Annotated in this window: 52 protein-coding genes (2 of these 52 only partly in view); 15 read left to right on the top strand and 37 right to left on the bottom strand. The window is 63.0% G+C overall.

The genetic code is table 11. The annotated features are described in order from the left end of the window. The 9 genes from M1D51_RS05590 to M1D51_RS05550 all read right to left on the bottom strand — a co-directional run. Window positions 1-361: the 5' portion of an ABC transporter permease gene (locus tag M1D51_RS05590; RefSeq protein WP_172322586.1), read on the bottom strand. 584 nt of this gene lie to the left of the window's left edge; the window shows 361 of its 945 coding nt (coding positions 1-361); the start codon lies at window positions 359-361; its stop codon lies off the left edge, out of view. Next, a complete protein-coding gene (locus tag M1D51_RS05585) occupies window positions 351-1,082 on the bottom strand; it encodes an ABC transporter ATP-binding protein (RefSeq protein ID WP_458108865.1) in 732 nt (243 codons plus the stop codon). Before M1D51_RS05585 ends, M1D51_RS05590 begins: the two co-directional genes overlap by 11 nt. A 93-nt stretch (window positions 1,083-1,175) precedes the next feature. Continuing rightward, entirely contained in the window at window positions 1,176-2,327 is a 1,152-nt protein-coding gene (locus M1D51_RS05580; RefSeq protein WP_458108864.1) for an ABC transporter substrate-binding protein, read from the bottom strand. Between the two features lie 992 nt (window positions 2,328-3,319). After that, a complete protein-coding gene (mmuM, locus tag M1D51_RS05575; protein ID WP_458108863.1) occupies window positions 3,320-4,294 on the bottom strand; it encodes a homocysteine S-methyltransferase in 975 nt (324 codons plus the stop codon). Window positions 4,295-4,392: 98 nt separating this feature from the next. Then, window positions 4,393-5,811, bottom strand: coding sequence for a sulfate adenylyltransferase subunit 1 (locus tag M1D51_RS05570; protein ID WP_458108862.1), 1,419 nt, complete (start codon window positions 5,809-5,811; stop codon window positions 4,393-4,395). Then, on the bottom strand, window positions 5,812-6,819 hold the full coding sequence (gene cysD, locus M1D51_RS05565; protein WP_458108861.1) for a sulfate adenylyltransferase subunit CysD: 1,008 nt from the start codon (window positions 6,817-6,819) through the stop codon (window positions 5,812-5,814). After that, window positions 6,816-7,646 (bottom strand): phosphoadenylyl-sulfate reductase, encoded by an 831-nt coding sequence (locus M1D51_RS05560; RefSeq protein ID WP_458108860.1) that lies wholly within the window; start codon window positions 7,644-7,646, stop codon window positions 6,816-6,818. The genes cysD and M1D51_RS05560 overlap by 4 nt, the downstream gene beginning before the upstream one ends. Continuing rightward, window positions 7,643-9,385, bottom strand: a complete 1,743-nt coding sequence (locus M1D51_RS05555; RefSeq protein ID WP_026539672.1) for a nitrite/sulfite reductase — start codon at window positions 9,383-9,385, stop codon at window positions 7,643-7,645. Before M1D51_RS05555 ends, M1D51_RS05560 begins: the two co-directional genes overlap by 4 nt. A gap of 153 nt (window positions 9,386-9,538) precedes the next feature. Further along, a complete protein-coding gene (locus M1D51_RS05550; RefSeq protein WP_458108859.1) occupies window positions 9,539-10,306 on the bottom strand; it encodes a sirohydrochlorin chelatase in 768 nt (255 codons plus the stop codon). On the opposite strand from M1D51_RS05550, the gene M1D51_RS05545 reads away from it, so the two are divergent. Together M1D51_RS05545 and M1D51_RS05540 are read left to right on the top strand one after the other, a co-directional pair. Next, window positions 10,307-10,978, top strand: coding sequence for a trimeric intracellular cation channel family protein (locus tag M1D51_RS05545; protein WP_458108858.1), 672 nt, complete (start codon window positions 10,307-10,309; stop codon window positions 10,976-10,978). 13 nt (window positions 10,979-10,991) lie between these two features. Beyond that, entirely contained in the window at window positions 10,992-11,417 is a 426-nt protein-coding gene (locus tag M1D51_RS05540; protein ID WP_172324371.1) for a hypothetical protein, read from the top strand. 188 nt (window positions 11,418-11,605) lie between these two features. Here the strand turns inward: M1D51_RS05540 and M1D51_RS05535 are convergent, their stop codons facing one another. From M1D51_RS05535 to M1D51_RS05520, 4 genes are all read right to left on the bottom strand, one after another. Further along, entirely contained in the window at window positions 11,606-12,475 is an 870-nt protein-coding gene (locus M1D51_RS05535) for a type IV toxin-antitoxin system AbiEi family antitoxin domain-containing protein (RefSeq protein ID WP_458108857.1), read from the bottom strand. A 657-nt stretch (window positions 12,476-13,132) separates the two neighbouring features. After that, window positions 13,133-14,236, bottom strand: a complete 1,104-nt coding sequence (locus M1D51_RS05530; protein ID WP_172324369.1) for a polyprenyl synthetase family protein — start codon at window positions 14,234-14,236, stop codon at window positions 13,133-13,135. Between the two features lie 9 nt (window positions 14,237-14,245). After that, window positions 14,246-15,589 (bottom strand): geranylgeranyl reductase family protein, encoded by a 1,344-nt coding sequence (locus M1D51_RS05525; protein ID WP_458108856.1) that lies wholly within the window; start codon window positions 15,587-15,589, stop codon window positions 14,246-14,248. Between the two features lie 29 nt (window positions 15,590-15,618). Further along, a complete protein-coding gene (locus M1D51_RS05520) occupies window positions 15,619-16,380 on the bottom strand; it encodes a demethylmenaquinone methyltransferase (protein ID WP_458108855.1) in 762 nt (253 codons plus the stop codon). 91 nt (window positions 16,381-16,471) lie between these two features. Between M1D51_RS05520 and M1D51_RS05515 the strand changes: the two genes are divergently transcribed. From M1D51_RS05515 to M1D51_RS05500, 4 genes are all read left to right on the top strand, one after another. Beyond that, on the top strand, window positions 16,472-17,827 hold the full coding sequence (locus tag M1D51_RS05515; protein WP_458108854.1) for an isochorismate synthase: 1,356 nt from the start codon (window positions 16,472-16,474) through the stop codon (window positions 17,825-17,827). A gap of 158 nt (window positions 17,828-17,985) precedes the next feature. Beyond that, complete coding sequence (locus M1D51_RS05510) at window positions 17,986-18,783, top strand: ABC transporter substrate-binding protein (protein ID WP_458108853.1); 798 nt, start codon at window positions 17,986-17,988, stop codon at window positions 18,781-18,783. A 100-nt stretch (window positions 18,784-18,883) separates the two neighbouring features. Beyond that, complete coding sequence (locus M1D51_RS05505) at window positions 18,884-19,675, top strand: amino acid ABC transporter permease (protein ID WP_172324364.1); 792 nt, start codon at window positions 18,884-18,886, stop codon at window positions 19,673-19,675. Between the two features lie 11 nt (window positions 19,676-19,686). Beyond that, a complete protein-coding gene (locus M1D51_RS05500) occupies window positions 19,687-20,481 on the top strand; it encodes an amino acid ABC transporter ATP-binding protein (RefSeq protein ID WP_458108852.1) in 795 nt (264 codons plus the stop codon). 148 nt (window positions 20,482-20,629) lie between these two features. Here the strand turns inward: M1D51_RS05500 and menD are convergent, their stop codons facing one another. The 5 genes from menD to M1D51_RS05475 form a co-directional block, all read right to left on the bottom strand. Further along, on the bottom strand, window positions 20,630-22,339 hold the full coding sequence (gene menD / locus M1D51_RS05495; protein ID WP_458108851.1) for a 2-succinyl-5-enolpyruvyl-6-hydroxy-3-cyclohexene-1-carboxylic-acid synthase: 1,710 nt from the start codon (window positions 22,337-22,339) through the stop codon (window positions 20,630-20,632). Between the two features lie 177 nt (window positions 22,340-22,516). Further along, window positions 22,517-23,092 carry an SOUL family heme-binding protein gene (locus M1D51_RS05490; RefSeq protein WP_458108850.1) on the bottom strand — a complete coding sequence of 192 codons (576 nt, stop codon included), beginning with the start codon at window positions 23,090-23,092 and terminating at the stop codon, window positions 22,517-22,519. 168 nt (window positions 23,093-23,260) lie between these two features. Beyond that, entirely contained in the window at window positions 23,261-25,348 is a 2,088-nt protein-coding gene (locus M1D51_RS05485; protein ID WP_458108849.1) for a PhoX family protein, read from the bottom strand. Between the two features lie 78 nt (window positions 25,349-25,426). Further along, window positions 25,427-26,443, bottom strand: a complete 1,017-nt coding sequence (locus tag M1D51_RS05480; RefSeq protein WP_458108848.1) for an o-succinylbenzoate synthase — start codon at window positions 26,441-26,443, stop codon at window positions 25,427-25,429. Window positions 26,444-26,504: 61 nt separating this feature from the next. Then, complete coding sequence (locus M1D51_RS05475; protein ID WP_458108847.1) at window positions 26,505-27,113, bottom strand: hypothetical protein; 609 nt, start codon at window positions 27,111-27,113, stop codon at window positions 26,505-26,507. A 102-nt stretch (window positions 27,114-27,215) separates the two neighbouring features. Here M1D51_RS05475 and M1D51_RS05470 point away from each other — a divergent pair, with 102 nt between their 5' ends. The 3 genes from M1D51_RS05470 to M1D51_RS05460 all read left to right on the top strand — a co-directional run bounded on the left by M1D51_RS05470 (window position 27,216) and on the right by M1D51_RS05460 (window position 29,583). Next, the gene (locus tag M1D51_RS05470; protein ID WP_458108846.1) at window positions 27,216-27,884 is read left to right on the top strand and encodes a DUF2510 domain-containing protein; all 669 of its coding nucleotides are present in this window, start codon (window positions 27,216-27,218) and stop codon (window positions 27,882-27,884) included. Next, complete coding sequence (locus tag M1D51_RS05465) at window positions 27,881-28,468, top strand: DUF2510 domain-containing protein (protein ID WP_458108845.1); 588 nt, start codon at window positions 27,881-27,883, stop codon at window positions 28,466-28,468. The genes M1D51_RS05470 and M1D51_RS05465 overlap by 4 nt, the downstream gene beginning before the upstream one ends. Before the next feature lie 62 nt (window positions 28,469-28,530). Beyond that, window positions 28,531-29,583 (top strand): LacI family DNA-binding transcriptional regulator, encoded by a 1,053-nt coding sequence (locus M1D51_RS05460; RefSeq protein WP_458108844.1) that lies wholly within the window; start codon window positions 28,531-28,533, stop codon window positions 29,581-29,583. Window positions 29,584-29,818: 235 nt separating this feature from the next. Here the strand turns inward: M1D51_RS05460 and M1D51_RS05455 are convergent, their stop codons facing one another. The 4 genes from M1D51_RS05455 to M1D51_RS05440 are packed head-to-tail and all read right to left on the bottom strand — an operon-like array spanning window position 29,819 to window position 34,522. Beyond that, window positions 29,819-31,228, bottom strand: coding sequence for a glycoside hydrolase family 32 protein (locus M1D51_RS05455; RefSeq protein ID WP_458108843.1), 1,410 nt, complete (start codon window positions 31,226-31,228; stop codon window positions 29,819-29,821). Between the two features lie 32 nt (window positions 31,229-31,260). After that, the gene (locus M1D51_RS05450) at window positions 31,261-32,133 is read right to left on the bottom strand and encodes a carbohydrate ABC transporter permease (RefSeq protein WP_458108842.1); all 873 of its coding nucleotides are present in this window, start codon (window positions 32,131-32,133) and stop codon (window positions 31,261-31,263) included. Window positions 32,134-32,141: 8 nt separating this feature from the next. Then, the gene (locus M1D51_RS05445) at window positions 32,142-33,107 is read right to left on the bottom strand and encodes a carbohydrate ABC transporter permease (protein ID WP_458108841.1); all 966 of its coding nucleotides are present in this window, start codon (window positions 33,105-33,107) and stop codon (window positions 32,142-32,144) included. Next, complete coding sequence (locus M1D51_RS05440; protein ID WP_458108840.1) at window positions 33,104-34,522, bottom strand: extracellular solute-binding protein; 1,419 nt, start codon at window positions 34,520-34,522, stop codon at window positions 33,104-33,106. The genes M1D51_RS05445 and M1D51_RS05440 overlap by 4 nt, the downstream gene beginning before the upstream one ends. A gap of 154 nt (window positions 34,523-34,676) precedes the next feature. Between M1D51_RS05440 and M1D51_RS05435 the strand changes: the two genes are divergently transcribed. Further along, window positions 34,677-35,588 carry a phosphatase PAP2 family protein gene (locus tag M1D51_RS05435; RefSeq protein ID WP_458108839.1) on the top strand — a complete coding sequence of 304 codons (912 nt, stop codon included), beginning with the start codon at window positions 34,677-34,679 and terminating at the stop codon, window positions 35,586-35,588. A gap of 93 nt (window positions 35,589-35,681) precedes the next feature. On the opposite strand, the gene M1D51_RS05430 is transcribed toward M1D51_RS05435, so the two are convergent. Further along, window positions 35,682-35,954 carry a hypothetical protein gene (locus M1D51_RS05430; RefSeq protein WP_458108838.1) on the bottom strand — a complete coding sequence of 91 codons (273 nt, stop codon included), beginning with the start codon at window positions 35,952-35,954 and terminating at the stop codon, window positions 35,682-35,684. Between the two features lie 214 nt (window positions 35,955-36,168). Between M1D51_RS05430 and M1D51_RS05425 the strand changes: the two genes are divergently transcribed. Together M1D51_RS05425 and M1D51_RS05420 are read left to right on the top strand one after the other, a co-directional pair. Beyond that, complete coding sequence (locus M1D51_RS05425) at window positions 36,169-37,530, top strand: acyltransferase family protein (protein WP_458108837.1); 1,362 nt, start codon at window positions 36,169-36,171, stop codon at window positions 37,528-37,530. Window positions 37,531-37,635: 105 nt separating this feature from the next. Then, window positions 37,636-39,180 carry a M28 family peptidase gene (locus M1D51_RS05420; protein WP_458108836.1) on the top strand — a complete coding sequence of 515 codons (1,545 nt, stop codon included), beginning with the start codon at window positions 37,636-37,638 and terminating at the stop codon, window positions 39,178-39,180. Window positions 39,181-39,377: 197 nt separating this feature from the next. On the opposite strand, the gene M1D51_RS05415 is transcribed toward M1D51_RS05420, so the two are convergent. The 8 genes from M1D51_RS05415 to M1D51_RS05380 form a co-directional block, all read right to left on the bottom strand. After that, window positions 39,378-40,595 (bottom strand): MFS transporter, encoded by a 1,218-nt coding sequence (locus tag M1D51_RS05415; RefSeq protein ID WP_458108835.1) that lies wholly within the window; start codon window positions 40,593-40,595, stop codon window positions 39,378-39,380. Between the two features lie 148 nt (window positions 40,596-40,743). Continuing rightward, the gene (locus M1D51_RS05410; protein ID WP_458108834.1) at window positions 40,744-42,594 is read right to left on the bottom strand and encodes a cell wall anchor protein; all 1,851 of its coding nucleotides are present in this window, start codon (window positions 42,592-42,594) and stop codon (window positions 40,744-40,746) included. 98 nt (window positions 42,595-42,692) lie between these two features. Continuing rightward, window positions 42,693-43,907, bottom strand: a complete 1,215-nt coding sequence (locus tag M1D51_RS05405; protein ID WP_458108833.1) for a hypothetical protein — start codon at window positions 43,905-43,907, stop codon at window positions 42,693-42,695. A gap of 113 nt (window positions 43,908-44,020) precedes the next feature. Next, a complete protein-coding gene (locus M1D51_RS05400; RefSeq protein WP_458108832.1) occupies window positions 44,021-44,893 on the bottom strand; it encodes an MBL fold metallo-hydrolase in 873 nt (290 codons plus the stop codon). 116 nt (window positions 44,894-45,009) lie between these two features. Continuing rightward, a complete protein-coding gene (locus M1D51_RS05395; RefSeq protein WP_458108831.1) occupies window positions 45,010-47,217 on the bottom strand; it encodes a S8 family serine peptidase in 2,208 nt (735 codons plus the stop codon). 278 nt (window positions 47,218-47,495) lie between these two features. Then, a complete protein-coding gene (locus tag M1D51_RS05390; RefSeq protein ID WP_011775776.1) occupies window positions 47,496-47,708 on the bottom strand; it encodes a DUF4177 domain-containing protein in 213 nt (70 codons plus the stop codon). A 108-nt stretch (window positions 47,709-47,816) separates the two neighbouring features. Continuing rightward, window positions 47,817-48,182 carry a cupin domain-containing protein gene (locus M1D51_RS05385; protein WP_458109548.1) on the bottom strand — a complete coding sequence of 122 codons (366 nt, stop codon included), beginning with the start codon at window positions 48,180-48,182 and terminating at the stop codon, window positions 47,817-47,819. A 50-nt stretch (window positions 48,183-48,232) separates the two neighbouring features. Beyond that, on the bottom strand, window positions 48,233-48,691 hold the full coding sequence (locus tag M1D51_RS05380) for a DUF2000 family protein (protein WP_458108830.1): 459 nt from the start codon (window positions 48,689-48,691) through the stop codon (window positions 48,233-48,235). A gap of 48 nt (window positions 48,692-48,739) precedes the next feature. On the opposite strand from M1D51_RS05380, the gene M1D51_RS05375 reads away from it, so the two are divergent. Continuing rightward, window positions 48,740-49,516, top strand: a complete 777-nt coding sequence (locus M1D51_RS05375) for an AraC family transcriptional regulator (protein WP_458108829.1) — start codon at window positions 48,740-48,742, stop codon at window positions 49,514-49,516. Between the two features lie 27 nt (window positions 49,517-49,543). On the opposite strand, the gene M1D51_RS05370 is transcribed toward M1D51_RS05375, so the two are convergent. Then, window positions 49,544-49,912: a VOC family protein gene (locus M1D51_RS05370; RefSeq protein WP_458108828.1), complete on the bottom strand. Its 369-nt coding sequence runs from the start codon at window positions 49,910-49,912 to the stop codon at window positions 49,544-49,546. Between the two features lie 65 nt (window positions 49,913-49,977). Here M1D51_RS05370 and M1D51_RS05365 point away from each other — a divergent pair, with 65 nt between their 5' ends. Both M1D51_RS05365 and M1D51_RS05360 read left to right on the top strand, forming a co-directional pair. Beyond that, complete coding sequence (locus M1D51_RS05365) at window positions 49,978-50,469, top strand: MarR family winged helix-turn-helix transcriptional regulator (protein WP_458108827.1); 492 nt, start codon at window positions 49,978-49,980, stop codon at window positions 50,467-50,469. Next, window positions 50,456-50,974 (top strand): hypothetical protein, encoded by a 519-nt coding sequence (locus M1D51_RS05360; protein WP_458108826.1) that lies wholly within the window; start codon window positions 50,456-50,458, stop codon window positions 50,972-50,974. The genes M1D51_RS05365 and M1D51_RS05360 overlap by 14 nt, the downstream gene beginning before the upstream one ends. A gap of 354 nt (window positions 50,975-51,328) precedes the next feature. Here the strand turns inward: M1D51_RS05360 and manA are convergent, their stop codons facing one another. From manA to pdhA, 5 genes are all read right to left on the bottom strand, one after another. After that, on the bottom strand, window positions 51,329-52,579 hold the full coding sequence (manA, locus tag M1D51_RS05355; RefSeq protein WP_458108825.1) for a mannose-6-phosphate isomerase, class I: 1,251 nt from the start codon (window positions 52,577-52,579) through the stop codon (window positions 51,329-51,331). A 170-nt stretch (window positions 52,580-52,749) separates the two neighbouring features. After that, window positions 52,750-54,168: a phosphomannomutase/phosphoglucomutase gene (locus M1D51_RS05350; protein WP_458108824.1), complete on the bottom strand. Its 1,419-nt coding sequence runs from the start codon at window positions 54,166-54,168 to the stop codon at window positions 52,750-52,752. Between the two features lie 109 nt (window positions 54,169-54,277). Continuing rightward, window positions 54,278-55,771 (bottom strand): dihydrolipoamide acetyltransferase family protein, encoded by a 1,494-nt coding sequence (locus M1D51_RS05345; RefSeq protein ID WP_458108823.1) that lies wholly within the window; start codon window positions 55,769-55,771, stop codon window positions 54,278-54,280. A 2-nt stretch (window positions 55,772-55,773) separates the two neighbouring features. Beyond that, window positions 55,774-56,862, bottom strand: a complete 1,089-nt coding sequence (locus M1D51_RS05340) for an alpha-ketoacid dehydrogenase subunit beta (protein WP_458108822.1) — start codon at window positions 56,860-56,862, stop codon at window positions 55,774-55,776. Beyond that, window positions 56,859-57,351, bottom strand: the 3' end of a protein-coding gene (gene pdhA, locus M1D51_RS05335; RefSeq protein ID WP_458108821.1) for a pyruvate dehydrogenase (acetyl-transferring) E1 component subunit alpha. It continues 701 nt past the right edge of the window; 493 of the gene's 1,194 nt are visible here — the last part of the coding sequence; its start codon lies beyond the right edge, outside the window — the gene reads right to left on this strand; its stop codon occupies window positions 56,859-56,861. The genes M1D51_RS05340 and pdhA overlap by 4 nt, the downstream gene beginning before the upstream one ends.

Genomic DNA, 57,351 nt, shown 5'->3' with positions numbered 1-57,351 from the left:
AGCCGATCACACCACGCTGCAGCGAAGTCCACACTGCTTCCTGGACTTTGCCCTCGCCCCACATCGTCACGAACTGGGTGAGCACGTCAAGCGGCCCCGGTACCAGGTCCCGCCGCTTGAACCCCAGCGACACGTAGAACTGCCAGGCAAGGATGAGGACCACCAGGGCAGCCACGGGCAGCAGCACCCGATTCCATTCAATCCCGCGCTTACGGCTTGTGTCTGACTGCAAATTGTCCAGGCCGGCTTCAAGGTCCCGGAGTTCCGAGGCATTGCCCTTCAGCGATGGCGAGGTGATGTGCTCTTTGGATTCAGTCACGGGAAGGGTCCGCTCTTCGGTGGTGATGGGGTTACTTGGCATGGCGGCGGATCTCCTCGCGAAGACGGCGGGTAATGACACCGGTCAGCTCCCCGGCACGGCCTGCATTGGTACGGTGTTCCTCGGTGACGTCCCATTCGGCCACCACACGGCCAGGACGCGAGGACAACAGCAGCACGCGCTGGCCCAGGCGAACGGCTTCGCGCACGTTGTGCGTCACGAACACGATGGTCCGGCCGGTTTCCTTCCAGATCCGCTCAAGCTCGTCATGCAGAAGATCGCGGGTGATCGCATCGAGGGCAGCAAACGGCTCATCCATGAGCAACAACTGCCGGTCCTGGGCCAAGGAACGGGCCAACGCAACGCGCTGCCTCATGCCGCCGGACAGTTCGTGCGGGCGTTTGTCGCCAGCGCCACCAAGGTGGACCAGTTCCAACAGTTCGGTGGCGCGTTCGCGCCGGCTCGCCTTCGTGCTGGACTTGTCAGCCAACTGCAACGCCAACTCAATGTTGCCGCGCGCGGTCAGCCACGGGAACAGGGCCGCGTCCTGGAACATGAAGGCAGCGCCGTCGCTGGGTACTTCAAGAGCGCCCGACGTCGGCGGTTCCAGTCCCGCCATGATGTTCAGCAGGGTGGACTTACCGCAGCCGGACGCACCGAGGAGGGCGACGAACTCGCCTTGAGCGATGGTGGCGTTGACGTCGTCCAGCACCGGGGCGCCGTCGCCGAAGCGCTTGCCCAGGTTCTCGAGTACGACTGGCATGGTCCCGTCCTTCATGTTGATTGGTAAAGCTGATGCGGCCAAAGGCCGGCCACTCCCCTCCCATTAAGGGGAAGCGGACCAGCCCGTTACTGCTTAGTCCTGGCCAAGACCCGCAGCCGGGGTTTTCTTGCTGTCGACCTCGTTCAAGGTGCGGAGATCGAAGATGCCGTTGATGTCGGCCTGCTGCGTGGTCCCGGCTTTGACACCGTCCTCCAGCAACTTGTTGTACGTTCCGGCGAGCGGGTCGGTGGTGAACTTGATGTTCTGCAGCGCACGCTCAATCACGTTGGCCGGAAGCGGCTTACCTGCCGTGTCCTTAAGGACCGCGTTGATGGTGGTGGCCTTCTCCGCAGCCGAAGCGCTATTGAGCCAATTCACGGATTCCACATGGCCCTTCAGGAGGGCCTTCACGGTTTCCGGGTGTTCTGCGGCGAACTTCTTGTTCACGATCAGGATGGTGGTGGTGAAGTCACCGTTTTCCCACAGGTCCTTCTCATCCACCAGGACCTTAGCCCCGGCTTCGAGCACCAGTCGGGAGGCCCAAGGCTCCGGCAACCACGCGCCGTCGAGCTTTCCATCCTGGAAGAGCTTCAGCGACTGGGCGTTCTCGGTCGGGTTGATGTTCACGTCGCCACTGCCATCAGTGTTGGTCTTGAAGCCCTGGTCACCGAGCCAGGCCCGGAGCGCGACGTCCTGGGTTCCGCCGAGCTGCGGAGAGCTGAGGATCTTGCCCTTGAGGTCGGCCGCGGAGTTGATCTCCGGCTTCACCACCAACTGCGCACCGCCGGACGCTGCACCGGCGATGATGCTGATGGACTCGCCCTTGCTCTTGACGAAGGAGTTGATGGCCGGGTTCGGGCCGATGTACGTGGCGTCGATGGCGCCGGCGTTCAGGGCTTCGATCGCGGCGGGGCCGGCGTTGAAGACCTGTGTGCTCAGCTTGGTATCGCCGAGCTCCTTGGCGATCAGGCCCTTGCTGGTACCCACCAGCGCCGGGCCGTGGGTGACGTTGCTGAAGTATCCGAGCTTCAGCTCAGCAGCCGGGGACGTGGTCGGGGCCGGCGCGGCCTGGTTGTTCTGCGAAACAGCGGAAGCAACCGCGGCGCCTGCACCGATCAGCAGCACCAGGCCGACGGCCAGGGCGATCTCTACAGTGCGGCGGCGCTTGGGCTTGGATGCGGCCTCACCAGCGACGATGCGGGTGGTGCCGGAATCCGGTTTCCGTGACTCGGGAGTGTTAGCCATGAGGGTGGGTCCTTAGAAGATGTGGGATGCGAGCGGGGCGAAGATCAGGCCCCGTGACATCGCCCGTCAAGGGCAAGCAAGGACCATTCCGGAGAGGTCATGCCTTCACAGTAGGGACTGTCATATTTCGGCTTCAATCCCGTAGAAATCAAGGTTCACGCACGTTCACGTGGCGTCACATTCGCGGTGATGCTTGCCGACCGATTCTGCTGGATCCGACCGGCACTTTCCCCACAAGCGACACCCTCGGGGCCGGACCTCTTGCAAGACTCCCGGACGATCGAATTCAACGAGGTTTCACCACCGAGAACCTCAGCGTCATGAAACTTCCGGTCCGCCACTTAAATGTCAGGGGGTCCGTGGAGGCTTTGGAAAACGACAACAGAGGAGAATTAGATGTTCGTATGTGATTGTGGGCGCACTCCACCTGAAGGTTATGAATATTGCGGTTGTGGACAGCGGGTACCTCAGATTGAAGGCTCCCGGGCCTCGACAAATGCGACGCGAATGGGGGACAACCACGATGGCATCCAAGCCGGGCGCGATGTCATTGCCGACCAAATCGTGTTTGGAAAAGATCCTTCAGACCCATTCGACATCCGGATGCCTATTGATCGAGCATCGAAGAAGAAAAGCATCTTGCCTGACAACTGGGTAGGTGCAGCCGGGGCGGTCTGCACAATCCTCTCGTTTCTAACAACGGCCGTCTTACCCGCCTCCGTCCGGAGCGGCTGGATCCTTCCCCTGACCGTGCTCGGATTGCTGGGTGCTTTTGTACTCCTCGGTTGGTGCTATTTCCGATTCCTTTTGGCCCCTGGGCAAATTGTGGTGACGGGCTTAGGGATCTATGAGAAAAGCCGCAGTGGGGTCGTTTACCAAACCCGAGTCGAGGGAGAGTGCCCATGGTGTGCTTCCAACGGCCGGCAATCCAGCATGCCGCTGCGATACGTCGACAAGAAACCACTCTGGGTGTGCACTGACTTTCCCAGCCATCACACCGCAGGCTTCGATCCGTCGTCCGTTGCACCAATCGAAACGTAACTCGCGAGGGCTTCAATGTCGCGCGGAGTTGTGCGGCAGCAGCCACCTATGAGATGGGCGCCCCGGTCCTGCCAAGCAGCTGCGTTGCCGGCCAAGGTTCCGGTGCCCTGAACGCCCTCCGACGGACTCCATGTTTTGGTCACGGCGTCGTAGGTCTCTCCGGAATTCGGGTAGGCCACCAACGGCTTATCGGAGGCTTGTTGCAGAGCGCCCAGCGCGTCAGTCACCAGTTCCAGCGGCACACAATTAACCCCGACGGCGGCCACCCGCGGTTCCGCGCGCAGCAGCGCTGCCACGTCCGCAAGGGGCGTTCCGTCACTGATGTGGCCGCTGTCCCGCAGCGTAAACGTAAACCAGGATTCGACGTCGAACTCCGCCACGAGCGCCAACAGCGCCTCCGCTTCGGCGTACGACGGCAGCGTCTCGCACGCCAGGAAATCCGCGCCGGCCTCCACCAGCGCAGCGATCCGCGGGCGGTGAAAAGCTTGGAATTCCGCGGCGGGAAGCGTGTAATCCCCGCGGTATTCGGAGCCATCGGCGAGGTAAGCGCCGTATGGACCTACGGATCCGGCCACCAGCAAAGGGCCGCTCGCAGACCCCTCCGCCAAGGCTTCGCGCCGGGCTTCGTCGGCCAGACGGACGCTCAACGCCACCAACTCCAACGACTCCTCCACGGACAGCCCGCGCCGCGCGAAACCCTGCGGAGCGGCCTGGTAGCTGGCCGTGATCGCTACGGAGGCACCGGCGTCGAAGTAGTCGCGGTGGACCTGCTTGATCAGATGCGGCTGCTCCAGCAGGACCTTGGCGGACCACAAAGCGTCTTCCAGATCGCAGCCGTGGGCCTCCAATTCCGTGGCCAAAGCTCCATCCAGGACCAGGTCCTTGCCGGCGTTGAGGAGAGTGCTGAGCGTGGTGTTCTGTGGCATGGGTCCTTCCCAAAAAGAAAACCGCAGCTTGTCCGAAATTCCCGCCGTACAACGTGAGGAGTCGCGAACAAGCTGCGGTTTTGTGACTACGTGTGACCCTAGATGACGTAACGTTCGTCTTCGTGGTCGCCCGGGTGGTCCTTCACCAAGCCGGCGGCAAGGGTGTTGCCGTCGATGGGGTCGATCACCAGGAAAGCGCCGGTGCGGCGGTGGTGCAGGTAGTTCTCCAACGGCAGCGGAGCAGAGAGCCGGAGCTGTGCGTGTCCGATGTCGTTGAGTTCCAAGTTCGACGCCGGCTCCACATTGAAGGTGGCCAGATCCAGCTTGCCGGTGACGTTGCGGACCAGTGCCTGGACCGTACGCGTACCGTGCTTCACCAGGACCTTCTGGCCTTCGCGCAGCGGCTTCGGCGAGAGCCAAGCCAAGGACGCATACAGGTCAGCGGTGCTTTCGCGGACCGTACCGGCAGCGGCGATGGTGTCGCCACGGGCGATGTCGATCTCGTCAGCCAGGCGGACAGCCACGGACTGCGGAGCAGCGGCCTCGTCAAGCGACTGACCGGCGAAGTCGATGCCGATCACCGTGGTGGTGCGCGGTTCGTGGCCGGGGCTGATGACACTCACTTCGTCGCCAACCTTGACTGAACCTTCCGTGATCTGGCCGGCGTAGGCGCGGTAATCGCGGTACGCCTCCACATCCAGCCCGGCAGCAACAGCATCCGGAGCCAAGGCACCCTGCGGACGGATCACCAGCTGGACCGGGAAGCGGAAGCTCTCCAGTTCGGCCTCGAGCTCGTCAGCGGCCGGGAGGGATTCGAGGACCTCCAGCAACGCAGGACCGGTGTACCAGGGGGTGAGCTCTGAGCGGTCCACCACGTTGTCGCCGTCAAGCGCCGAAACGGGAACCACGAAAAGGTCTGTAACCCCGCCAGCATTTGAATCTTCACGTCCGAGGCCAAGCTCGCGGGCAACCTTCTGCACATCCGCTTCAATGTCGCGGAACACCTGCTCGCTGAAGTCCACCAGGTCGATCTTGTTCACGGCCACAATCACGTGGGCAACGCGCAGCAACTGCAACACGGATAGGTGGCGGCGGGTCTGCTCCAGCACACCTTTGCGGGCGTCAATGAGTACGACGACGGCATCCGCAGTGGACGCGCCGGTCACCGTGTTCTTGGTGTACTGAACGTGGCCGGGGCAGTCCGCCAGGATGAAGCTGCGGCGGTCGGTAGCGAAGTAGCGGTAGGCCACATCGATGGTGATGCCTTGCTCACGCTCGGCACGTAGGCCGTCGGTCAGGAGGGCGAGGTCGATCCCGCCCTTCTCGCCGCCGAAGCCGCGGTCCGCAGAGGTGCGGGCAACGGCGTCGAGAGTGTCAGCAAGAATCGCCTTGGAATCGTGAAGGAGGCGGCCCACCAAAGTGGACTTGCCGTCGTCGACCGATCCGGCGGTGGCGAAACGGAACAGTGTTGTGGGCAGGGCGGTTTCGAGCCCGGCAGCCAAAGTTTCGGTGCTCATTTAGAAGTAGCCGTCCTTCTTGCGGTCTTCCATGGCGGCCTCGGAGATGCGGTCATCTGCTCGGGTGGCGCCACGTTCGGTCAGGGTGGAGGCAGCGACTTCAACAACGACGTCGGCCACGGTGCGGGCGTCGGACTCGACGGCACCTGTGCAGGACATGTCACCCACTGTGCGGTAACGCACCAGTTTGGTGATGACTTCCTCGTTGGGCAGCGGCTGGGAGACTTCGCCCACCGCGCGCCACATGCCGTCGCGGGCGAAAACTTCGCGCTCATGGGCGTAGTAGAGGCCCGGGAGCTCGATGTTCTCGCGCTCGATGTAACGCCAGATGTCCAACTCGGTCCAGTTGCTGATGGGGAACGCGCGGACATGCTGGCCCACCGTGTGGCGGCCGTTGTACAGGTTCCACAGCTCGGGGCGCTGGTTGCGCGGATCCCACTGGCCGAATTCGTCCCGGAGGCTCAGGATGCGCTCCTTGGCACGGGCCTTGTCCTCGTCACGGCGACCGCCGCCGAAGACGGCGTCGAACTTGTTCTTCTGGATCGCATCAAGCAACGGAACAGTCTGCAGCGGATTGCGGGTGCCATCGGCACGCTCGGCCAACTCGCCGCTATCAATGAATTCCTGGACCGAACCAACAACCAGCTTCAAACCAAGTCTCTCAACAGTGCGGTCCCGGAAGTCGATGACCTCGGGGAAGTTATGCCCCGTGTCCACGTGCAGGACAGGGAACGGAACCTTGCCCGGCCAGAACGCCTTGGTGGCCAGGTGCAGCATGACCACGGAGTCCTTGCCGCCGGAGAACAGCAGCGCAGGCTTCTCGAACTCGGCAACCACTTCACGGATGATATGGATGGCCTCGGACTCGAGGGTGTCCAAGCTGGAGAGTCGCTCGGCTGAGGGTCCGCCGTGCCCGCTTCGCGATGCCCGCCACGCCGCGGCGGACCCCTCAGCCTCGCTCTGCAACTGGTTCAACTCGAGGTCCTCGCTGGTTGTTTGGGTGCTCATGTGTGTAGTCCGCATTCTGTCTTGTCGGAACCTGCCCAGCGGCCGGCTCGGGGGTCTTCACCCGGGGCCACTTTGCGGGTGCAGGGCTGGCAGCCGATGGACGGGTAGCCCTGGCTCAGGAGGGGGTTGACGGGAAGGATGTTGTCCTCGGAGTACTCGATCAGCTGATCGAAGGACCAGTCCACCATCGGGTTCACCTTGACCAGGCCGAAGCCTTCGTCCCAGGTGACCACCGGAGTGTTGGTACGGGTGGGTCCCTCGTCGCGGCGGACACCGGTGAACCAGACCTCATACCCGGCCAGCGAGCGACGCAGGGGCTGCACCTTCCGCAGTGCACAGCACTGGGCGGGGTCGCGGGCGAACAGATCCTTGCCCAGGAGGCGGTCCTGCTGTTCCACCGTGTTTTCGGGAAGGACGTCCACCACGTTGACGCGGAGATTCGCTGCGACTTCGTCGCGGGTCTCGTACGTTTCCTTGAAGTGGTAGCCGGTTTCCAGGAACAAGACGTCGACGCCGGGAAGCTGGTCCGCGACCAAGGCCGGCAGGACGGCGTCGGCCATGGAGCAGGCCACCGTTACCGTGGGCAGCTCAAAGTTGCGGGCAACCCAGGCGATGACGTCCTGGGCAGGGGCATTCCAACCTAGCTCAGCGGCACCGGCCTCGGCCAAGGCTTTGAGTTCCTCGTGGGAGCGGAGGGCAGCGGCAGGCGATGCCGCCCCCGCCCCTTCGCCGCGCGGCTGATCTCCGATCAGCCCAGCGCGCGGCTCCGACAGGCCCGATGCCACTCCCTGGGCGGCATCGCCTGCCACTCGCTGATTTGTGCTCATTGGAGATCTCCTTCATCTGCCGAGTGTGCCCACTCTGCGAAGGTCTGGCCTTCGGCGCCCACGGCGACGAATTTACGGACCACGCGCTCCACGTAATCGGGCAGGTCTTCCACCGTGACCTTGAGGCCGCGGACGGTACGTCCCAGACCGGCTTCCTCGCGCTCGTTGTTGGCCAGCCCGCCACCGAGGTGGACCTGGAAACCCGGGGTGGGGTCGCCGTCGGGCGTTGGCAGCATCATGCCCTTCAGGCCGATATCGGCCGTCTGGATGCGTGCGCAGGAGTTCGGGCAGCCGTTGATGTGGAGGGACAGTGCCGAGGGCAGTTGCTTGGTTTCCACGAGGTCGGCCAGTCGGCGTTCCAGCTCAGCGATGGCTGTTGCCGCCGTGACCTTGGTTTCGACGATGGCCAGCTTGCAGAACTCGATGCCCGTGCATGCGATGGTGCCGCGGCGGAACACGGACGGACGTGCCGAGAGGCCCAAGGTGTCCAGTTCGGCGATCAGCGGCTCGACCTGCTCCTTGGCGACGTCCAGGATGACCAGCTTCTGGTGAGGAGTAGTGCGCAGGCGGTATGAACCGTGCTTCTCCAAGGTGTCCGCCAGCGTGACCAGCGCTTCGCCGGAGGTGCGGCCCACAGTCGGGGTCACGCCGATGAAGAACTTGCCGTCCTTCTGCTCGTGAACGCCGATGTGGTCACCGGGAGCCGTGGGCTTGGGAGCGGCGGGGCCGTCGGGAAGCTTGAAGCCGAGGTACTCATCCTCAAGGATCTGGCGGAACTTGGCCGGTCCCCAGTCGTTCATGAGGAACTTCAGGCGGGCCTTGGTGCGCATGCGGCGGTAGCCGTAATCGCGGAAGATGCTGGTCACGCCGAGCCATACTTCAGCGGCAACATCCGCAGAAACGAACACACCGAGGCGTTCGGCCAGGCGCGGGTTGGTGGAGAGGCCGCCACCAACCCAAAGGTCGTAGCCGGCGCCAAGTTCGGGGTGGACGACGCCAACCAAAGCGAAGTCGTTGATCTCGTGCACCACGTCCTGGGACGGGTGGCCCGTAATGGCGGTCTTGTATTTGCGCGGCAGGTTGGCCAGCTCGGGGTCACCGATGAACCGCTCGGCGAGCTCGTGGATCAGCGGCGTGGGATCGATGATCTCGTCCTTGGCGATACCCGCAACCGGGGAGCCGAGGATGACGCGGGGAACGTCGCCGCACGCTTCGGTGGTGGACAGGCCGATGGACTCCAGGCGGCGCCAGATCTCCGGCACGTCTTCGACTCGGATCCAGTGCAGCTGGATGTTCTGGCGATCCGTGAGGTCGGCCGAGCCGCGGGCGAAGTCCACGGAAATCTGGCCGATGACGCGAAGCTGCTCGGTGGTCAGCGCGCCGCCGTCGATGCGCACGCGCAGCATGAAGTACTTGTCTTCGAGCTCGTGCGGTTCAAGCGTTGCGGTCTTGCCGCCGTCGATCCCGGGCTTGCGCTGGGTGTAGAGACCCCACCAACGGAAGCGACCGTGAAGGTCCGTCCCGTCGATCGAATCGAAGCCCTCTTTGGAGTAGACAGACTCAATGCGCTCACGGACGTTCAGTCCGTTGTCTTCCTGCTTCCAGGTTTCGTTGGCATTCAGTGGCGCGGTGCCGTCAACCTTCCACTGGCCGTGGGGCTTGGCGGCAGGGCGGGTGCGCGCCGGACGCGAGGGAACTGCGGTGTCCGAGGACGCACCGGCTACAGCTGTATCTGTCATACATCGACTGTAGGTCTGGCCAGATTTAGCCAGCAAAGGTCCGGAAATGCTAAGTCACCTAGGGAAACATTTCGTCACGAACACGCCCGCGGCCTTGTCCGGAGGACCTGTTCTATGCAGGTCCATACAGCCGCTTTTCCGCGCAGATAAAGGTTAGGAGAGCCTTTCCAACACTGCGTCGTACCGTTCCAGCGCGATCTCAGCGAGCACCCTCGATGGCAACAGTGGCGCCGCCACAACATCGGCCCCGGCCTTGGCCAACTGATCGTGGAAATAGCCGGTCGCCAGCAGGTACGAAGCAATGAAGACCCGGCCCGACCCACCGTCGGCGGCGAGTTCTTGGCGCAAGGAGGCCACGCCGTCGGGCACTGTGGGCTGGGCACTGGCGCCATAGGCCACCCGCACCTTGTTGGGCAGCAGGTCTCCGAGCAGCCTCGCCTGCTCCTCCGAATCAACCGAGCCGTCCGGAAGGGAGGAGCCAGCGGCAGCCAGCAGCACGCCGTCGTCCTCCTCCAGTCCGGCCGCGCGCAAGTGGGTGGCCAACAGCTCAGCCAGCCGCGCGTCCGGTCCCAGCGGCCTGGCAGCCACAACCTCGGGCCGGGCCTTGATTGCTTTGGGGACGTCCACTTTGATGTGGAAACCGGTTGAGAGCAAAAGCGGTACGACGACGGCGGGAGTCCCCTCGGGCAGGCCCTCCACCACGCCGCCCAACTCGGGTTCCTGCACGTCAACGTACGCCTCAACTACGCGCAAACCGGGGCGGAGGGCTTCAATGTCGGCCATGACCTGCCGGATGGCAGCTTGCCCTTCGGCATTCCGGGTTCCGTGGGCGCAAGCGATCAAAACGGGGCTGTTCATGGGAGCTAGCGTAACGTTGAGCCAGCATCTATTGAGATTCGTATCCAGAAAGAACCCGTCCACTTGATTTCCATCGACATCGTCCTTCTTTGGCTCGACCTGGTTGGCGTGTTCTTCTTCGCGGTCTCAGGATCCTTGCTGGCCGCCCGTAAACAATTCGACATTGTGGGCTCGGTACTCCTCGGGTCCATCGTGGCCCTGGGTGGCGGCGTGATCCGCGACATCATCATCAACGCCGGCCCACCCATCGCTTTCACGAATCCGGCGTACCTCGCTCCCCCGCTGCTGGCCGCGATGCTGGTCTACTTCCTGTTCTCCTCGGTCCAGCGCTTCACGTCGCTGCTGACCCTGTTCGACGCCGGTGGGCTGGCGTTGTTTTGCATCACCGGAACGCTGAAGGCCCTCACCGCGGGGATGAATCCCGTGGCCTCGATCCTGCTGGGTGTTACTACCGCCGTGGGCGGCGGGTTGCTGCGGGACATTACTGCGAACGAAATTCCCACGCTGTTCAACGCCCGCGATCTTTATGCCCTGCCCGCGTTTGTAGGGGCTGGCCTCACCACGCTCCTGTGGCATCTGGGTAACTTCACCGGGCTGACCGCATGCATTGTGGCTGCGGTTGTCTTCGCCTTCCGTGTCACTGCCTGGCGCCGCAGCTGGCACGTACCGCTGGCCGTCCGCGGATGGCACCGCCCCGGAGCTGGACCGGGCGCAATTTCGGGGGCCCGGGATTAGCTAGGATAAGAGCATGACTGACATGTTCCTCGAGAAGTTCCGTGCGCTGGTCCCAAAGTATCTCGAGGATGAATGGCAGGAAGAAGACGGCCTCACGCCTGAGGAACTCGATGACGCCCTCGCCGATCACTCCTTCACCATCCCGCTGGTTCTCCGCGAGTTCTACCTCGCAATCGGCGGTTGCGAGGACCTCATGGAGGCCTACCACTACTTCTGGGATCCCGAAGAGCTCGAGGTCGATGACGAGGGCTTCCTCATGTTCCTTGAGGACGAAGAAGAGCAGTTCACCTGGGGATTCCGGACAGCCGACCTCAGCATCCCGGACCCCATCGTCTGGCGCCGCAACAACGCCCGCGGCCAGTGGAAGAGCGAAGAGGGCACCTTCTCGGAGTTCGTGTTCGACATGTTCGAGTGGGCGTTCAACGACGACGAAGACTAACTTCCAGTTTTGATGCAGCCCTTTCCCTGACCTTGCCTGTCAGGGTGGGGGCTGTTTTGTTTGCGGGGGGGGGTGTGCGGCTGCCACCCACTTTGATCGCTGGATGGGCCCAACACGCCGTTCAGAAGGGCGTGTCGCTGGAGAATTGCGGTCAAAGTGGGTGGCGGCGGTACCGCCGCAGAGAATGCTTACGACGGCGGAACCCACCCGGGTGCGTACCTCGCCGGGGCAAAGCGGCCGGCTTCCCTCTTGCGTAGGACTGCCAGGACTTCACCCACCATGCGCTCAGGGTGGTGAACGACGTCCGCATAGTAGTAGCGGAGGCATAATAGCCCTCCCCGCATGGCTGCGTTGTTCCTGTACTGGTCCTTCTTGACCTGTTTCCCTTCAAGGTGGGTGCCGCCGTCGAGTTCTACGATCAGGCACTCGTTGACGAGGCAGTCCACCTCACCCACCCCCGGCACGTCCACGTGCATCTGAACCTTGAGGCCCGCCTTGGTGAAGTGTGTATGCGCCAGCACCTCGAGGAGGGAGTCGGCACGCGGAAGAACCAAGTCCAAGCTTTCCCGCATCCTGCCGTTTCTGTTGCCCGGAAGCTTTGACCTCAGGAAGTCGGTGGAGAGCAGTGCAAGGCTGACTGCACTCTGCACCATGACGAGCGCGTCGAGTTCCGGCAAGCATCGGAGGGCATGGATCAACACATCTGCTACCCCTGCAACAGGCAAGTACGGATGATCGGGGTGCAGACGGGCCCCGTGGTGGACCACTCGTAGCCTCGCCAGACCAGTGCTGCAGCTTAAATGGACTTCCTCTGCTCCCCCAAGAGTCCAGAGGCCATAGAACCGCGCGGCAGAGACGCAGGTGATCACGCCGTCCGCTCGAAAGGCAGCGACTACGTCCGGGTCGGCCTCGCTGAGCGTGTAAACGCCGCGGTGCAAACGCTTGACGGCCCCGGTACTGATAGCCTTCGCGAGGACCCGCTGGGAGAAGCCCGCCTTCCTGAGGGTTTCCGTCCTGGCTGTTCCGTGCCGGCTTCGGAGGAATGTGGTGAGGTCCATGTAGCCATGCTGGGTTCGACGCGGCCCTTCCGGTTGCCGAAATTGCCCCTATGTGGACAACCGCGCGCACCTCCACCACCCGCTTTGCCGGCCCAGGAGGGCAGGACACGCCCCCTGTGGTAGCAACCCCCGCACTTGGAACTCAAAGTGGGTGACACCGGCACCGCCCCTGAAAACTCGAGCGACCGACCACGCTCCGCACTGCCTGTAAATCAGGCCGCAAAGGATAAAAAAACCATTGACCCAAAGAGTTGCATATGTGACAGGATTGTCATAAGCTTTTCACGGATCCACTAAATGCCTCCGGTGGGTCTGATGCGAACGGAGATTGTGGTCCCGGTTCGGTGCAGCGTATGACTCGTAACGTTGCAGCGAGCCGGGGCCATTCCGTTTTTGCGTGGACCTCGCACTTTGGCGCGTACGGCCACCACCCACTTTGATTCCCCAGACCACCCAACACGCCGAAACTATAGGCGAGCCGTCCCCTCAGACCCACAAAGTAGGTGATGGCGGTACGGGATTCCCTCGACAACGGCGCCCCGGGGCCCAGCTAAGGTCACGACGGCCTGCACTATGTACCCGGACACAAAAACAAGCACCCGGAAACAAGAACAGGCGCCCAGCCAGAAGACCGGACGCCTGTCAAGAAGTGGAAAACTAGCTGCTGCGGTCCACCACGGCATGCGCGAAGTTGGTCAACGACGCCTTCACCACACCCTCGGGCAGCGGGGCCAAGGCAGCCACGGCCTCGGCGGACCACTGGCGGGCAATCTTCCAGGACTCGTTGGTAACCGGGTGCTCGCGCAGGCCTGCCACGGCCTCAGCCAGGGCTTCGTCGGAGGACAGGTCGCCGTCGATCAATTCCAGCAGAGCACTGGCGGAGGCATCCCCTGCAGCCGCGTCACGGCGGAGCAGCAGCACGGGCAAAGTGGGCACACCTTCACGGAGGTCGGTGCCCGGGGACTTGCCGGACTTGACCTTCACGCCGGTGACATCAATGACGTCATCCGCGAGCTGGAAGGCAACGCCCACCTTCTCGCCGTACTCCACCAGCAGGTCCTCGTAGGCCTCATCGGCGCCGGCAAAGATCGCACCGAGCTGACCGGACGCTGCCACCAGGGAACCGGTCTTGTCAGCGATGACGGACAGGTAGTGCTCCACCGGATCCTCGTCTTCGCGCGGTCCCACGGTTTCGTGGAGCTGGCCGAGGCACAGACGTTCGAAGGTTCGGGCCTGGATGCCCAACGCCCTGGAGCCGAGTTCGGACACGAGGATGGAGGCGCGGGCAAAGATCAAGTCACCGGTGAGGATAGCCACCGAGTTGCCCCAGACTTCATGGGCCGTAGGAGCGCCACGGCGGAAGGGAGCGGAGTCCATCACGTCATCGTGGTAGAGCGTTGCGAGGTGCGTGAGCTCCACAACTACTGCAGCCTGGACAACCTCGGAGCGTGAAGCATCGCCAAGGTGGGCGCACAACAGGGTAAGGAGGGGGCGGATGCGTTTGCCACCGGCTTCCACCAGGTGACGCGACGTCGCATCAGCCAGGGGGTCCGAGTTGGAGATGGCTTCGCGGAGCTTCTTCTCAACCCGGGCAAGGTTGGTGGTGATGGCAGGTCCGAGCTCGGCATCGCCGGCGATGGCGGCAAAACCGGCGGGCAGCTGGAGTCCCGTTGCGATCGCAGTGGTGTTGGGAGCAGGCTCAACAGAGTCCGGCAGGCCGTGCCCGGCATGCGTCCAGCTGTGTTCGGCAGAGTTCGTCACGGAATAACCCTAACTAGTTGTTGCGGAAACCGCGGAGTCGGTGCCTGCCGGCGTATGGGCGCGGGCAGTGGAAGTGTTGGAGGTGGCCGGAACCAGCATCTCAAGGACCCGGATGACGCGGTCTTCGAAACCCTTCGCGGCTGGGTCGGTGAGGTTGGCCAGCATGCGGACCACAAAGCGCATCAGCACAGGAATCGGCATCCCGGTCCGCAGTGCAAGCTTCATCACGGCCGGCTTGCCTATGAGGAAAGCAAAGGCACGGCCCAGCGTGAAGTGCGAGCCCCACTGGTCCCGCACGTAGTCGCCGTACCGCGAGAGGTGCGCATCGGCGTCGTGCGTTGACCAGCCGGCCGACGCCGAGCGGGCGGAGGCGTCAATGATGAACTCTGCCGCGAACCGGGCGGACTCCATGGCGTAGGAGATGCCCTCGCCATTGAACGGAGACACCATGCCGCCGGCGTCGCCCAGCAGAAGCAGCCCGGGTGAATAGTGCGGGGTGCGGTTGAATCCCATGGGCAACGCGGCGCCGCGGATCTCGCCCACCTGGTTTTCCGGCGTAAAGCCCCAGTCAGCCGGCATGCCGGCGGTCCATTCGCGCAGGACCTGCTTATAGTCCAGCTTGCCGAATTCCTTGGAGGAGTTCAGGATCCCGAGACCCACGTTGGACGTGCCGTCACCGACCCCGAAGACCCAGCCGTAGCCGGGCAGTGGCTTGCCGGACTTGCCGGGCAGTTCCAGCCAGCCTTCCATCCAGTCATCGTTGTGACGCGGGGACGTAAAGTAGGTTCGCACTGCGACACCCAACGGCCGGTCGTCACGCTTGTGCATCCCCAGCGACACGGCGGTTCGGGTCGAGTTTCCATCCGCAGCGAGCACGACGTCGGCATGGAAGTCGCGCGTCTCGCCCGTCTTGCGTCCGGACTCGTCAAGGATGGACGCCCGGGCGCCGATGACACGGCCGTCGTCGGCGGTCAGTGCGGAAGTAACGCTGTGGCGTTCCAGCACGACGGCGCCCGCGGCCTCGGCATGCCGGGCCAGCGATTCGTCGAAACCGAGCCGGGTGCGGATCAGGCCGTACGTGGGAAAGTCGGAAACCTCGGGCCACGGCAGCTCAATGGTGCGTCCGCCGGCAATAAGGCGAAGGCCCTTGTTCCGGCGCCACCCGTCCTCCACCGTGTGGGATAGTCCCAACTTCTGGATCTCGCGGACAGCACGGGGCGTAAGGCCATCGCCACACACTTTTTCACGGGGGAAGGAGGTCTTTTCCAGCACCGTGACGTCGATGCCCGCCTGGGCGAGGTAATACGCAGCGGTGGACCCGGCCGGGCCCGCGCCAACAATCAGTACTTTCACGTCGTCCTAAATCAGCAGGCGGTACGGGTTCAGCCGGCCTGTTGGCGCGGTTTGATCTGGCGGCGAAGCTTGGCCACGGGAACGCTGTCGCGATGCTCGGCCGGCTTCTGTGCGCGGTGCACGGCGACGATGCCACCGCTGAGGTTTCGGTACGTGATGTCCGTCCAGCCTGCGTCGCTGAGCCACTGGGCCAGGTGGTCCTGGTCCGGCCATGCGCGGATGGACTCGGCGAGGTACACGTAAGCGTCCGGGTTGGAGGAGACCTTGGTGGCGATGGCAGGGAGCGCACGCATGAGGTACTCGGTGTAAAGGTTGCGCCACAGCGGCACTACGGGATGCGAGAACTCTGCGATGACCAGGCGGCCGCCCGGCTTGGTGACGCGCAGCATTTCCTCGAGGGCCTTGCGGGGTTCAACAACGTTGCGCAGTCCGAAGGAGATGGTGGAGGCGTCGAAGCTGTTGTCAGCGAACGGCAGGTTGGTGGCGTCTCCGGCAATGAAGTCGATGTCCGGGCGGCGGCGCTTGCCCACTTTGAGCATGCCCAGGGAGAAGTCGCAGGCAACGACGTCCACACCGGCGTCGGCGTAGGGTTCGCTGGACGTTCCGGTTCCGGCGGCGAGGTCCAGGACTTTCTGGCCCGCCTTCACATCCATGGCATCCACCACGATCCGGCGCCAACGGCGCGTCTGCCCCATGGACAGGACATCATTGACGACGTCGTATTTTGGGGCGACATCATCAAACATCGTCGCAACTTCGTCCGGACGCTTTTCCAAGGATGCTCGGTTCACCTTGTAATTGTCTCAGACATTCAACGGACTTTGCTGCGCTGTAGAAGTCGGCTCAGATTCTGGTTGCCTGCGGGAGTACTGTTGTTCCATCATGACGAGCACGCTCCGCACCTTGACAGTCCCCCTCGATGTTGAATCATCCTCCGGGGGGCTGCCGTCATTTCTGGTGCGGGACGACGTCCTTTGCTGGTCCCGCCGCGAGGCCGGACTGGTGGGCTACGGCGAACTGACCCGCTTCAACGCCACCGGGCCCGAGCGTTTCCTCGAGGCCGATATCTGGTGGCGGCACCTCATTCTTGAGGCCGAAATCACTGATCACGTGGAGCTTCCAGGCACCGGTCCCGTGGCTTTCGGCTCGTTCGCCTTCTCCAAAACCTCCCCGCACGTGTCCCGCCTGATCCTCCCCGAACTGGTGGTGGGGATCCGCGATGGCCGCGCATGGGCTACCCAACTAACGTTCGACGACGACCCCCTCACCAAAGCGGGCGTCCTCGCCTCCGTGGACCGCTGGCTGACAGAACCGGAACCGAATGGTGAGGATTCAGCGGTAGGAGGGTCCGACGTCGTACCCTCACCCGAGGCTGTTGCCGCTGACGGCTCCGCCGGTCACCTGAGCTCCGGTTCCCTGAGCGAGGCCGCCTGGATGCAGGCTGTTTCCAACGGCGTGGAGGAGATCCGGGCCGGCAAGCTGGAGAAGCTGGTTTTGGCGCGCGACGTCGTCGCTACCCTTCCCGAGGGCGTCAACGCTGCGGAGGTACTTCGCCAGCTCGCCGCCAGATACCGCGAATGCTGGACGTACGGCGTGGACGGCCTGGTGGGCGCAACGCCTGAGATGCTGATTCAGGTGGAGGGCCGCACTGCGCAGGCCCGCGTGCTTGCAGGAACCCTGGATCGCCGTGATGCCGATGGCATGGACGGCTCCCCCATGGAGTATGCGGAGCGTGTCCTGGCTGGATCCGAGAAGCAGCGGCATGAGCACGAGATCGCGATTGATTCCCTGACCCGGCAGCTGGCTCCTTTCTCCGAGGCAATGAACTCGCACAACGAACCGTTCATTTTGGAGCTGCCCAATGTGTGGCACCTCGCTTCCGATGTGAAGGCTGAGTTGGCCGACATCGAGGGCCATGTGCCCACGTGCCTGGCCCTGATCAATGCCTTGCATCCCACGGCCGCAGTGTGCGGGACCCCGACGCTGGTTGCTGGCGCCTTGATCCGCAAGCTCGAACACCTGGACCGCGGCCCGTACGCCGGCCCTGTGGGTTGGCTTGACGCCGCCGGCAATGGTGAATGGGGCATCGCCCTGCGCGGTGCGGTGATCGAGGACGCCAACACGGTCCGGCTGTACGCAGGATGCGGGATCGTTGAAGGCTCGCAGCCGGAGGCCGAACTGGCCGAAACATGGGCGAAGTTCCGGCCGATGCTCGAAGCGTTGGGGATTCGCCGCTAAATCCGGTATCCCGGACAGTGCCTCTTCGCAGGTGGTTGATTAGTGAGTAAACTTGTTATCCAATAGTGAAACTTCGTTTCCTGTGATGCACATCTCACGTTCGGCGCTACACTAAAACCGACTCAGTTCAGCATCCACCGCAACAAAAGGTAAACAACATGCAGATCTCCCGTTCGGTTCTGTCCGGCACCAAGATTGCCGCCGTGCTCGCAGCCGGCGTCCTGGCCCTGACCGCCTGTGGTGGTTCCTCGACCCCCGCGGCCACCAACGAATCCGGCATCGCGCTCATCAACGCAGGCAAGCTCACGGTCTGCTCGGATGTTCCCTACGAGCCCTTCGAATTCCAGAAGGACGGCAAGATCGTCGGCTTCGATATGGACATTGCCGCCGAGATCGCCAAGGACGTCAAGGCCGAACTCAACGTGGTGGACAGCTCCTTCGAAGCCATCGAGACCGGCACCGCCCTGACCGGTTGCGACGTCTCCATCTCCTCGATCTCCATCACCGACGTCCGCAAGAACGTCATGGACTTCTCCACCCCGTACCTGGACGACGACCTGACCCTCGTGGCAACGTCCGCCTCCGGCATCACCAACCTTGATGGTGCCAAGGGCAAGAAGGTGGGCGTCCAGCAGGCCACCACCGGCGCACAGTACGCCAAGGACAAGGGAATCGACGCCCAGCAGTTCGAAGACACCGGCCTCCTGGTCCAGGCTCTCAAGGCCGGCACCATCGAAGCCGCCGTGGGCAACCAGTCAGTCCTGGGCTACGCCATCAAGGACGATTCCAACCTCAAGCGCGTTGAAGACTACGCAACGGGCGAGAAGCTGGGTATCGCCATCAAGAAGGGCAACACCGCCATGACCGATGCCGTGAACGCCACCCTGAAGCGCATCACCGATGACGGCACCCTGAAGAAGTTCGAGACCACCTGGTTCGGCGAAGCCACCAAGTAGTCCGAGCCCCGGCTCCCCCAGATCCACGCAGGCGGGCCCCGAAGCGATCTGTTCAGGTCCTTTCGGGGCCCCACCTGCGCAACATGAATGTGAGAACCCCATGGCAATGACTGCACGTCAACGAGCCAAAGTCAGTTTGTACGTCCAGGCCGGAATCTTTGTTGTGGCCGTGGCCGCCGTAATTATTGCCGTGGACTGGAAGACGATCGGCACCAGCGTCTTCAACTTCGCCAAGATCGGCCCGATGTTCCCGGACATCTTCCTGGTGGGCCTCAAGAACACCCTGATCTACACGGCACTCGGGTTCATTGTGGGCTTGTCCGGTGGCCTGCTGCTGGCACTGATGAAGCTTTCATCGTTCCCGCTGTACCGCTGGTTGGCCACGGGCTACATCGAGTTCTTCCGCGGCGTTCCGGCCCTGCTGGTCTTCATCGCGTTCGGCTACGGCGTACCCCTGGCCTTTGGAATCCAGTGGGATGTCAACATCATCGTGATGGTTTCGCTGGGTATGGTTGCTGCCGCGTACATCGCTGAAACCCTTCGCGCCGGCCTCCAGGCCGTGCCCAAGGGCCAGATGGAAGCCGCCCGATCGCTGGGCATGCCGCACTGGCGGGCCATGGTTTCGATCGTTATCCCCCAGGCGTTCAAGATCGTCCTGCCGCCGCTGACCAACGAAATCATCCTGCTCACCAAGGACTCCTCGCTGATCTACGTACTGGGTCTCACAGCCTCCCAGTACGAGCTCACCAAGTTTGGCCGCGATGGCATCTCCAGCCTGGGCGCCGGCCTGACGCCGTTGCTGGTAGCCGGTGCTTTCTATCTGGTCATCACCATCCCCTTGAGCCTCCTGGCACGGAAGTTCGAAAGCCGCTCCGCGCGGACCAAGCGATAGGCAGGATAGTCATGAATAACTCCACTGGGAGCACGGCCACCGTTCGCGCCGCCGGCGTCAATATCAAAGACCTGCGCAAGTCCTACGGCAGCAACGAGGTCCTCAAAGGCATCTCGCTGACGGTTGAACCGGGCCAGGTTGTCTGCCTGATCGGACCTTCGGGTTCGGGCAAGTCCACCCTGCTGCGCTGCGTCAACTTGCTGGAGCAGCCGAACGCGGGCACCATCAACGTTGGTTCCTTTGAGGCCACCGACCCCGACGTCGACCTCAACAAGATGCGTCAAAGCGTGGGAATGGTGTTCCAGCACTTCAACCTCTTCCCGCACCTCAGCGTCCTGGACAACTGCACCATTTCCCAGACGAAGGTCCTCAAGCGGTCCAAGTCCGAAGCTTCGGAGGTGGCGCGCCACAACCTCGAACGTGTTGGACTGGGGCACCTCGCCGACCGTTTCCCGGACCAGCTCTCCGGCGGCCAGCAGCAGCGCGTTGCCATTGCCCGTGCCCTGTCCATGGACCCGCAGCTCATGCTCTTCGATGAGCCCACCTCCGCTCTGGACCCCGAGACCGTGGGCGATGTCCTGGCTGTCATGCGCAAGCTGGCCCAGGAAGGCATGACCATGTTGGTGGTCACGCACGAAATGGGCTTCGCCCGCGAAGTTGCCGACCGCGTTGTCTTCATGGACGCCGGCGTAGTGGTGGAAGAAGGGCCGGCGGAGAACATCATCAGCGCTCCAACCCAGCCGCGTACCAAGGAATTCCTGCGCCGTGTTCTTGACCCGACGCACATTGGGGTGGAGGAAGCGTAGCCTTCCCGCACTCCCCCGCTGACGGGCGGGCGGCACTCTTCGTGAGTGTTGCCCGCCCGTTTTTGCGTTCTTGTGGGCGCTCTTTTGTTTCCCCGGGGCGCCCGTTTCCGCCTGGCGGGAACGGGCGCGAGGCTTGCCGGCGTTGGCCTCAACCGGCGGTTAGGACCTGGCTCACGGCTCCGGAAATGGCTTCCTTGATGCGTGCATGGAGCGCACGCAAGCCCGCCCGGTCCACGCGCACCTCCACAATGGTGCGGCCCTTCACCGGTGACTTCAGCGCCGCAGCAAGTTCCGCCGTCGTACTCACCGCTTGGTGCCCGACGCCGTACGCCGCCGCAAGCGCCGCGATGTCCACTGAGTGCGGGGTGCCAAAGAGGCGTTCGACGGCGGTGCCGTAGGCGCCTGAGTCTTCCACGGCGCCGTGCTCCAGGAGGCTGAAGATGGCGCCGCCGGAATCGTTGAGCACCACGATGCGCAGGTCCGGGACAGGTTCGCCGTGCCCGAGGAGCAGTCCCCCGGCGTCGTGGAGGAAGGTGACATCGCCCAGGAGGACGGTGGTTTCGCGGCCACTGCCCACGGCGATTCCCGTGGCTGTGGCGACGGTGCCGTCGATGCCGGCGAGGCCACGGTTTGCGTTCACGGTGGCGATGGGTTCCGGGTGGGGTTGACCGGCGAGGTCCACATCGCGGATGCCGTTGGAGGAGCCAAGCACCAACTGCCCCCGTGAATGTTCCCAGACGGCGGCACCCACGGATGGGCCGTTGGCAAGCGTCTCCTCCGCAAGCACTCCGTCCAAGCCGTGCTGTGCCGCTGCGCCGGCGAGGAGCCAGGAGTCCAGCCATTCGGCAGGTCCCCGGCCCGCGAATTCGGCGAGTTCGGGAAGGGTTTCGATCGGGGTTTCACGGCGTCGGCCGGCCTCGTACCAGGCAACGGGAACGGGCTGGTAAATCGCCGATTCCACCGATTCGCTTGCCAGCAAGGCGGCCACCGGGCGGGACAGGGTGGCCCGGCCAAACAGGACCACACGCTGGATCGGGGTTCTTGATCCGGGTCCGAAGTGCGCCAGCAGTACCCGGTATGGGCCCACCGCATTTGGTCCGAAGCGCGCGTTCGACGACGGTTCAGCCAGCAGCGGCAGACCATGGGCACGGGCAAACGCTTCAGCCACGGGGCCGGCGTCGTGGCCAGCAAGGACCACGGTACGTCGCTCGGCCAAGTGCTTCGGTGTCGCCGGAAGATCCAGCGTTTGAGGACCGGCGTCGTAGTGGAACACGCCGTGTCCGGCAGCGGCTGGAAGTGCGTCGCCGTCGGCCGGTACCAGCGGGTCCCGGAAGGCAAGATTCACTTGGACAGGACCAGGCGGGGTGTCCTCGAGGGCCCCGGTGGCCGCATATAGTGCGGTGGCAACGGCCTTTTGGGGATGGTCTCCAGCCGGGACGTCGACGGCGAATCTCACGTGATCGCCGAAAAGGTCCAGTTGAATGGTGGTCTGGTTGGCCCCGGTTCCGTGAAGTTCTTCCGGGCGGTCGGCGGAGACCACTACAACGGGAACGGCCGAATGATTGGCTTCCATGACAGCAGGCAAGAGGTTGCCAACCGCGGTTCCGGAAGTGGTCACCACTGCCACCGGTGCCTCGGTGGAAAGTGCCAGGCCCAATGCTGTGAAGCCGGCATCGCGTTCATCGATGCGCACGTGCAGCCTGACCCGGCCTGCAGCTTCTGCTTCAGCGAGAGCGTACGCCATGGGTGCAGACCGCGAACCCGGCGCCACCACCACGTGCCGCACACCGCCGTCGAGCAGTGTAGAAACGGCGATCCGGGCGGCGCCGATGGATGTCAGAGAGTCCTGGGAAGTCACCGTTCCAGTCTATTGGCGCCCGCCCCACCCCTCTCCCACATCCCTAACCCTTCCAGCCGTCCCTCTCCCACATCCCTAACCCTTCCAGCCGTCCCTCTCCCACATCCCTAACCCTTCCAGCCGTCCCTCTCCCACATCCCTAACCCTTCCAGCCGTCCCTCTCCCACCCAAGAGCCGTTAGCTTTCCTTGACGTCCAGCAATACCTCGTTATGTCGCAGGAACCAAGGCTTGAAAGGAGGGTCGAAACGCGCGAATCTGGGCGCACTGATCGGTGTAAGATCAGCCAACTGAAGGGCCTCGGTCAACGCAACCGTATGGCGCTCAAAGGCCGCAGCTGATCCATTGCCTGTGAATCGTGCAACGGCAGATAACGCCCCTGGCACCTCACGGATTTTGACCTTGGGTTCATTTGGCACCGGAGCAGTCTCCGCTGTCAGCCCCGCCGGCAAAACGAAGGCGACAACGTAGTCCCCGTCGCTACCATCCGGGAGGGGTCCGCTCTGCAGGACCGGCGCCGTCATAGCCAGTTTCTCTGACGTTCCGCTCTCCTGAATGACAGGCGCGGTCATGGTCAGCTTCTGCCTGGTGGTGTTGCTGCCGCTGATGTAGTTGAAAAGATAACGGAAGGCCTCGTTCCCGGCGCGATCAAAGGCCGCGTGAACTTCCACCTCCGCGAGAACATGCGGGGGATACCGTCTCAGTTCGAAGTGGGGATATTGCTGGACCAGATCGTACGGCTGCTGTTCAGTCATGATTCAACCGACCTTATGCCGACAGGGCTCGAGCCGCCAGAGCATTGGAGGTGACAGAGGGATCCGCTCAAGCACACGGGACGTGGAAGAGCGTCGGAAGACGACGAAAAGCTCCCCCTCCCTGGAACCGGGAAGGGGAGCATTCGTCAGTAAGGAAGAGGCCAAACGTTACTTGCGGAAGACCTGAACCACAGAGGGGCGGGGAGCCCGGGCCGCACCGGCAGCGGGGGTGGCGCCTGCAGGGACGTAGTCCGGGAAGAAGGAGTTCTGCTCCGCGAACGAGCCGTCCTCGCCCGGGTGCTGGACGGCCACAAACACGGTGCGCTCTTCGTCGTGGATGATCGGACCACACGTCTCGGCGTCGCGGGGAACGGCGAGGAACTGCTCCACCTTGCCGCGCTCAGGACCTTCGAGGGTGACCTTGAACAGGCCGTCCGCGTATCCGATGGTGCCGGGGGCGCCGTCGGTGGAGATCCAGAGGTTGCCCACGGAGTCGAAGGCCACGTTGTCCGGGCATGAGATGGGTGAGACCTTGTCAGCCGGGAACCCCGAGAAGTACGTGGAGGTGTTCTTGGCGGGATCGCCGGCCACCAACAAGAGGCTCCAGTTGAATTTGGTGCCCGTTTGCTCGCGGCCTTCGGTGATTTCCACGACGTGGCCGTCACGGTTCAGGTTGCGGGGGTTGACCTCGGTGGCGCCTTCCTTGCCTGCCTTGCCGCGATCGGTGTTGTTGGTGCATGCGACGTAGACCTTGCCCGTGCGCGGGTTCGGTTCAACATCTTCGCAGCGGTCCATCTTGGTGGGCCCCACCTTGTCTGCGGCGATGCGGGTGTAGACGAGGACCTCCGGCACGGTCATACCGGGCACAGCCGAGGTGCCGTTGACTACCAGTGGCAGCCATTCGCCGGTCCCATCGAAAGAACCGTCTGCGGGGAGCTTGCCGGTGCCGTCAATGTCCGCAGGAGAGTCACCGGTGAAGCGAGCCACATAGAGGTCGCCTTCGGAGAGCAGGTTCATGTTGTTCTTGCGGGCTTCGCGTGAGTCTCCGGGCTGGTACTTGCCCTTGGAGACGAACTTGTAGAGGTAGTCGAAACGCTCGTCGTCGCCCATGTAGGCCACTACGTGACCGGAAGGAGCGACGATGACGTTGGCGCCCTCGTGCTTGAAGCGGCCCATGGCGGAGTGCTTCTTGGGAGTGGACGTGGGATCGAACGGGTCAACTTCCACGATCCAGCCGAAACGGTTGGTCTCGTTGGCGTAGCCGGAATTGCGGGTGTCGAAGCGCGGCTCGTCGAGTTCCCACTGACGGGTGGTTGGCTTGGAGGAGATTCCGTATCGCTTGTCGCCGTCGCTGGTGCCGGGGGCAGCGAAGTAGCCGTTGAAGTTCTCTTCGCCGGAGAGGATGGTGCCCCACGGGGTGGTTCCACCGGCACAGTTGCCCAGTGTGCCCTTGATCCAACGGCCTGCCGGGTCATCGATCGTCTTGACCAGGTTGGTACCGGCGGCGGCGCCCGTCAGTTCGTAGACGGTATCTGTGAGGAAGCGACGGTTCAGAGGTGCGCCCTGGACGTAGTTCCACGGCTTGTTCTTGTTCTTGCGCTCGAGCTCCACTACAGCCAGACCATGTCCGGCGCGTCCGATGGCACGTGCCTCTTTGGGGTCGAAGCCTTCCGGCAGCATGATGTTCTCGTTGGTGTACTCGTGGTTGCTGAAGAGCACGGCACGGCGGTCCTTGGAACCCGGGATGGGCAGGATGTCCGTGTAGTCGTTGTTGTAACCGAACTGGCGGGCCTGGGCTGCAGCGGTCTGCGCGTTGAGGTCAAAGGCCGGTGAGTCGGCAAACAAGGGGTCGCCCCAGCGGATGATCGGCTTCCAATCGAAGCCCTCCGGAACGGTGAAGGCATCCACCGCAGCGTCCACGGGCTTGATGGCCGTGAACGTGAGCTTGGACTTCTCGAAGCCCTTCTTGGCAGCATCGGAGAGCCCGTTTCCCGGGTCGGCCACAGCGGTGTCACCACCGGTTACGGCACCACCGAGGACGATGGCGAGCGCTCCTGCGGCGCCGAGCCCCAGTGCTGCACGGCGGGACATGGCCGTTGAGGCGATGTCGCGGAAGTAGCCGTTGGCGCTCGTGTTGCAGACATCGCCCGAGCAGGCGTTGTCGCACTTCAAAGCACAGGTAACCGCACTGCGTTTGCCCTTGGTGTGGCCGAGCATGGGGAGCAGCGGAAACGTGCGTCCGGTGGTTTCAGACATTGGGGAAGACCTTCCAGAGGATGTACGAGGTTCCCGCTGAGCTTTTCAGCGGAATCCGAATCTGAGAGGTCTCTCCGGTTAAGAACCGGTGAACAAAGGGTGCTGGTTTGCCGCCAGGATTCCGTGCACCCTTCGCAGCCGGTCCAGCCACCACTCCCGGCGTTCCCTCGGGGCCGCGAACTGCTCAAGAAGTCCAGGATCGGCCACCGTTTCGCGTAACTGAATGCCGCCGTCGTCGGCCACCAGCGGGTCCAGCGTGATGTCCGATTCGAACAGCGATACTGTACCGAGTCCGCAAGCGTAAGGAAGCGCAGGCAGCGCGGCTGCGAGCGCCAGCCCGGCGCGGATGCCCACGGAGGTATCCAGCGCAGAACTGACGACGGCGGGCAGCCCGGCTTGCTCTACGATGTCCAGTGCCCGCCGGACTCCCCCGAGTGGAGCGACCTTGACCACTATGAGGTCCGCGGCGCCGGCCCTGGCTACCCGAAGGGGATCGTCCTCCTTGCGTACGCTCTCGTCGGCAGCGATGAGAACGGGCGTCCCTCCCTCAGAAAGCCGACGCCGGACCTCGGCCAGGCCCTCAATGGTGGGAACGGGTTGTTCAGCGTATTCAAGGCCTGCAACGGAGAGCTTGCCCAGCGCCTCCACTGCTTGCCCGATGTCCCATCCACCGTTGGCATCAACACGGATGGCGGCCTCGGGCAGAGCTTCACGTACTGCGTGTACCCGCGCAACGTCGTCCCTCAATGATTGCCCGCGTTCGGCGACTTTGATCTTGACAGCGTCCACGCGCCCGAACCGTGCCAGCACCTCCGGGACGCGTTCTGCGGGAACGGCGGGAACTGTCGCGTTGACCGGGATGGCGGACCGCCGCGGAGGGGGGAACCCCATCCACCCTGCTTCCAAGGCGGCGGCCAGCCAAGGAGAGGACTCGTGGTCGTCGTATTCAGGGAACGGGCAGAACTCACCCCACCCCATGGGCCCGCGGAGCAGGAGAGTCTCGCGCTCCATGATGCCGCGGAACTTCACCCGCATGGGCAACGAGACCACGTGGGCCGAATCGACGAGTTCTTCTAGGGAGGGAAGTGCAGGCATAGTGCCACTGTACCGGCGGCCTTCCGCCCCAAATACAGGCCAACCCGGCTATGTGGAAAAGTCATTCAGTCCAGTACTTCTGCACTCGCCCCAAGGCTTCTTCCAGATGCTCGCCGGGCAGGACGAGCGAGCCCTCAGGGATCCCCAAGGCCCGCCACCTGATCGCCAGCGTGCAGTCCCCTTCCAGCGGCAACGGCCACAGCCAATACCGTCCGGTGAACTGGACGGACTCGGCGTTGTTGCTCCCTCCGCCGCCGCCCAAGGTTGTCAGGACAGGGCCGGTCATGTCGTCACCCTCTTCAAAGGACGCCGGTCCGTGAATGGCCGCGACAGCTTTGCGTCCGTCCGCAAAAGCCACCCCTACTTCAAGTCCCGTCCTGGTATCCAGGCTGGACCGCGGGTGGTTATAGCTCTCCTCCACGATTTCCCGCCATTCCTGATCCGACTCATCCACGCGTCGAACAGACCACACCAGGTCCAACAGGCAGCCCGTGGAGTACACCTCTACCAACTTCAAAGCCACCACCATCCGCCGGCTCTTGTGCACAAACCCGCCAAGCGGGACCACGCCGGGCAATTCGTCCGACGGCGGCCCGGCCCACCCCGGCCTGATTGGCTGGGGTTGACGTGCCCGTTCGGGAGGCTCGGGGAGGGCGTCGAAGAAGCTCATCTTCCACTCATACACCACCTGACAGGCACTGGGGAGAGGTGCTTGGCAACCGAGGGGCAGCAATCGCGATATTCTCGGAAGACGACTCAATGTGGGGGAGATATGACTCAATCAACGCCCGGTTCCGCAACGCCTCCGGGATGGTATCCGGACCCTTCAGACCCGCGACTTGTCCGCTGGTGGGACGGCCGCGTCTGGACTGCCCACTTGGCTCCGCAGCAGGCCTCCCATCAGGTTTCCCGGCCGATGCAGTACCAGCAGGTGCAGTACCAGCCCGCGTTCAAAGCTCCGCGTACCCCGATCAGCGATGATACGCCCGTCTACAACCCGTTCATTTGGGCCATCACGCTGCTTCCGTTGGTCTCGGTGCTGTTCATGCTGACCTGGCAGCCTGAGTTCCGGGTCATCACCACGCGGCAGGGCGTGACCACCTTGGACCCGTTCTCGATGTACACGCCGGGGTATTTCCTCCTGTTGGCCTCGAGCCTGGTCATCTACGGCCTCTCGGTGTTCTTCGCGTACCTGGACTACCAGCGTTTGGGGAGGGCCGGCGTCGTGCGTCCTTTCCACTGGGCCTGGACGTTCCTGAACTCGGCGGTCTATGTCATTGGCCGTTCGGTGATCGTCAACAAGGTGGCGCCCAAACGCGGGCTGTTGCCGGTGTGGATCACCATTGCCGTGTTTGTGATCAGCATGGTGGTGGCCGGCATTTGGACGTCCAGCTTCATGCAGTCCATGTACTCCCAGCTCGGCTATTCTGTCGCGACGTGACAACGACGCCCGGCTGGTACCCCGACCCGACTGATCCCCGCCATCTGCGCTGGTGGAACGGCACCTGTTGGACGGGCCACGCGGGACCTCCCGTAATCCAGCCAGCGACTGCCCAACGCCCGTTGCTGGCCAAGGATCAAGCCGTGGGAAACCCGTTCATCTGGCTACTCGCATGTCTGCCCTTTGGCGTGGGTACCCTGATGCTGTCCTGGAACCCAGAGGTTCACACCTACATCGCAAGCAGCGGATACCTTTCCATCGATCCCACGTACATCTTCACAGCAGCCTATTTCGCGATCATAATCGGCTTGGTTCTCACGTACGGCGCAACAGTGGGCCTCGCTGTGTTCGACTACAGGTGGCTTTCCCGCAAAGGCGTTGTGCGGCCCTTCAGCTGGGCTTGGTCGTTCCTTGGCGGTGTGCCCTACGTGATCGGGCGAGCAGTCGTGATTCATAAGGTGGCACCACGAAGAGGGCTGTGGCCGATTGCGGCTATCGTTGCTGGGTGGGGGCTTTATATTGTGGCTGGGGTCGCCAAAGCGCTGCCCTTCATGCAGTCGGTGTTCTACGAACTGGGGTACTGAAAGCCCGTTACCTCACACGCGTTAGGTAGACTGCTGACAAGTCTGCAGGAGAGGAAAGCACCATGAACCGCAAGGCCACCGCACTGGACGTCGCCAAACGGGCGGGTGTGTCCAGAAGCGCGGTCTCGCTGGTTCTGAATGGCCGTGGTGACGGCAATGTGGCCAAGGAGAGCCAGGACCGGATCCGGGCAGCGGCACTGGAACTGAACTACTCCCCTAACGCCATCGCGCTGAGCCTGCGGAACCAGCGGTCGCGCGTGATCGGCATTCTCTCCGATGAAGTGGTGGTCAGCCCGTTCGACGGCAACATCATTGGCGGCGCGGACGACGTCGCCCGAAGCCGCGGTTTCGTCACCGTGGTCATGGACACTGAGCAGGACGCCGCGAGGGACGCCGGCGCTATCGAAACCCTCTTGGACCGGCAGGTTGACGGGCTGATGTACGTGACGGTGGGCCTGAAACCGATCGAGGTTCCGCCAGGCATGCTCCGCGTTCCCTCAGTGCTGGCCAACTGCTACGACGCCCACCCCGCACCCCAACTGCACCACGTCATCCCCGATGAACTCACCGGCGGCAGGGAGGCCACAGAGCACTTGTTGCAGCTGGGCCACCGGGACATCGCGCTCCTGGCAGGATCCGAGGACTCCCCAGCCGCGCCACTGCGTGTCCGGGGTTATCGGGATGCGCACGCCAAGGGCAACGTGCCGGTACGTGAGGGCAGGATTTTCATGGCCGGCTGGGATATTGATGCGGGTTATCGTGGCGCCATGAAACTTCTCGACGGCGTGTCCCCTGCTGATCGCCCCACGGCCATCATGTGCGCGAACGACCGCCTGGCCGTCGGCGTCACCCTCGCGGCCGCACGGCTTGGGCTCAGTGTCCCCGGCGACCTCTCCATCATGGGCTACGACGACGAAACCCGGATTGCCGACACCATGGTCCCGTCCCTGACCACCATGGCCCTGCCGCTGCGGGAGATCGGCCGCGCCGCCATGACCACGCTGCTGGATGCGATCGAGGGCACGGACGCCACTGGAAAAGGGACCACCGTTGAAACGATGGTCCCTTGCCGCTTGGTCACCCGCGAATCGACCGGCCCCGCACCTACGCGCTGAGTTGCGGGGCCCACTCTGCGCCCCAAACACACCCACAAACACGCACACCAGACCCCGCAACACACGCACCCCACCGTTGCCAGGCCCACTCTGCGCCCCAAACACACCCACAAACACGCACACCAGACCCCGCAACACACGCACCCCACCGTTGCGGGGCCTCCTCTGCGCCCCAAACACACCCGCAAGCACGCACAACAGGCCCCACAACACACGCACGACGCCGGCCTGCCGCCTATGCGGGCAGGCTCAGCTCCCACACGTCGGCAGTCGCTCCGGCGGGCAAGGTGAGTTGCCACTCCTCACCCGGAGCAGGGTAGGCCCGAAGCGTGGTGGCCACAGAGCCGGAGCGGTACACCTCAACAAGGGATGCATCGATGAAGATCCGGAGCTCCTCCCCCGCGGCCAGAGAGCCCGAATAAACCACTTGGGCCTCAGCCCCCGAGCCAAGGAGCAACGCAACGGAACCGGCACCCAAGCCCGCAACCGAGGAAGAAGCCCCCCGAACCAGCACCTCGGCAAACGCAGGTACAGCAACAGATCCCGTAGCTCCCGAAGCCACAGCAGCACCACGGTATGCAAGAACTTCGGGCGCAGGAGCAACCTCCAAAACCCCCTCAGCCACCGACAAAACGCGGGGATGCGTCAACACACCCGACCACCCGGCGTCGTCGATTTCTTCCTGGGTGCGGCCCCGCCGCCCGTCACGGCCGGGACCTTCGTTGGCCCACCCCCACAAGAGAGCAGAAGCAGCATCACCACCAGCGGAATAGGAAAGCTGAACAATCTGCGGCGCATAGAAGTCGCGGCCAAGATCCGCTTTCCCGCCGGAGGACGGCGTAAAGACCGGCAGCCCGGACGAAGGATCCGCGGAAAGGGACCCCACCAGGTACCCCACACCGTTGGCGTGCTCGTGGTCGTCGCCGGAGAGCCACAGCGAGAACATCATGACCCAGGTGGAGCCACCTGAAGCGATGGGCACCTCCACCAACTGCGGGCACTCCCAGATCTCAGCGGGGGTATGCGCAGCAGCCACGGGATCAGCCGTGGTCAGCCAGATCCCTTGGTATTTCCAATCGTCAAGGGAATCCACAGTGTAGAGCAGCAAGGCGGCGCGGCCGTCGGCAAGACCCGCCCCCTGCATGGCGTAACGTGCACCGCCAAACCAGAAAATAAAAGGGTCCCGCACAGCCGTAACCATGGGATCCGCCGGCATGGATGCAGCAACGTGGCCGTCCTGTTCCCAGGTGACCAGATCGGCCGAACCCCGGGCAATAACTACCTGCGAGTGCCCGCCGTGGTCCTGGACCCCCGAGTAGCAAGCTGTAGGCACGCCATCATCCATGGTCACTACGCCTGTCCAGCAGCCCGCCGAATCCGGCCCTCCGGCCTGCGGCGTAAGGGCGACGGGATGCTCCTCCCAGCGCACCAAATCAGCAGAGCTCAGGTGCCCCCACTGAATCTGTGAGTGCCTAGCGGACAAAGGGTTGTACTGAAAAAACACGTGGTACCGGCCGTCGATGTAGCTGATGCCGTTGGGATCGTTGATCCAGCCCTGCGCCGGCCTGGGGTGGAAGCGCGGGAACGCGGGATCCGGGTGGGTGGCGGCAGCAGCCAGGGATGAGGAGAGTGCAAGGTCCGTCAACGGAACCCCTTTCAAAAGCGATGAAAAAGAAATTACTTACCCGTACCGGCAGTGAGCCCGTCCTGCAGCGCGCGCTGGCCGAACATGAACACCACCAACGCGGGAATCATGGAGAGGACAACACCGGCCAGCACCACGGAGATGCTGCCCGTGCCGAGGTTGCCTTGGAGCGAGACCAAGCCCAGCGGCAGCGTGAAGTTTTGCTCCGAGATGGTCATGATCAGTGGCCGGAAGAATTCGTTCCAGTGGAAGTTGAACGCCAGGATGCCCACAATCGCCAGGCCAGGCATCGCCAGCGGCGCGTACACCGATCGGAACGTCCGCCACGGCGAGGCGCCGTCGATCGCGGCCGCTTCAGCGAGCTCACCCGGCAACCCCATGAAGTACTGGCGCATCAGGAAGGTGCCGAACGCCGTCGGGATGGCCGGAATGATCAGTGCCAGCAGCGTGTCGGAAAGGCCTACTCCGCGGATCAGCATGAACACAGGAACGATCGTGACCTGCGCGGGCACCATCATGGTGGCCAGCACGATCGAGAACAGCGCTCCGCGTCCGCGAAAGCGCAGGTGCGCGAAGGCGTAGCCGGCCAGCGCTGCGGTCAGCATCTGTCCTACGGCAATGAGGCCCGTAACCAGCGCGCTGTTCACCACCAGTGCCACGATGTTGAGTTGCTTGAACACTTGCTCGTAAGAGGTCAGGTCCGGGTTCAGCGGCAGGAAGGCGGGCGGCAGCTGGAAGGATTCCGACGGCGGCCGCAGCGAGGTGGACAGCGTCCACAACACCGGACCCAGGATAAAGACGGACGCGATCAGCAAGACGATGACGCGGACGGCCACTGACCAGTCGCGCTTTTTCCGCTTTACTACAGGCGCCGTGGTGGTGACACGTTCTTGAGTGGTAGTCATGGCGGGCCTTACTGGTAGAAGACGAATCGTTTGCTGAGCCGGAATTGGGCGGCGGTGATGGCCATGATGATCAGCGTCAGGATCACTCCGATCGCCGATGCCTGGCCGAACTCAAGACGCTGGAACGCCGATTCGAAGATCACCATCACCGCTGTGCGTGTTGAGTCCCCGGGCCCGCCGCGGGTGAGGACGTAGGGCTGGTCGAAGACTTGCAGCGCGTTGATGATCGCCATGACCGAGGCCACCAGGGTGGTGGGGCTCAGCAGCGGCAGTGTGACGAACCAGTGCTTGCGCCATCCTGTGGCACCGTCAATGGACGCGGCCTCGTAGGTCTCCACCGGAATGGAGGCCAGGCCGCCGATAAACAGCAGGAACGAGAATCCGAAGTTCTGCCACACATAGACAAGAATTACGACGGCGGCCGACCCTGTTGGCGTCGTCAGCCACGGAACCGCGGGGATGCCGACAATGGACAACAGCCAGTTCACAACACCGAACTGTTCGTTGAAGAGGTACCGCATGAAAATCGAGACTGACGCTGCGGAGAGGATCAACGGGAAGAAGAAGGCAGAGCGGAAGAACACCCTCAGCCAGGCCGGCATCTTCTCCTGCACCATGATGGCCAAACCAAGCGCCAGTCCAAGCTGGAGTGCCACGGCCACCACAACAAACACGATGGTGTTCAGGAACGAGACCCGGACGGTGGGGTCCTGGACTACCTCCGCAAAGTTGTCGAAGCCCACGAATGTTGGCGCCGAGATGATGTCCCAGCGGAAGAACGCGAGCGCAATGGACGCGACGATCGGCAGCAGGGTGAAGATGCCCATGCCCGCGAGGGTCGGTGCCAGGAAAGCCCAGGGCAGCCAGCGTTGCTGCATGCGGCCCCGTTTGGGTGCTTGTCCGTTCTTGTGGGCGGCGTGGCGGCGGCCCGGCTCGCTCCCCGTCCCCGTAGGTGTACTGGTTGCGGTGCTCATGGCTGCCTCCTCAGGGCCAGTTCAAGGTCGCGCTGCATGGAATTGAGTGCGTCCTTGAGCTGACGCTCGTCTCCACTGACAGCCAGGCTCACGTTTTTCATCAGGGCGGTTTCGACGGCGGCCTGCTGGGGTGGCGCTGGAATGGGACCTGTGGTGGGGAACTTGTCCAGGGTGTCGTAGAAGACCTTCCAGTTCCGCGGGCCGGTTCCGGCGTAGAGCTGCTCGTTGACCATGGACCGCCGGGCAGGGGTGGTATTGGGGGTGGGGAACACGATCTGCATGGCTTCAAGGCTGGAGCTGAATTTCACCCATTCCCAGGCGGCGTCCTTGTCCTTGGCGGTTTTCATGATTGCGTAGCCGGCCGTGCCGAACTGGTGCCGCTGGGTCCGGCCTTTGGGGAAGAACTGGACGTCGAACCCATCCTCGGTCATCCCCGCCTCGTGAAGGCCTTGCACCCAATAGCCGCCCGCCGGCGTCGTGCCTATCCTGTTGGAGGCGAAGAGGCCGATCAGTGCGCTGCCGCCGCCTTCCTCCGGACGGACACCCAGCCCGTCCTTGACGAGTCCACGGAGATAATCGAAGGACTCGAAGACGCGGGGGTCCTCTGCGTTGGGTTCCAGCCACTGGTAGCCGCCGGAGCGGAGGCCTCGTGAGGGGTCGTTGGCATAAAAGCCGTCCCATAGCCATTCGCCGCCCGGGGACTTGGTTTCCTTCAGGAAGCTGGTGTCGTTGGCGTAGAGCCACGGCACTACGCCGCCGAAGAGACGGTTGGTCCAGTAGTACGGCGTGAAGTCCTTGGGATTGGCCTTCTTCATGGCAGCGAGGGTGCTGCGGAAATCGGTGTGCGTCCAGTTATCGGCCGGGCGTTCAAGTCCCGCGGCACGGAGCGATGCGGTGTTGTAGTACATGTTGGCGGCGTTCCAGTCGATGGGGAGCTGGAACAGGCTGCCTTTGTACATGAACGCTTCCACCAGGCTGGGGTGGACGTCCTGGAAGTATTCCTTCATGTGGTCCGCGTCGCGGCGCAGGTACTCATCCAGCGGGTGGGCCAGCTTCTCGGCAAAAAGCTGAGCACCTTCCGTTGCCACGTAAACCACATCCGGTGGGGTCCCTGCTGCAACCATGGTGAGGATCTTGGTGAAGAAGTCCTTCCAGTCCACGGCTTGAATTGCCTGTACCTTGACCTTGATTTCGGGGTGGACCTTGGCGAAGGCGTCAATGACCTTCTGGCGGGCTGCGGCATCTGCGGCGGTGCCCATGATGGCGATGCTGAGGCTGTTATCTCCCCGGCCTGGAATATCGGCCCCGGTCAGGCGCGGCCACGACGCCGCGGTGACTCCAACAATTCCGGCGCCGAGGGCTGTAAGGGCACTCCTGCGTGTGAATTCCCGCAAAGCCCCGTTGGTTCCCGACATGTGGATTCCCTTTCCTAACACGTGTTAGGAAGCATATTCCTGGCACCTAACACGTGTCAAGCGTCACAAGGATGTTGCGCCCACCTCACTACGCCCTGAAACGCTGTCGCGCCTTCACACGGACCGTCCAGAGAACTGTGGCACCCTAGACAGAATGAGTTCCCAGCAATTCCGCACCAGCGGGAGGTCGAGCAAACGGCCGCTTCATAAGCCCACTGCAGGCGTCGGCACAGGATTTCTTTTCATCCTGGCCACCATCGCCAGCATGGTGGGCCTGGCCGCAACGTACTACTTCTTTGTGCGCACCACCATGGGTCAGTTCATCGACGAGTCAGCGCTGGTTGAAGCCACCGTGCTGGGCGGAACAGCCGGCAGGGCCTCTACGGAGTTCCTGGATATGCTGCCCATGATGTCACTAGCGATCGCCGCCATCATGGTGCTCTTCGTGACCATTGCACGCCGCCGCTGGAAAGCCGCCGGCATCGCCGTGGCCGCATGCATCGCCGCCAACGCAGCCACTCAAATCCTCAAGTTTCTCATTCCGGACCGGCCCGACCGCGGCGTCCAAACCTTGGAACTGAACTCCCTCCCCTCCGGACACACCACCCTCGCCGCCTCCGCCGCGGCTGCCGTGTTCCTTATGGTTTCGCCACGCTGGCGCCCTCTGGCCGGATTCCTCGGCAGCACCTTCGCCGTGGCCACCGGCGTCTCCACGCTGATCAATCAGTGGCACCGCCCGGCCGACGTCGTGGCTGCTTTCCTGGTGGTCGGCGCCGTCATGCTCCCCGCCGGGTGGCTCATCCTCCGCACCGGCAGCAGCTGGAACGTCTGGAAGGGATACGGCGAGCACTGGGCCGCATCCCGCCTGTGGGTGATGCTGACAGTTGTTGCCCTGGTGGTGGCAGGCATTGTTGCGGCCTACTCGCTCCTCCAAGTCATGCCCGGACTGAGCACCGACAGCACCATCGACTACTTCTGGGCCGGGACGGCGTTCATCGTGATCGCCGGCTACCTGTCCGCCCTTGGTGGCACATGGCTCTTCGGACTGGCAGCGCGGAAGGGCTAGGGCGCTTCACGCTCGACGACGGCACACCCTTACGCGCCGCACGAACCGGCCCGCGGGAGCAATCGGCTCTAAAGGGTGCCCAGCCCCGGAAGCCTAGTCGGCCGGACCGACCGAGTCGAAGAACTTGGGATCCTTCGCGGCAGCAGCTCCGCGCACCCGGGCCTGCTCCTGAATGAAGTGTTGATCTTCATCCGTGAGGTGGGTGCCGCCGTGCGCGTCGACGCCCGCATTTTCCCCCGTTTCGCCATTGATGATCGCGGTAACGGTCCGCGGCACGATCATGGTTCCCGGATTGTCGATGAGCCACTGCTGGGTGTCCGGCGAGAGTTGGTCCCAGAATTCTTTGATGTGCACAACAATCAGCACTGCCCTTCATTGGTGGGTGGATTCATGGAATGCGCCATAGCGCCGGTAGAACACCTGAGTGACCGGGGATGTGGGCCACTTCAAGGCTACGCCCCGCTTGGTGGATCCGGACCTGCTCGTCGCAATCTTTTCGGGGATGACGTCGACTGAGTCTCCGGCATGCGTTACAGTTAGTCCAATCGTTGGATAAACAGTGGCTAAGCCAGGAGTTCCCATGTCATTCACCCTCAGGTCCGACTCACCCAAGTCCAGCCGGAAACGAAGCAATCCAGTTGTCCCCGTATCTGGTTCACGCGATCTGGTGGTGGATCTCATTCGCGTTGCCTGCATGTTTGCCGTGGTGGCCGTCCACCTTCTCATGATGGGTATCAGTGTGGACTCCGCAGGCATCGGGGTGGGCAATCCCTTGACCTCCTTGTCTTGGTTTGCGCAGGGTACGTGGTTCGGACAGGTCATGCCGCTCTTTTTCGTGGTGGGCGGCTTCGCATCGCTGACTTCCTGGCGCAGCTTGCAGCGCAAGGGCGGTGACGCCGGCGATTATCTCCGGAACAGGGTACTCAGGCTGGTACGCCCCACGGTCGCCCTTTATGCGTTCCTCACCGTTGCGCTGTGGAGCGCGACGGCGGCTGGCGTCCCGGGCGACCTCCTCACAGTTATCGCTGCGGGTGCCGGAGTTCAGCTGTGGTTCCTCGCTGCTTATCTGATCTGCCAGGCGATGGTGCCCACTATGGCGAAGTTCCACGGCCTGGCACCGTACTGGACCATCGCGGCGCTGGCCGCGGGCGCCGTCGTCGTCGATGGTCTTCGCTTGGGCTTGGAGCGCAACCCGTGGGGTTTGGACTCAAATCCGATCGGCCTGCTCAACATGGTGTTCGTGTGGGGGCTTCTGCAGCAGTTGGGCTTCTTTTATGCGGACGGTTTCTTTGACCGCTTCGCTTCGTGGAAACTCGTTCTGGCCGCTGCCGGCTGCTACGCCGCAATGGTTCCGCTCACGCACGCCGGTCCCTACCCCGTGGATATGCTGACCAGCCAGAACCCGCCCATGTTTCCGCTGGTCTTGGTGGGCCTGGCGCACGTCCTGCTGGTGAAGGCCGCGTACCCGGTGCTGCAGCGATGTGTGCAAGTGGGCTGGGTACAGAAGGTGATGTTCGTAGTGGGCAGCCGCGCAATGACCATCTACCTGTGGCATCTGCCGTTGATCATCGCCCTGTTCGGCATCGCTTTGGTTCTGCGGCTTCCGTTTCCCCAGCCTGCCAGCACAGAGTGGTGGCTAAGCAGGCCCTTGTTCTACATCGCGGCGTGGGCGCTGGTCCTGCTGGTTTCCATGCCGCTGCTCCGGCTGGAACTGGCCAGTACCGCGCTGGCAGCAGGTGAGCGCCGGCCCGCCATGTGGCGTATCGCGGCTGGCACCGTGCTGGCCATCATCCCGCCGTTCGTGGTGATGAGGCAGGCCCTTGACGTCACCAACGCCACCTGGGGTTTGGTCCTCTTGGTGATTGCCGTGGCGCTTGTTACCGGCAAGGTCCCCCAGCGGTCTTGGAGGACGCCCCAGCCCGTGGGGCGGGCCGAAGCCTGACCTGCCCAAAAAAGCAAGCCTTCACCAGCGGGCTCCTGCGGGGTAGATTCTGCGCTACCGTACCCGGCCACCCAATTGCCGGGTCACCACAGGGAGATGCAGGACATGCATACAAAGCACAAACCACGCATTGAAAAACGAACCTCTGCCCTAGCAGCAGGAGTGGCGACCATCGCGATTCTTGCCGTAGCAATAACTCCACCCGCCCTGGCTGATAAGGGGACGGACAGCCAGGCCCTCCGCGACGCCGTCACTGCGGACGCAATCGTAGGCCACCTTGAGGAACTCCAAGCGATCGCCGATGCCAATGGCGGCACCCGGTCGGCAGGGACTACGGGACATGTAGCCTCCGCGGAATACATCGAGCAACAGCTGCGGGCAGCAGGCTATGTGCCCCAGCGCCAGTACTTCGAATATCTCAAGTTCAACCTTGCCAGTGAAGCTTTTGAACGTGTCACGCCAACCCCGCGGACATACACCGAGGATGACTTCGCTGCCATGTCCTACTCAGGTTTCGGCGACGTGACGGCAACGGTGACCGCGGTGGATATCAACCTCACAGGTGATCGTGCATCCACCAGCGGATGTGAGGCTGCCGACTTCACCGGCTTCGTGGCAGGAAGTATCGCCCTCATCCAGCGCGGAACCTGCCCCTTCAACACCAAGGCTGTAAACGCCCAAGCTGCCGGGGCTGCAGGCGTCATCATCTTCAACCAAGGCGACGCCGATGACAGGCTGGCACGCTTGGACGGAACGCTGGGCGCTCCGACGGCTGACAACCCGGAAGTGACCATCCCCACGGTAGGCGCCAGCTTTGCAGTCGGTGAGGATCTGGCCGGACTCACAGGTGCTACGGTACGGATCGCAGTTGAGGGCGATACCCAGCCGATCGAGACCTTCAACGTCCTGGCAGATACGTCCGGGCGTGCAGACCGCACTGTAGTGGTAGGTGCCCATCTGGATTCCGTCGCTGAGGGTCCGGGCATCAACGACAACGGCTCCGGATCCGGCGCCATCCTTGAGACGGCCTTGCAGTTTGCGGCGCTTGGAATTTCCCCCGAGAACCGCGTGCGGTTTGCCTGGTGGAGCGGCGAGGAAGATGGCCTGATTGGCTCTGACTACTACGTGGCCCAGCTGAGCAAGAGTGAGCTGAAGAACCACGCACTCAACCTCAACTTCGACATGGTGGCCTCACCCAACCCGGTCCGGTTCGTCTACGACGGTGATGGCAAACCACTCGGAACCGCGGGGCCCAACGGTTCGGCGTTGATTGAGAAGGTGTTCCTGGACTACTTCGCTTCCCAGGGTCTGGCCACGGAGCCCACAGAGTTCGACGGTCGCTCGGATTACTTCGGGTTCATCGAAAACGGCATCCCGGCCGGTGGCCTCTTCACGGGCGCTGAAGAGATCAAGACGGCAGAGCAGGCGGCAATCTACGGCGGCACGGCCGGCGTTGCCTACGACCCCTGCTACCACCAGGCCTGCGATGACATCACCAACATCGACACAGCGGTCCTGGAACAGATGGCCGACGCCATTGCCCATTCCACGCTGGTCTTCGCGGAAACCCAGTCCGCGGTGAACGGTACGGCCAAGGGCACAGGCAGCAGCCTGAAGCTCGAATTCAAGGGCAACAAGGCACTCCGCTAGTAGTTCTGTTTGAACGCGACAACGGCCGCAGGGCAATCCCTCACGGGGTTGTCCTGCGGCCGTTGGTGTTGATGCGTTGGGGGTGAAGGGCGGCCAAGACCCACTTTCAGCGCCACAGTCCTAGAACTCAACCACATGCGGTTTCAGACGGCCGTTATCTTGGGCAAAGGGGGTCAGGAACCAACGCAAAAGACATGTCAATAATTGCGCCGGTGCTTCAACCTGGGAATTGCGACGGCGAACACCACTGCCGCTGCGAAGCCCAGTACCCCTGTTGCCCAGATTCCAGCGGACAGGGAAACGGCGGCCGTCAACCCGGAGAGCAGCACCGGTCCCCCGGTTGCACCAGAGTCGGCTATGAAGCGCCATATACCCAGGAAATGGCTCCTTCCGTTGTCGGGCGAGAAGTCGGCGCCCAGCGTCATAATGAGACCTGAACTGATGCCGTTGCCGAACCCGATCAACAGCGCAACCAGCAGCAACGGCACAAAGCCTGCAGTGAACGGAATCAGAATCAAGGCCGATCCCATAATCACCGTGGACGGGATGGCCACCCATTGCCGGCCTTTCCGGTCCATGAGCTTTCCTGCGGGGTAGAACACGAGCATGTCGATCGCTCCGGACAGCCCGAACAGCAGTGAAGCATGCGTGGCATCGAGTCCCAAATGGTCCGCCCACAACGGGATGACCACCTGACGCGAGGCCCGCAAGGCACTGAGGAGCAGGATCCCGAACCCGACAGACAGGAACACGCCAGCGTGGGATGCCGCGACGCTCCGCAGAGTGGACGCCGGCGGGCGAGGGCGGCCGTCGGAGGTTCCTGGTGCCACCAAATCCGGAATGGTGAGGGACAAAGCCGCAGCCGCCATCATGCCCGCGAAGCCCACCCAGTACGCGCCGCTGATCCCGGCGAACTGCATGACACCGGCGCCAACAAACGGACCGATGAAGATGCCGATCCTGGTCACCCCGCCCAATGTGGACAGTGCCCGGGCGCGGTAGAGGACAGGGACTGCTTCAGTGAGAAACTTCTGCCTGGCAAGGTTGAAGACGCTGGCTGACATGCCCACAAGGGTCATGGAGGCCGCCAGCAGCCACAGTCCGTGTTCTATCTGCTGAGCGAATGCTGCGGCACCCAACGCCAGGGCGCCCAAGGCTCCGGCGCCTACGATCGACCACCGCTCACCGAACTTCTCTGTGATGACCGAGGCCGGAATGTTGAAGATCCACGACCCCAGCCCGATCAGGGTCACAATCAATGCCGAGACTGCTACGGAGGCACCCAGGTCTCGCGCCGAGAGTGCGATAACCGGCAGGACCGCTCCCTCACCGATGCAGAACAGCAGTGCGGGCCCGAAAGCCGGCAAGGCAACGCTGCGAAGGCTGAAGTTCTGGTTCGTCTGGGTCCTGGTCATCCCTTTCATCCTAGGACTGCCGTATCTGCAGCCCACCCCGGCATTACCTTCCGCAATGGACACCCAGGCGCCAGTGCGGCCCGCAATTGTTGCGGCTCCGGGCACCGGAGCCGCAACAACGACATGCGAAGCGGGATCGCCACGTCAATTAGCGGGGGTTAGCTGCTGCCTTCCGACGTCCGGCTGCGGCCAGGAGGAGGCCCATCAGGACCATCCCACCTGCCCAGAGAACGAAGGTGCCGTTCAGACCGGTAGTCGCCAGTGCGTTGGAGCTTCCGACGGCGGTGGGGGCTGCCGCGGTCACCGCACCTTGCGAGGAACCAGCGGTGACTACTGCCGCGGTTTGGGTGCTTGTACCCACTGTGTTGATGCCCGTGGTGCCGCTGGTGTTATTGCCGCCGCCAGCAGGCGGGTTCACGGACGGCGGGGTGACAACCGGCGGGTTCACGGACGGCGGGTTCACGGACGGCGGGGTGACAACCGGCGGGGTAACAACAGGAGGAGTAACTACAGGCGGGTTCACAACCGGAGGAGTAACAACAGGCGGGTTCACAACCGGAGGAGTAACAACAGGCGGGTTCACAACCGGCGGAGTAACAACAGGCGGGTTCACAACCGGCGGAGTAACAACCGGAGGGTTCACCGTGCCAGCTGAGCCGCCTCCCACACCTACGGAGGTGGACCCGATGCTGACCGGAGCAGTAATCGGAGCAACCACCTGCGTACCCGAGAGAATTCCGCCATCGCCGGAGGTTGCGCTTCCGCCCGCAGTGCCAGCAGGAGCAGTAGTACCACTGGTACCGGTGCTCGTAGCCGAAGAATCACCCAACACACCAGCAGACGTGGAACCCACGTTCACCGGAGCAGTAATCGGAGCAACCACCTGCGTACCCGAGAGGATGCCGCCGTCGCCGGAGGTTGCGCTTCCGCCCGCAGTGCCAGCAGGAGCAGTAGTGCCACTGGTACCGGTGCTCGTAGCCGAAGAATCACCCAACACACCAGCAGACGTGGAACCCACGTTCACCGGAGCAGTAATCGGAGCAACCACCTGCGTACCGGATCCGATGCCATCCGAACCACTCGTCGAGGCACCCGAAGTGCTGCCAGCAGGAGCAGTAGTGCCACTGGTACCGGTGCTCGTGGCCGAAGAATCACCCAACACACCAGCAGACGTGGAACCCAGGTTCACCGGAGCAGTAATCGGAGCAACAACCTGCGTACCGGAACCAATGCCGTCAGAACCACTCGTCGAGGCACCCGAAGTGCTGCCAGCAGGAGCTGCAGGGGCAGAAGCACCGGACGTAGCTGCAGAATCCCCAGCTACACCCACAGCAGTGGCTCCGATGTTAACAGGGACCGATATCGGAGCCACTACCTGAGCGCCGGATGCGATTGACTCTCCCCCCGACGTTGTTGCCTGCGCCGGTGCTTGTGCCGGCGCAGGAGCTGATGCTGCTGGAACGGTGGTGGCGGATGAATCCCCCAAAACACCGGCCGACGTCGACCCCACCGTGATGGGAACCGTCACCGGCGCCACCACTTGGGTTCCCGAAGCAATGCCGCCGGAACCGCTGGTCCCGGTGGTCGACGTCGAACCTGTTGCCGCTGCTGGTGCGGCAGGTGCGGCTGGGCCCGCCGCAGTGGAGCCCCCCAGCAGACCCACTGACGACGAGCCCAGGTTTATGGGCACCGAAACCGGGGCAACCACTTGAGTCCCGGAGCCGATGCTGTTGGAGCCATTGGTAGTAGCTGCAGGTGCCCTGCTCGAACCTCCCGCAGATCCCGGCGCGGAAGCCGTAGCTGCTGAATCCCCCAAAAGTCCCAGAGAGGTGGCGCCCGTAGTGATCGGCGCTGTAACGGGCGCTACTACCTGCGTGCCGGAAAGGAGTCCGTCCTTGCCGGAGGTAGTGTCTGCGGCGTTGGCCGCGGTTGCGCTGAGGGCAATCATGCCCCCGGCAAAGCATGTGCCGATGAGGCACTTGCGTAGGGTCGTGTTCATGATGATCTTCTCCTGAAGGTCTAGTTCCCAAAGGCGTCCGTTGACGGATCGCCCGAATTGCCGTCGGCTGCGTGCTGTTGCGCAGCGAGGCTCGGGAACTAGTCAGGAGAGGAACCGGGATCGAATGAGACCGGCTTTGGATGGTGTTCGTCGCTGACCTTTACCAGGTCAGCGAGGAAATCTGCTGGGATGATCAATGCGCCATGCAGGAAGGCTGCCGCAGGGCTCGGCGGACCGTTCTGCGAATTGCCGGAGCCAGCACCTGCGAGGGTGGCCGGCACTGTTCCCGGGCCGGTCGGCGAGCCGGCAGGAGCTGCGGGGACTTGGGCCGAACGGACTTCGGCGGCCTCTTCTGCTCCTGCAGAACTCAGTGCACGGGACGGCGACATAGCCGGCGCCACACTGGTGGCAGAGGCCAAAGCAGTAGTTCGAGTTGCTGGTTCGGTTCCTACCGCTGCACGTACCTCGGCATCACTTTCCTCCGCGGCCGTTCCTTGCGGTGAAACAGCGACGACGTCATCCGGCGATGTGCCAACTCCCGGTGTCGCGTCTACCGACGGTGCTGCAGGGGGCAATGAGCCGGCGCCTCCCTGCAGGGGCGGAAGGACCGATGCTATCGGTGGAGTCACGGAACCGACAGGCGGCAAACCCCTGTCAACTACGTCGTCAATCACATCAACAACTGGCTGAACTATGGGGTTGGTGACGTCGGTAACGGGTTCCAGTGCAACGGGTTTCAAGGCCTCGTTGACCGGAGGAACGACTACAGCGACTGTCTGATCCACGGTTTCAGTCACCGGGGCAACGGCGTTCACAACGGTTCCCACGGTTTCCCCCGGGACCACCTGGTTGACGACTGGCAGGGATCCGGCAATCCCGTCTACCGCTCCCCCAACGCGCTCCACGATCGGCGTCACTGCCGGAACCGGAACGGAAACCGGCTGTGCAGGCACTATGGATTTGACGGGTGCGGGCAGAGGCACGGTTGGGACTGGAATGCTGATGGCGGGAGCCGTTGCCTGTGGGACAGCCGCCTTTGCAACGGACCCGACGGCGTCAGCAACTTCGGTGGTGCCAGCACCTGCCGCCTTGGTTGCTTTGGTGATGGTACTGCTCGCCGTTTCGGTTGTTGAAGCGACAGCGGACGAGGTGGTTGACGTTATTCCGCCAAGAAGTGAGTGGTCATCCGCGGCGCCGGAGTCAGCGCTGGCGGCTGTTGCGGAGAGGGTCATCCAGAGTGCCGTTCCGGCTCCAGCGATCATGACTGAGCGGAGAATGTTGGTAGCACGCGGGAAGACGCGTGTTCCCTTCATCTCGACACCCCCAGGTAGTCGCGAACCGAATGGTCGACTTCATCCTAGGACGGGAGTTACCGAATAGTCCATGGCTGGGAGTAAACAAGATGACAAATTTGTAAGGAGCCTTGCTACGAAGGGTAAGAACCCGTTTTTCCTGGCCCAAAGTCAGGGGTCCCCAACGATTGCCTGCCCTGGGCGCTGGTTTCCTGAAGCCTCTTGATGAACCAGCGGGACTGTTCAGGCCCATAGGGCAGGACCGGGATTGCCTTGGTTGCATCTGAGGGCATGTCCCGAATGGACTGCGTGGCTTGGCGGACAGCTGTGCTCATGGTGTCTGCCATGGTCTTCACAAACTCGTCACTTGCGGGCTTGCCGTGACCGGGGACCAGGAACTCGTAGCGGTGACGGAGGGCGGAGATGTGCCGCAGGGCGTCAGCCCACTCTTCCGGGTACGAGTCCTCGAACGACGGATGAGCACCCTGCTCCACCAAGTCGCCCACGTAAAGGGTGGTGCTTGTACCCACCAGGAGGTCGCCATCGGTGTGGGCCCGGCCCAGGTAGAAGAGCGTGGCCGTGATCCCGCCAAGGTCCACCAATACAGGCTGATCGTGAACCAAGGCGTTGGGAACAACGATGTCGACGGCGTCGCCCTCCCCCGCTGCCATCTCGGGTTCGTTGGTGGCCACGAAGCGCCGCTGGTTGTCGGCGTCTTTTTCGATAGCCGCCGCACAGTTGGCGTGCGCCCAGAACTCCGTAACGCCGTCGTCCGCGAAAACGGCGTTACCGAAGAAGTGGTCGTAGTGGGCGTGGGTGTTCACCACCACCAGCGGAAGCTGCGTCTTTTCGCGGACCGCTGCGAGAATCTCCCGGCCCTGGCGGGGGCCGCAACCGGTGTCGATGACCATAGCGAGTTCAGAGCCCACCACGAGCCCGGTGTTCAGTAAGGAACCCTCGGTTTCCAGGACGTAGTTGTTGGAACCGAGTTCTAGCCAAGCTGACAATTGATTCTCCGTTTACAGTGCAATCCGGCGATGTTCAGGCCTCTACTCTACCCACGGAAAGCTGGGAGGGAGCGGAACCCGCACCATCGCGGCGCACTGATTTACGGCGAGTTGCCTTAGAGAATGGCCGTCATGATGTTCCAGCCGGAGCCAACTTGGGTGGCATAAATCCAGCCGCCCGAGCCGTTGCCGCCGTAAAGAACCAGGTCACCGTTGCTGGCCCGGCCCATGAGGTCCACTGTGCCGTCCCCATTGAAGTCACCCGGAGATTCGATGGCGGTCATGATATTCCACCCCTGGCCGATCTGACCCGCTGCGAACCAACCGCCGGAGCCATTACCCGGGTAGAGCAGGAGCGCCCCGGCGCCGTTGCGGGCCACGACATCGGCTTTGCCGTCGCCGTTAAAGTCACCAACGCCCTCAATGGCTGTCATGACATTCCAACCTTGACCGATCTGACGGGCCGGAAGCCACCCACCGGAGCCATTACCCGGGTACAGCCACAGGACGCCGGCGGAGTCGCGGGCTATCACATCGGCCTTGTAGTCCCCGTTGAAATCACCGGGAGCTTCGATTGCCGTCATCACGTTCCAGCCAGAGCCGATTTGGCGGGCGGCGAGCCAACCACCGGAACCGTTGCCCGGGTAGAGCCACAACCGGCCGCTGGAGTCGCGGGCCAGGACATCGGCATTGCCGTCGCCATCGAAATCACCAGGGGCCTCGATGGCAGTCATGCCGTTCCAACCCGAGCCGATCTGGCGGGCAGCCAGCCACCCGCGGTAGCCGTCGCCCGCGTAGAGCCACAACCGGCCGCTGGAGTCGCGGGCCAGGACGTCACTACGGGAGTCGCCGTCGAAATCGGTGATCTTCCTCCTGTTGACCGGGGCCGTGCCGCCGTAGGTGCTGAGCGCCTTATTGGCATCAACAAGGCCGGCCCCACAACCAGCCGGGCACCCTGCGGGAAGAGGCCGTGAAGTAGCTTTCAATTGCTGCTCCACTTTGCTTGGGGTCAGGCTGCTGCCTTCGGCTGAGATCAGCAACGCCGCCAGCCCGGCTACCTGGGGCGCGGCCATGGAGGTTCCCTGCATCCAGGCGTAAGCCGATCCGGCACTGGTGGTTTTTCCGAAGTTGAAGGTAGACAGGATTCCGTTCGTGGCGGCCTGGCTCATGTCGCCGCCAGGGGCCGTGACGTCTACTGCGCTGCCATAATTCGAGTACTGTGCACGGGCACCGGAAGCGTTGCTGGCGGCCACGGTGATGACGTTTTCACAGTTGGCCGGGCTTGCGTCGGCAGCGGGACGGTTGGAGTTTCCTGCCGAAACCACCACCGCGGCACCCGCATTGTGAGCGAAATTGATGGCGTTTTGGTAGGTGGCCGAGCAGGCCTTGATACCGCCGAGGCTGAGGTTGATCACGCGGGCCGGGTTGGGGTTCACCGGCGCACCGGTGACTACGCCGCCAGCGGCCCAAATGATGGAGTCAGCGATGTCGGAGGTGTAGCCGCCGCAGTAGCTCAACGCCCGAACGGGCAGAATCTTCGCGTTGGGCGCTACCCCTGTGATGCCTTGGCCGTTGTTGGCGACCGCGGCGATGATCCCTGCTACGTGGGTACCGTGCCATGACGAGTTCTGGGCGGGGCTTCCAACCTCGCATACACCAGCCGGCTCCCAGTCGCCTTGGTCGGTGGGATCGGAATCGCGGCCGTCACCGTCCCGGCCATCCTCGGCGTAGGAAATCATGTCATAACCGGGCACGACATTGGCGTCCAGATCCTCATGCCTGGTGATCCCGCTGTCCACAACGGCAACGACTACGCTCTCACCCTTGACGTAATCCCAGGCTCCCGCGGCATTGATGCTGGCCGGACCCTTCAGGTTCCACTGCTCCGGGAAGCCGGGGTCAGTGGCATCCGCGGTGGCATGCATGATGTCATCCGGCTCTGCGTAGGCAATCGCTGGATCGGTGCGCAGCGTCTTGACGAAAAGGGCGGATTCGGCGGCTGAAAGCGGCTTGTCCAATTTGATGACATGCCCGCCGGTGGCATTTTGGCGGGCGGTCTCTGCGACAGCACCAAGCGCGGTGGCAGCTTTGCCGGCAACGTCGCGGGCTGCTTTGTCCGCGGACTGAGCGGTGGCATCCTTCATTCCCACAATGAACTGATCCGTGGGAGATTCGGGGGCGGGTGTCAGCACCTGCGGCCCTCCGGGAACAATGTCCACGGTGTCTGCTGCGGCCGGCTGAACGGCCAGGCCACCGCTGATCAAAAGAGTAGTGAGCGCCAGACCTGCAGCTCTCAGGGACCGGATTCGGGAGTTATTTACCATCAGGGGCATCCTTGGGACGTCGCGATCAACCCTGAGCGGCTGATTGCGGGCAACTGGAGACCACCAGTTGACCCCCAAGGAATTGTAAGCTGACTCCCGGCTTTAAATGGTACGAATCGCGGTTTGTGACTGTTGCGGGCCAAGCGAGGCCCACAAGGCCGAAGCGTCAGACCCGGCCCTTGACGATGGCGGCGATCAGTTCTTTGCTGCAGCCCACGGCAGCAGCAAAGGCACTGTAGGACCAGCGATCCGGGTCTTCCTGGCGGGCACGGAAGGCACTACCCAATGCGTTCAAACACCATGGTCGCCTGAATGCGGTCGCCCCCACCGATGACGCCCTTGCTTCCGCTGCTGGCAGTGGTGATGGTGTGGAGCCGGTAGCCCTTGGCGGCTTGATCGTTGATGGCCTTTTCAAGGGAGGGAAGGTTACCCGAACCGGCGCCCCACATTTTCTCTTTCAGAATCACCTGGAGAACGACGTATTGCTGCACTTGCACCACTTCCTTCTGTTACTGGCATGCCGCGCTTTGTTGGCCGCTCCCGTGTATCTGGATGGTTGCGTGCAAGGCTACTCGACGTCGGGAAGGAACCTTAGGCTTTCATCCCAGCTCGCGCAGCCCAGCCGTCATCTGACCACCAGCATCTCCGGTGTTGACGGTGCCTTTGGGCTCGAACAGCAATGCTTGGACTTCGTTTTCAGCCTTGGGGCAGTGCTCAATTCCTTTTGGGACCACATAGACATCGTTCGGCCCGAGCAGCACGTCTCCGTCACGCAACTGGATAGTGAGGTTGCCGCTGATGACCATGAACAGCTCGTCAGTATCAGGATGGGTGTGCCAAACAAACTCGCCCTGAATCTTGACCACTTTTACGTCGTAGTCGTTGATACTGGTCAGCCGGTGCGGCTGCCAGTGCTCGGAGATCGAATCAAGGGCGTCATTGATGTTAGCTACCGGTTTAGTCATGGTGGTCATCTCTTTCTTCCAGGGTCTTAATCGCGGGGCGCTTTCATGTTTCACGGATGCATTTGTGCGCCCTTGACGATCCGATCTACAACGTTTCGGGGACCACGGAGGGCAATTCCCACCAGATCGAGGTCCTTGGCAGCGACCGCGGCCACTGCCGCGCGGTTCGCTTCATCGTGACCAGTAGAAAAAAGGTCACGTGTATACAGGGCGACAGGAATTTCACGGGAAAGGGCCCGGTCCCGAGCTGATGCCAGGAGTTCCCCTCCGGCCGTGAGAACCAAGACTGGTTGGCGCAGCATCGGAAGGTAACTGTTGCCGTCCAAGTCTTGGTATGGCTCCCCTGTGAGGCCGGGGGCGCTGGTGGCAATGGCGCTCATGAGGAAGGCCGTTACGTTGAGCTCCTGCCACGGCAAAAGATCGTCGCGAAGGACCACCACTACTTTCGTGTCGAAACGAACGGTTGCTGGGGAAGGTGAATCAATGACTGCTGTTGAGTTTTCGTGCATGAACCCAGCATGGCGCCGGCAGGAAAGCTCGTCTTGTACATTTCTTGCATGGGCAACTCAGTGCACGCATGGCATCCGGCTGTGCCATATGTGCGCGAGGTGCTCCATGCAACGTTCGAGGATCACAGCTACCCGTCGCATACTCACGAAGACTGGACGGTGCTTCTGATCGACAAAGGTGCCGTGACATATGATCTTGGCCGCACCGAGCATCAGGCCGTTCCCGCCTCAATTACCCTGCTGCCACCGCATGTCCCGCACGACGGACGCTCCGCCGTCGGGGGTGAATCATTCCGCAAGCGTGTCCTGTACCTCAGCGAGGACTGGCTGCCCGCGAAAGCTGCAGATGCTGCAGTGACGCAGCCGCTGCTGATGGATCAGCAGACGGTGGCGACCGTGATGGGTATCCATGCCGCGTTGGCTTCACCCGGGGATGCCATGGGAGCCGAAAGCGGCGTTCTCACTCTCCGGGAAGCCGTCCGCTCCCACCTCGGGGCACCCTCGGCCCCGACGCGGGATGCTCCCCTTGCCCGCCGGCTGCGAGAAATGTTGGATGACCGCCTCTCGGAGTCCTTCACCATCGCCGAAGCCGCCCAACTGCTCGGCGCGCATCCGAGCCACCTGGTGCGCGCTTTCTCCAAGGCCTACGGCATCGCCCCTTACAGGTACGTGACGGGGCGCCGTGTTGATCGCGCCCGACGACTGCTGCTGGAGGGCCGGCCGGCATCTGAGGCAGCGGTCGAGGCGGGTTTCCATGATCAGTCCCACCTCACCAGGCACTTCAGACGCGTCCTGGGAACGACGCCGGGAGCCTTCGCCGGATGACCGTCACCCCGGCGGGACTGGTGCGGTCTAGGCGCGATCGTGAAGAGTCACGTGGTAGCCGTCAGGATCGGCGAAGGTGAAAGTGCGGCCAAATGGACCGTCGACAGGAGCGGTGACGATCCTGTGCCCATCGCCGCGCAGAGCATCGTGAATGGCTTGAACGTCAGTGGCGTGGAGCCACACCGCGGCACCAATGCCCGGCTGTTCAACTGTCGATAGATCAGTGCCGGGAACGACCATACGGAGCGCGAAAGGGATCGGCCTTGTGTCGAACACGACGGCGTGAGGCGGCCCTGCTTGCGACCGCACCAGGCCGAGGTACTGCTCGTAGAACGCTTGTGAAGCGTCGAGGTCGCGCGCCTGGAGGGAGATGAAATCGGGACCGGTGACGGGCATGGTGTTGCTCCTTTGCTTTTCATTGTCAGTTATCTGACACGAACAAGCTATGTCAGAATACTGACATGAGTCAACGTGGAATCGACCTCACCACCTCGCTGGGATACCTGCTGAAAGAAGCGTCGAGCGCTCTGCGCGCTTCCATGGAAGCAGCGCTGAGGCCGCTTGGAATGACCATCACCCATTACTCCTGCCTGGAACTCCTTGCACAGCGCCCGGGCCTGTCGAACTCCGAGCTTGCCCGGGGCGCGTTCGTCACCCGACAGTCCATGAATGTGCTGCTCCAAGCCTTGGAACGCGACGGATACGTGACCCGCCCGGAGGAGGCCCGCGTAGGTAAAATCCTTCCCGCTCAGCTCACCCCGCTGGGCCGAAGCAGTCTTGAGAAGGCAAGCGCTGCGGTCCGTAGCGTGGAGGTCAAGATGCTCGGGGGCATGACGCAGGACGAACAAGCCACTGCGTTCAGGGCGCTGCAAAGCATGGTCCGCTCATTGCGGGAGGACCAGGGAGTCAGCCAGGGTGACAGCAGCGAGGATAGACGTCATGCGGATAAGTAGAACTGCCAGGTTGAGCGTCGTCGCTGCCACATTGGCCGGGCTGCTGAGCGGCTGCACCATCGAAACGACTCCCCCGGCCGCCACTTCCCCAGCTGCCACTCTTGCGGCGCGCCCGATGGCAGCGGCCCAAGCAGCAGTAGCCCAAGTCCCAGGGGCGGAGTTGGAGGCGGCCCGCGCATGGGACGGAACCACCGCCTACGTCCTCGCGACGCTGTCCGCGACGGAGGTTTTTTCCGGAGACCCGGCAACACTCATCGATTACTCCTTGGCGCAGCTCGCTTCGCAGGACGAGGTGGATCGCGGACGCCTGGTGCGCTTCAGCTTCGAAGCGCCGGGGCAAACGGTCGAAACCACCAAGGCACTTCTTGCGTCCCTGGGCATCGACTCGGAGCAGTACGCGGGCGGGTCCTCTTTGGAACTGGCCAATCAGGACCTGGACGACCGATACGGCACGTGGCCCGCAGCGGTTCCCAACCTCCCGCCGTCGTTCAATAACAATTCCTAAGTCCCCGCATGGATTTTCAAAGCTGCAACGCCGCCGGCACGCATCACCGCAAGAGGGGATGGATGGTCCTCAAGTTAGAGAGCCAGGCTATTGCGGATGTTCAACTCGCGGTAAGTACCGGCAAAGAGCCGAATCGCCGGAGGCTTCAGCCAGGATGAGTAGCTCGGTGAAGGTCTTCAGCTCTCCGACTGTCCAGCCCTTTTGTCGGGCAAAAAAACGCGGAGCGGCGCAGGTCGAGCGCCTCGGCGACGCGGCTCTCGCCGTCATTCGTGAGCGAAACCTTGACGGCTCGGCGGCTAACCGGATCCGGTGCGCTTTTGCCGAGGCCCAAAGTCCTGTAACGCTAACCTACGGCTAACTGCCCAATGCCGTCGTCACAGCAAACGCCACGCTGCTTTCTGCCGTTCCCTGAAGCGGACTGACTAGCACGGGCCTTTCGGCGCTGGCTATGAACGCAGCGGCGCCACGCTCTAAACGAAGGTCATCGGCAGCGGAACCAAGAACCACCGCGCCGGAAACAACCACGACGACGGCTGGACCGTTTTGCGCCAAGGCCACGGGTTCATCTGTTGAGCTAAGTTCGATGCGTTGGAGCTGAAATTCCTCGAACGGGGGTCGGTACAGCTCCTGTCCGCGTTCCTTCCCATCAGCGATCACGCTTGGTACGCCGAGAGATTCGAAACGCACCGTCCTCAGCAACTCGGGGACGTCCACATGCTTCGGAGTGAGGCCCCCACGCAGCACATTGTCCGAGGAAGCCATGACCTCGACGCCCAAGCCGTGGAGATAGGCATGGATATTACCGGCCGGAAGATACACAGCTTCACCCGGTTGAAGGGACAGATGGTTAAGTAGCAACGAGATGAGCACCCCTGGATCTCCGGGGAACGCATCATTGATCTCTATCAGCGCCGTGAGTGCTTCCTTGTGTGGTTCACGCAGTGTGCCTCCTCGCAGCACGGCCACGATCTTAAGCACGGCGTCCGATGACTTCTTACCGCCCTCGATCAAGCGTGTGAACGCAGCTTTGAGGGCCAAAGATTCGTCGGTGTTGCTCAGGTCCGCGATAACACCGGTCACGATGGGCGGAACACCTTGGGCTGTAGGATCCAAAATGGTGGCAAGGTGCTGGAAAATGCTCTTGGCGATTGCCGCAGGTCTGAAGCCACACAGTGCTCGGAAAGGGGTAAGTGCGAAGATCATCTCGGGCTTATGGTTATCGTCACGGTAGTTTCGTACCGGGGAATCGGCTGCTAAACCTGCCGCGTTTTCCCGTGCATACCCTTCGCGTGCCTGCTCCAGGCTGGGGTGTACTTGCAGGGAGAGGGGCTGGTCGGCGGCCAGGATCTTTGTAAGGAACGGCAACCGGGGACCAAATGCGGCGAGGCTTTCGGCGCCCAGGAAGTGCACCGGGTTGGATTCAATCAGCTCGTCCAAGGGCTGTTTGGCACCGCTGGGATGGAAAGCCGTAGACGGCGAATCCGGATGAGCACCGATCCATAGTTCTGCTTCCGGGCCGTTTGGAGCGGGACGACCGAGCAAGTCGGCTATAGCTGTCCTTGAACCCCACGCATAGGGCCGCGATACGTTTTCAATCAGGTACAAGTTTGACCTTCCTTATCCGGGGGCTAAAGCGCAAAGAACAGGCGAGTACGCATCCTCGCATCAGGAGTCATGACCTCGGGTCAGCGAGCAAATCGGGCAAAAGGAGGGGTGCGACTCCACAGCACTGCACCCCTGACCCTTTGGCAAAAGCATGAAGCTGATTTCTACAGCTATGCCCGGACGAGTGCGAGGACGCGGTCTCGGATCTTTTCCATGGTGGGCTGATCCTTGGCCTCTGCGTTCAGGCGAAGGAAGGGCTCGGTGTTGGATGGACGCAGGTTGAACCACCAGCTGCCGTCCTTGGCCGTGAAGGTGCTGCCGTCCATGTGGTCGATCTCGATGTCTTCGGTTTCGAAGTCGATGCGAACACGTTCCACGGCGCCAGCTTTGTCCTCGATCTCGGAATTGATTTCACCGGAAGAGACGTAGGGCTCGTACTGGCGGCCAAGTTCGGAGAGCGGTCCGTCCTGCTCGCCCAGGGCGGCCAGGACGTGCATGGCAGCGAGCATGCCGGTGTCCGCATTCCAGAAATCCCGGAAGTAGAAGTGTGCCGAGTGCTCCCCGCCAAACACTGCGCCTTCCTCGGCCATGACGGCTTTGATGAAGGAGTGCCCCACCCGGGTCCGTACCGCACGGCCGCCGTCCTTGGCGACGAGCTCGGGTACGGCCTTGGACGTGAGGAGGTTGTGGATGATCACAGGGGTTTCTTCCCCTGCAGCCTGGGCACGGGCGATTTCGCGGCGGGCCACCATGCCGGTGATCGCGGAGGGAGATACGGGCTCGCCCTTCTCATCAATCACGAAACAGCGGTCAGCGTCGCCGTCGAACGCCAGGCCGATGTCCGCGCCGTGCTTGACGACGGCGGCCTGCAGATCTCGCAGGTTTTCCGGTTCCAAGGGGTTGGCCGGGTGATTGGGGAACGAGCCGTCCAGTTCAAAGTAGAGCGGGACGATCTCGAACGGCAAGGCTGGAAGCAGTTTGTCGCCAAGTACTGCCGGCGTGGTCAACCCGGCCATGCCGTTGCCGGCATCCACTACCATCTTCAGCGGACGGGAACCGGAAAGGTCCACCAGCTCGCGCAGGTATTCCGAGTAGTCCTTCAACACATCACGCACGCCGATCTCGCCGCGGGTGGCCGCTGCAGGGATGGTGCCCGAATTCAGGTACTGCTCGGCCAGGGCCTGGATTTCCTTCAAGCCGGACTCGGAGGAGATGGGCTGGGCGCCGGCCTTGGCCATTTTGATGCCGTTGTATTCGGCAGGATTGTGGCTGGCGGTGAACGTTGCACCGGCGGCGTTCAACGCACCGCACGCGTAGTACAGCTCATCGGTGGAAATCAGGTCCAGCAAAAGGACATCAGCTCCACGCGTGGCAGCACCGTTGGCGAAAGCCTGGCTGAACTCAGGCGAGGACGGACGCATGTCCCCGCCGACCAGGACGGTTTCGCCTTCGAGGCCCAGGACGTCAATGAAGGCAGCCCCTACGGCCTCGACGATTTCAGCCGTAATGGATTCACCCACGATCCCACGGACGTCGTATGCCTTGAAGGATGCCGAGAGGTCGAATGTCTTGTTCTGCTCGCTAGTCACGCGCTCAATCCTACTGTGGCACGCGTGATCACCAGATGACCCACCTCCATGGGAATAGTGACATTAACCACACCCGCGAGGGGTGACGCATATGCGCGCCCCCCTCGGTTTACATGTCCGCGAGCGCTCCACCCGGGTTCTCGATTGCGTCAGCCACGTACCGCAGGAAGCCTGCAGCAGTTTCGCCGTCGCACACGCGGTGGTCGAAAGCCAAGGTCAGTTCTGTGACCTTGCGGACGGCCAACTCACCGTTGACCACCCAGGGCTTGTCGATGATGCGGCCCACACCCAGCATCGCAACCTCGGGGTAGTTGATGATCGCAGCCGAGCCGTCCACGCCGAACACGCCGTAGTTGTTCAGCGTGAAAGTGCCCGAGCCCAGTTCTGTTGGAGTCGCCTTTCCCTCACGTGCGACGGCCGTGAGTCGGCGGATCTCGGCGTCCAGCTCGCGGGCACTCAGCTCATGGGCGTTCCGGACGGAAGGGACCACGAGTCCGCGATCAGTCTGGGCGGCGAAGCCGAGGTTGATCCCTTCGAATCCGACGATCTCTTGCGATCCATCGGCAGCCGTTTCAAAGCGGGTGTTCAGGGCGGGGTACTTTTTTAACCCGGCCGTGACAAAACGGGCGATGAAGGCCAGCAGGCCCGGAGTGTCGTGCGGTGCGCGCTTCTTGAGCTCGGCCCGCATCTCCAGCAGAGCGGTTGCGTCCACGTCCACCCAAACCGTGGCCTCGGGAATCTCGGAGCGGCTGCGGGTCATGTTCGCAGCCACGGCCTTACGGACGCCACGAACAGGCGTTCGCGCAGAGACAGACAAACCGGTACGGCCGTCGACGGCACCCGAATCAGCGGAAGCAACAACGGGAGCAGGCTCGGAGACATGGGAGGGAGCAGCGTCTGCAGCCGCCTCCGGTGCCGAAATCGCTGCCTCCACATCGCGCCGCATGATCAGACCGCTGGCGCCCGAACCCTCAATTGCGTCCAAAGAAACACCATGATCCCGAGCCATCTTCCGCACCAGCGGTGAGATGACGGCACTGAGCTTGCCGGGGATGCGCGTCCCGGCCACAGCCGGCTCCATCACCGGCTCAGTAATAGCAGCAGGCTCAGCAACAGAGACGGCAGAATCGACGACGCCGACACTCGCCTTCCGCGGGCGGGTCCGCCCACCTGTCGCTCCCCCGGGCGTTCCGTAACCGATCAGCACATTGCCCGAGCCAGCCTTTTCCTCGGTCCGGTACGTCTCGGCAGCAGCTTCCACAGCCGGCGAAACGTCGAGGCCGGAAGACACCGGCGAAGGGTCCACAGAACCAGCCGGAGCCGGAGCGGCGGCAGCGGGCGACCCCGCGGAAGAACCAGCGCGAGCGATCGAGATCAGCGGTTTGCCGACGTCGAGCGTTTGACCGGCCTCACCATGCAGCTCGGCAACCGTGCCGGCGTAGGGCGAGGGAACCTCAACCATGGACTTGGCGGTCTCAACCTCGGCGATGGGCTGGTCCACCACGATCTCGTCACCCACGGCAACGAGCCAGTTCACCAGTTCGGCCTCGGTGAGTCCTTCGCCGAGGTCGGGCAGTTTGAAGACCTGCATATCTGAGCTCATGGTTAGTCCTCCCATTGAAGGTCATCGACGGCGTCGAGGATGCGGTCGACGCTCGGCAGGTAGTAGTGCTCCAGCTTGGGAGACGGGAACGGGACATCGAAGCCGGTCACCCGAAGGATCGGGGCTGCGAGGTAGTGGAACGCTCGTTCCTGGACGCGGGCCACAATTTCGGAGGACACGGACGCGAATCCATGGGCTTCAGCGATCACGACGGCGCGTCCCGTCTTGCGCACGGACGCGCAGACGGTCTCGTCGTCGAAGGGGACGAGGGTGCGAACGTCAATGACTTCGAGCGAGCGGCCCTCTTCGGCAGCGGCAGCTGCAGCGGCGAGCGCTGTGGGGACGGACGGGCCGTAGGCGATGAGCGTCGCGTCCGTGCCGGGACGGGCAACAGCTGCGCGACCCTCGGTGGAGGTCCCGGCGTCGTGCTCTGCACGCAGTGCACCCAAGTCCACCTGGTCCTTGGACCAGTAGAGCTTCTTAGGTTCCATGAACATCACGGGGTCATCGGAGTCGATGGCTTCGCGGAGCATCCGGTAGCCGTCGGCCACGGTGGCCGGGGTATAGACCTTCAGGCCGGCGGTGTGCGCGTAGTAGGACTCGGAGGAGTCGCAGTGGTGCTCCACTCCCCCAATGCCGCCCGCGTAGGGAACACGGATGACCATGGGCATTTTGAGTTTGCCCTTGGTGCGGTTGTGCATTTTGGCGACGTGGCTAACGATCTGTTCGAAAGCCGGGTAGGCGAAGGCATCGAACTGCATTTCGATCACGGGGCGCATGCCGTTGATGGCCATGCCCACGGCCATGCCCACGATTCCGGATTCTGCCAGCGGGGTGTCGAAGCAGCGTTCTTCACCGAATTCGGCCATGAGGCCATCGGTGATGCGGAAGACGCCGCCGAGCATTCCCACGTCTTCACCGAAGACCAGGACGGAGGAATCGGCGCGCATGGCATCGGCCATGGCAGTGTTCAGGGCTTTGGCCATGGTGAGGCTCTGCGGGCCGGTGGCTTCTGCAGTGGCCGCGGCGGACGCGGCGGCGCTGGCGGTGGCTGCGCTGACGTTTCCGTTAACGGTGGTGGTGACGGTCATTTTGCGCTCTCCTCTCGTGCGAGTTCGCTGGCGAGCAGTTCGGACTGTTCTTTCAGCTGCGGGGTTTGCTTGGCGAAGACGTACTTGAAGAGGTCCAGGGGCTGGACCGGGACATCCTCGCCCAGGCCCTCGCGGAGCTGGCTGGCGACGTCTTCTGCGTGCGCAGCAATCCTGTTGCCTGCCTCTTCGTCCAGCAGCCCCTTGTCCGTAAGGTACGACTTCATGCGCGCCAGCGGATCCTTGGCCTGCCATTCGGCAACTTCGCTGTCCGGACGGTAGCGGGTGGCGTCGTCGGCGTTGGTGTGGGCCTGCATGCGGTAGGTGTGGGCTTCGATCAGGAGCGGTCCTGATCCTCCGCGGGCCAGCTTCACCGCTCGGTCCATCACGGCGAGCAGTGCGACGAGGTCGTTGCCGTCAACGCGCTCACCGGCCATGCCGTAGCCAACAGCCTTGTGGGCCAGCGACGGCGCCACGGACTGGTGGCTGAGC

This window comes from Arthrobacter sp. R3-55, from assembly GCF_054161505.1.
This window is presented reverse-complemented; position numbering and strand designations above follow the sequence as displayed.

What these genes read in the sequence shown, in the direction of transcription:
- M1D51_RS05340 (WP_458108822.1), bottom strand. Translation starts at nt 56,862, where the DNA reads ATGACCGTCACCACCACCGTTAACGGAAACGTCAGCGCAGCCACCGCC.
- M1D51_RS05415 (WP_458108835.1), bottom strand. Translation starts at nt 40,595, where the DNA reads ATGACCAGGACCCAGACGAACCAGAACTTCAGCCTTCGCAGCGTTGCC.
- M1D51_RS05385 (WP_458109548.1), bottom strand. Translation starts at nt 48,182, where the DNA reads ATGACTAAACCGGTAGCTAACATCAATGACGCCCTTGATTCGATCTCC.
- M1D51_RS05540 (WP_172324371.1), top strand. Translation starts at nt 10,992, where the DNA reads ATGACTGACATGTTCCTCGAGAAGTTCCGTGCGCTGGTCCCAAAGTAT.
- M1D51_RS05345 (WP_458108823.1), bottom strand. Translation starts at nt 55,771, where the DNA reads ATGAGCTCAGATATGCAGGTCTTCAAACTGCCCGACCTCGGCGAAGGA.
- M1D51_RS05580 (WP_458108864.1), bottom strand. Translation starts at nt 2,327, where the DNA reads ATGGCTAACACTCCCGAGTCACGGAAACCGGATTCCGGCACCACCCGC.
- M1D51_RS05490 (WP_458108850.1), bottom strand. Translation starts at nt 23,092, where the DNA reads ATGACTGAACAGCAGCCGTACGATCTGGTCCAGCAATATCCCCACTTC.
- M1D51_RS05420 (WP_458108836.1), top strand. Translation starts at nt 37,636, where the DNA reads ATGCATACAAAGCACAAACCACGCATTGAAAAACGAACCTCTGCCCTA.
- M1D51_RS05440 (WP_458108840.1), bottom strand. Translation starts at nt 34,522, where the DNA reads ATGTCGGGAACCAACGGGGCTTTGCGGGAATTCACACGCAGGAGTGCC.
- M1D51_RS05505 (WP_172324364.1), top strand. Translation starts at nt 18,884, where the DNA reads ATGGCAATGACTGCACGTCAACGAGCCAAAGTCAGTTTGTACGTCCAG.
- M1D51_RS05560 (WP_458108860.1), bottom strand. Translation starts at nt 7,646, where the DNA reads ATGAGCACAAATCAGCGAGTGGCAGGCGATGCCGCCCAGGGAGTGGCA.
- M1D51_RS05585 (WP_458108865.1), bottom strand. Translation starts at nt 1,082, where the DNA reads ATGCCAGTCGTACTCGAGAACCTGGGCAAGCGCTTCGGCGACGGCGCC.
- M1D51_RS05510 (WP_458108853.1), top strand. Translation starts at nt 17,986, where the DNA reads ATGCAGATCTCCCGTTCGGTTCTGTCCGGCACCAAGATTGCCGCCGTG.
- M1D51_RS05570 (WP_458108862.1), bottom strand. Translation starts at nt 5,811, where the DNA reads ATGAGCACCGAAACTTTGGCTGCCGGGCTCGAAACCGCCCTGCCCACA.
- M1D51_RS05375 (WP_458108829.1), top strand. Translation starts at nt 48,740, where the DNA reads ATGGGCAACTCAGTGCACGCATGGCATCCGGCTGTGCCATATGTGCGC.
- cysD (WP_458108861.1), bottom strand. Translation starts at nt 6,819, where the DNA reads ATGAGCACCCAAACAACCAGCGAGGACCTCGAGTTGAACCAGTTGCAG.
- M1D51_RS05360 (WP_458108826.1), top strand. Translation starts at nt 50,456, where the DNA reads ATGCGGATAAGTAGAACTGCCAGGTTGAGCGTCGTCGCTGCCACATTG.
- M1D51_RS05500 (WP_458108852.1), top strand. Translation starts at nt 19,687, where the DNA reads ATGAATAACTCCACTGGGAGCACGGCCACCGTTCGCGCCGCCGGCGTC.
- M1D51_RS05535 (WP_458108857.1), bottom strand. Translation starts at nt 12,475, where the DNA reads ATGGACCTCACCACATTCCTCCGAAGCCGGCACGGAACAGCCAGGACG.
- M1D51_RS05450 (WP_458108842.1), bottom strand. Translation starts at nt 32,133, where the DNA reads ATGACTACCACTCAAGAACGTGTCACCACCACGGCGCCTGTAGTAAAG.
- M1D51_RS05425 (WP_458108837.1), top strand. Translation starts at nt 36,169, where the DNA reads ATGTCATTCACCCTCAGGTCCGACTCACCCAAGTCCAGCCGGAAACGA.
- M1D51_RS05485 (WP_458108849.1), bottom strand. Translation starts at nt 25,348, where the DNA reads ATGTCTGAAACCACCGGACGCACGTTTCCGCTGCTCCCCATGCTCGGC.
- M1D51_RS05410 (WP_458108834.1), bottom strand. Translation starts at nt 42,594, where the DNA reads ATGAACACGACCCTACGCAAGTGCCTCATCGGCACATGCTTTGCCGGG.
- M1D51_RS05460 (WP_458108844.1), top strand. Translation starts at nt 28,531, where the DNA reads ATGAACCGCAAGGCCACCGCACTGGACGTCGCCAAACGGGCGGGTGTG.
- M1D51_RS05395 (WP_458108831.1), bottom strand. Translation starts at nt 47,217, where the DNA reads ATGGTAAATAACTCCCGAATCCGGTCCCTGAGAGCTGCAGGTCTGGCG.
- M1D51_RS05405 (WP_458108833.1), bottom strand. Translation starts at nt 43,907, where the DNA reads ATGAAGGGAACACGCGTCTTCCCGCGTGCTACCAACATTCTCCGCTCA.
- M1D51_RS05555 (WP_026539672.1), bottom strand. Translation starts at nt 9,385, where the DNA reads ATGACAGATACAGCTGTAGCCGGTGCGTCCTCGGACACCGCAGTTCCC.
- M1D51_RS05470 (WP_458108846.1), top strand. Translation starts at nt 27,216, where the DNA reads ATGACTCAATCAACGCCCGGTTCCGCAACGCCTCCGGGATGGTATCCG.
- M1D51_RS05480 (WP_458108848.1), bottom strand. Translation starts at nt 26,443, where the DNA reads ATGCCTGCACTTCCCTCCCTAGAAGAACTCGTCGATTCGGCCCACGTG.
- M1D51_RS05435 (WP_458108839.1), top strand. Translation starts at nt 34,677, where the DNA reads ATGAGTTCCCAGCAATTCCGCACCAGCGGGAGGTCGAGCAAACGGCCG.
- M1D51_RS05365 (WP_458108827.1), top strand. Translation starts at nt 49,978, where the DNA reads ATGAGTCAACGTGGAATCGACCTCACCACCTCGCTGGGATACCTGCTG.
- M1D51_RS05515 (WP_458108854.1), top strand. Translation starts at nt 16,472, where the DNA reads ATGACGAGCACGCTCCGCACCTTGACAGTCCCCCTCGATGTTGAATCA.
- M1D51_RS05380 (WP_458108830.1), bottom strand. Translation starts at nt 48,691, where the DNA reads ATGCACGAAAACTCAACAGCAGTCATTGATTCACCTTCCCCAGCAACC.
- M1D51_RS05475 (WP_458108847.1), bottom strand. Translation starts at nt 27,113, where the DNA reads ATGAGCTTCTTCGACGCCCTCCCCGAGCCTCCCGAACGGGCACGTCAA.
- M1D51_RS05370 (WP_458108828.1), bottom strand. Translation starts at nt 49,912, where the DNA reads ATGCCCGTCACCGGTCCCGATTTCATCTCCCTCCAGGCGCGCGACCTC.
- mmuM (WP_458108863.1), bottom strand. Translation starts at nt 4,294, where the DNA reads ATGCCACAGAACACCACGCTCAGCACTCTCCTCAACGCCGGCAAGGAC.
- M1D51_RS05445 (WP_458108841.1), bottom strand. Translation starts at nt 33,107, where the DNA reads ATGAGCACCGCAACCAGTACACCTACGGGGACGGGGAGCGAGCCGGGC.